The following is a 54,759-nucleotide window of genomic DNA, read 5'->3' as shown; positions in this document are numbered from 1 at the left end:
CATGCTCAAGTACGCGATTATTTTTGCGCTGATTTCATTGGTTGCCGCTGCCCTCGGTTTCGGTGGTGTGGCAGCGGGCGCAGCAGGCATTGCCAAAATCCTGTTCGGCCTGTTCCTGATCCTCGCGGTTATCTTCATCGTGCTGGCTGCGCTGGGTGTAGGCGCTGCAAAGAAAGCGCTGAAGTAGATGGCTGCGAGCACCGACATGCCGGCCAGCACCATGGCCGCGCGGTTCCGGCAGCGGCTGTTCCACCCGTGGCGACAGCCGGGCAATGAGGCTGCGCGCTTGCCTGCGTCGCCTGCCGGTGTGGCGCCCAAACGGCCGCTGGGTTTCCAGGCCAGCATTGCCGAGTTTTTACTGATCAACCGCCTGCGTGCGCGCCGGCCGGCTGCACCGTCTGCCGATGTGCTGGAGCGCGCGGCCCGCATTGTGTTTGTGACCTGCAAAAACTGGTTTGCACCGGCCGAGAACCGGGAAGTCAGCCACCGCACACGTCTCTGACTGCGCGGCCGCCTGACGCACATTCCTGCAAACCGTGCCGCTACTGCACGTCACGCATCCACAAGGTTTCTTTTCACCGGTTCAGGCTTATGCACACTACCCTTATTGACCTGCTGCTGGAATACGAGGTCACTCATCCTGCCCATTTCCTGTTTCACATCGAGGCGGCTTTTCACGAAGGCCACCACGTTGTGGAAGAGCGCCTGACCATCACGCCCAGCATGAAGGTGCGGAATTTTTCGGATGAGCGCAGCGGCAACCGCTTTATTCGGCTGGATGCTCCCAAGGGCGTGCTTTCGGTGAACTACCATGCGCGCGTGGAGCTGCACCCGGCCCCGGTTCCCCTGCACCTGGACGAAACCCCCGTGACGGCGGTGCCGGATGAAGTGCTGCGCTACCTGATGCCCAGCCGCTATTGCGAATCCGACGTTATGAGCCGGGCCGCGCAGCAGCTGTTTGGCCACTTGCCGCCGGGCATTGGCAGGGTGCGTGCCATCGAGGCCTGGATTCACGACTCGATTGGCTACCTGCCGGGTTTCAGCAACTCCACGACGACCGCGCAGGAGGTGTTTGTGCAGCGCGCGGGTGTCTGCCGTGACTTTGCACACCTGGGCATCACGCTGTGCCGGGCCTTGAACATTCCGGCGCGGCTGGTGGTGGGGTATGTGCATTTTGACGAGCCGCCGGAAGATTTCCATGCCGTGTTTGAAGCCTGGCTGGAGGGGCGATGGGTAATTTTTGACCCGACACGCATGGCGCCTATCGACCGCCTGGTGCGCGTGGGCACAGGCCGCGACGCCAAGGACGTGGCCTTTGCAACCATTTTTGGCGGTGTGCAGATGCTGCGCAAGGAACTCTCGATCACCGAGGGAGACATCCTGCCCGGCGTTTCAACAGGCGTGCATTCGCCCGCGCTGACCGTGGTCACGGTTTAGCCCGCAGGCGCTGCCATGGCTGCCGCGTTGCGGCGCTTCAGCACCAGCAGCCCGAACAGTGTGGCCGTGATGTACATGCTGAAGGAATAAATCGCCGCCGGCAGGGCCAGCTGGAAGTTGTTCAGCACGGCCAGCGCGATGAAGATGGCCAGCGTCGCGTTGTGAATGCCGATCTCGTAGCTGATGGCGGTCGAGATGGGTTTGTCCAGGCCCGTGGCCCGCGAGACGTAGTAGCCGGCCAGCAGGCTCACGAGGTTGAAGGCCAGCACCGCAGGGCCGACAGCCGCAAAGGTGCTGGCAAGCGCCTGCCACTCCTTGACGACTGCGCCAATGGCCACCACGGCCAGCACGATGATGCTGAAAATCTTGGTCGGGTTTTCGCTGCGCGCGGCCCAGGCGGGTTTGCGCGTGCGCAGCCACATGCCGATGGCCACCGGCACCAGCACGATGACGATCACCTCCACCACCTTGCCGAACTGCAGCGGCACGACCTGGCCGGTTTTGGCGAAGGTCTCGATCGCCCAGTTGGCGATCACCGGCATGGTGACGATGGACAGCAGCGTGTTGATGGCGGTCAGCGAGATGTTCATGGCCACGTTGCCGTCGAAGAGGTGGCTGAACAGGTTGGCCGAGATACCACCGGGCGAAGCGGCCAGCAGCATCAGCCCCACCGCAAAGAGCGGCGGCACATTCAGCAGGACGATGATCGCGTAGCAGGCAACGGGCAGCACGATGACCTGCAGCACCAGTGCCACCGCCACGGCCTTGGGGTATTTGAGCAGGCGGGTGAAGTCCTCGACCTTCAGGGTCATGCCCAGGCCGAGCATGACCAGCGCGAGCGCCGCGATCAGCAGCTGCGCGACGACAGGTGAGCCGCCGCTCATGACTTGTAGCTTTCATCGAGTTTGTCGAGCTTGCGGATCAGCGAGGGCCAGACAAAAGCACCACCCAGGCCGCCGGTCTGTACACGCATGGCCTCGGCCACACCCTTGACGATCAACGGGTTGACCTCGGTGAGTTCGCCACCGGCCTGCGCGTCCAGCTGGATGCGGCAGGTGTTCTCGAAGGTGTACATGCTGAGGAAAGCGTCGGCAATCGTTTTGCCGACGACTAGCAGGCCGTGGTTGCGCAGCATCAGGAAGTTGGCTTGCCCCAGGTCGGCCTGCAGGCGCGGTTTTTCATCGTCGCGGAAGGCCACGCCTTCGTACGCGTGGTACGCGAGGGACGCCAGCACGAAGGTGGACTGCTGGCTGATGGGCAGCACGCCGCACTTTTGCGCGCTCACGGCCACGCCGGCACGCGTGTGGGTGTGCAGCACGCAGCCGGCGTCGGCGCGCGCGTCGTGGACCGCACTGTGGATCACAAAACCGGCCGGGTTTACCGGGAAGGGCGTATCAATGATCTTGTTGCACTGGCCGTCGATCTTGACCAGGCTGGAGGCCGTGATCTCGTCGAACATCAGGCCGTAGGGGTTGATCAGGAAATGGTGATTGCCGGCGCCGGAAATGGTCTCAGGCAGCTTGGCGCTGATGTGGGTGAAGACGAGGTCGCTCCAGCCGTAGAGCGCGACGAGGCGATAACAGGCGGCGAGGTCGCAGCGCAGTTGCCATTCTTCGGCGCTGACGACTTCCTTGAGGGAGGGGATGTGCATGAGGGTTGTCTCCGTGGTGTGTATGAATAAAGGTGCTCTGCGGCATGAACTGCCCACGATACGTGGGTGCTTGACGGGGAACTGTCAAAAATTTGACAATTGACCGCATGCCTGTCGTTCCGAAGACACCTTCGCCCCTTTCACCGCTCTCACCGCCATCCTTGCTTGCCCGCATGTCGGCCAACCCGTGGTTCGGTGCGCTGCCGGCGGCGGACCGTCAGGCGCTGCTGGCGTCGTCCGAGGTGCTGCGCCTGCGGCCCGGCGAAATGCTGTTTCGCCAGGGGGATGCACCCGGCGGCTTTTATGGCCTGCTCGGCGGCCTGCTGAAGATCTCCTCGCTGCGGGAGGATGGGCGCGAGGCGATTCTGGTGGTGCTGGAGGCGGGCAACTGGATCGGCGAGATCTCGCTGATGGACGGCGAGCCGCGCACGCACGATGCCACGGCCCAGTCGGCGGTGGAGGTGCTGGTGGTGCCGCAGCCGGCGTTTGCCGCGCTGATGGAGGGCGCGCCGTTTGCGCGTGCGATCGCGGGGCTGCTGGCCGCGCGCGTGCGTTCGCTCTACGGCATGGTGGAAGACGCCGCGCTGCGTTCGACGCGCGCCCGGGTGGCGCGCCGCCTGCTGTTGCTGGCGCGCGGCGATGCCACGATGGCATTGAAGGCGCGGCCGGTGGTGCGGGTTTCGCAGGAGGCGCTGGCCATGATGCTGGGCATCTCGCGGCAGACGCTGTCGGTGGAACTCAAGGTGATGGTGCAGCGTGGCGCCATCGCGCTCGGTTACCGCTGCATTGAAATTGTTTCGCCTGCGCGGCTGGAGGCGTTGGGCAACGTATCGCGCTAGGGCGGGTTCAATGCCGGCCGGGCCGCGTGTCGTTTTCCAGCCGGGTCAGCCAGACCATCGCGCTTCCCGCGTCGGCGCCACACATCTCGGCAGACGCCATGAGCTGCCCGCACACCGCAGGCCGTTCGGGCTGGCCGAAAATCAGGCAGCGGTTGGCATCGTCCAGCTGCGCGCAGCGCACGCCGGCCGGCTTGCCGTGCGGCATGCCGGGTATGGCGGAGCTGATGGAGGGCGCGATGCAGCAGGCGCCGCAGCCGGGACGGCAGTTCATGGCTGGTGGTTTGCTATGAAAAATATAGCTGCTCGCGCAGATTTCTATTGGGCTGGAGCCGTATTTGATGCTCAAAAAAGGCCTGTGGGGCCGTTTGTGGGGCAAAAATCAGTCGGGTTTGATTTTTGCCCGTGCCGCCACTTCCTTCCAGCGCACCTGCTCGGTCTTGATGAAAGCGCCGTACTGCGCCGGGGTGTCGCCGATCGGCTGGGCGGTGTCGCCGCGCAGGCGTTCGGTGGCCTGCGGATTGCGCATGGCCTTGTTGCAGGCTTCGGCGATGCGGTCGATGTTGGCCTGCGGCATGTTGGCCGGCGCATTGAGGCCATACCACTGCGTCATTTCAAAACCGGGGTAGCCGCTTTCCGCCACGGTAGGCACGTCGGGCAGCTGGGGCAGGCGCTCCTTGGTGCCGGTGGCAATGCAGCGCAGCTTGCCTGACTTGATGTGCGCCAATATGGCTGGCGCACCTACGCTCGCCGCTTCGAGCCGCCCGGCCAGCAGGTCGGTCAGCTGCGGGCCGGTGCCGCGGTAGGGCACGTGCAGCACAAAAATGCCGGTGGCCATCTTCAAATATTCAAACGCCAGATGGCCGGCACTGCCGTTGCCGGCCGAGCCGTAGTTGAGCTGGCCGGGCTTGGCCTTGGCCAGCGCGATGAATTCTTTCAGGTTGTTCGCAGGCACGCTGGAATTGACGACATACAGGCTGGGCACCTTGGCCAGCAGCGAGATGGGCTTGAAGTCCTTGTTGGTGTCGAAGGGCAGCTTGTCGAAGATGAAGGGGTTGACCGCCATGGTCCCGATGTGGCCCAGGATGATGGTGTGGCCGTCGGTGGAGGCTGCGCACTCCTGCATGGCGATGTTGCCGCTGGCGCCGGGCTTGTTTTCCACAAACACGGTTTGGCCCAGGCTCTTGGTGAGTTCGTTGGCCGCTGAGCGCGCAACGATTTCCGAGCTGCCGCCGGGCGCGAAGGGTACGAGCAGGCGTATGGGTTTGCTGGGCCAGGTGCTTTGCGCGTGCGCGCTGCCGAGAAGAAGGCCGGGGAAGGCCGAGACAGCGGCTGCGGCGCTGCCGGCCTTGAGGCCAAACTGCAATGCGCCGCGGCGCGTGTTGAGGTGTTTCATCTGATGTGTCTCCATGTTGTGGTCGCCGCCGTTTTCATCGCCGGCGTGTCGGTCCAATATAGGACCGAACATGAGGTGCGGCGCTACGTGATTCCGCTAATGAGGCTAACCCCCATGCGCTAGATGAAGGATGCGTCGAAACGTTCGCGCGCGGCCTTCAGGTTCTGGTGGTTGCGCTCGGCCCAGTTGTCCAGCGGGATCAATGTTTCGCTGAGCGACTGGCCCAGCGCGCTGAGCTGGTATTCCACATGGGGCGGCACGGTCTGGCGGTCAAAGCGCAGCACCAGGCCATTGCGCACCAGCTCCTTGAGTGTCTGCGTCAGCATCTTTTGCGAGATGCCTTCGATGCGGCGCATCAGTTCGTTGTTGCGCACCGGGCCGTCAGCCAGCGCCGGGATCACCAGCAAAGCCCACTTGCTGGCCACCAGCTCCAGCGCTTGCCGCGACGGGCAGGCCTGGCTAAACACATTTGAAGCGTCGGTGGGTGGGTCGCCGGGAATTGTCATGGTTACCAGAAGGTGCGTACTTGCCTATGGGTAATCGTAAACCTAAGCTGGTGGCTCTTCAACCGATTAACCCTGTTCCTGAAAGAAGTCCCCTGATGGCCTGGCTCTATTTACTCGCTGCAAGCATTGTCGAAATCGCAATGGCTTTGTTCCTGAAATCTTCCGAAGGCTGGACGCGCCTGTGGCCCAGCGTGCTGGGGGTGGCCGCGGCCGGCGCCAGCATTTTCTTTTTGACGCATGCCGTCAAGACCTTGCCGGTGGGTACGGCCTACGCGATCTGGACGGGCATCGGCTCGGTCGGCGTGACGCTGATTGGCATTCTCTGGATGGGCGAAAGCGCCTCGGCACTGCGCCTGACCTGCGTGGCGTTGGTCGTGGCCGGCATGGTGGGCCTGCGCTTGCTGGATGGCACTGTTTGATCAACCCATCGCACGGAGAAACGCATGACCCATCTGGTTTATATCGAAGCCTCGCCGATGCAGGCGGCATCCACTTCAACTTCCGTCGCCACCGCCTGGCTGGACGTCTATCGCCAGGCGCATCCAGACGTCACCGTGGACACGATCAACGTGTGGGACATCGACCTGCCGCCTTTTGACGCCGACATGATCGCAGCCAAGTTTGCCGTGTTGCGCGCGCAGAATGCGACAGCGCCGCAGCAGGCGCTGTGGGCGCGGGCAGTGGAGGTGTCGCAGCGCTTCAATGCGGCGGACCGGTATCTCTTCAGCCTGCCGATGTGGAATTTCGGCATTCCCTATCGGCTCAAGCATTTCATCGATGTAGTGACCTTGCCGGGGCAGAACTGGAGCTGGTCAAGAGAGGCCGGTTATAAGGCGCTGCTGCCAGGCAAGAGTGCGACGCTGGTGTATTCAAGCGCAGGCGCGTATCTGCTGCGGCCCGAGGAAGATGAATCCGATTTCCAGAAACCATACATGCGGCGCTGGCTGCGTTTCCTGGACATTGCGGTGACGGCGGAAATCAGCGCCGCACCGACGCTGGTGCCGCCCGAAGAACTGGCGGCGACCAGGGCCGGTGCGATGGAACGCGCCCGCACCTTGGCCTCAACCCGTTAAGTTATGTCGCCAGCCGGGCGCTGGCAAACAGCACCTGGTCGATCACCGCCTGCACATTTTTGAGGTGCGCATCATCGAGCAGCTTGCCGTCCGCGTCAAAAGCGGTGCCGGCGCGGCCCAGGGCAAAAGCCTTGGGCGCGACCCAGCACTGCGCGTTGAGCAGCAACGGCACCAGATGGCTTTGCGAACGCAGGCCGCCCAGCGCACCGGGCGAGGCGCTGAGAACGCCCACGACTTTGCCAGTGAAAGACTTGAAGCCTTCGTGCCAGGCCGGGTCGCTCTTGACGGGGCTGGAGACCCAGTCGATGGTGTTCTTGAGCAGCGCGGTGTAGCTGCCGTTGTACTCGGGCGAGCAGATGATCCACGCCGGGTGTTCAAACATGAGCTGCTTGAGTTTCATCACGTCGGGCGGCGTGCCCTGCGCCTCCAGGTCGGCGTTGTACATGGGGATGTCGAAGTCGGCCAGCTCGATGTGGGTGACTTCGGCGCCGCTGGCGCGCGCCAGTGTGGCGGTCACCTGGGCGAGTTTGCGGTTGAAGGAGTTTTGGCGGATGCTGCCAGCAAAGACGAGTAGTTTCATGCCCGCTATTGTGGCCGTTAGGGTGCAGGCTTTGGGCCCTCTGCCGCACACAATCGTCTTTTAGAAGTCTTTTGGGTCTGCAGCCCAAGCAGGGAAAGCGCGGGCAGCTATTAATTTGATAGCTAAACCCTGAGGCCAAGCAAGGCCATGCCCTCCGGCGGGCCGCACAAATCAGGCCTCGCCTGATAAAATCACGCCTTCGTCCTGTGGGGACCGATGGGCCAGGGCACCGCATGGCGTGCCGTGCGGCTGCGGCAGGCCTGGCCACCATCGACACCGGACCGCTCCATGGCATGCAGGCGCCCCAGCCTGAAAGCCGCTTTACCCGAAGGAGGCGTGATGCACTCGCCTTATGTTTACCCGCAAGAATTTGACGTGATCGTGGTCGGTGGCGGCCATGCCGGCACCGAGGCCGCGCTGGCTTCCGCACGCATGGGCTGCAAGACTTTGCTGCTGACCCACAACATCGAGACCCTGGGCCAGATGAGCTGCAACCCGTCCATCGGCGGGATCGGCAAGGGCCACCTGGTCAAGGAGGTGGACGCCATGGGCGGCGCGATGGCACTGGCCACCGACGAAGGCGGCATCCAGTTCCGCATCCTGAACAGCTCCAAGGGCCCGGCCGTGCGGGCCACCCGCGCGCAGGCCGACCGCATTCTGTACAAGGCGGCGATTCGCCGCAAGCTTGAGAACCAGCCCAACCTGTGGCTCTTCCAGCAGGCGGTCGACGACCTGATGGTCGAGGGCGACCGGGTTGTCGGGGCGGTGACGCAGGTCGGCATTCGCTTTCGTTCGCGCACCGTGGTGCTGACGGCCGGCACTTTCCTGGACGGCAAGATCCATGTTGGGCTCAATAACTATTCGGCGGGCAGGGCGGGCGACCCGCCGGCGGTATCGCTTTCGGCCCGGCTCAAGGAACTCAAGCTGCCGCAAGGCCGGCTCAAAACCGGCACACCCCCGCGCATCGACGGCCGTACCATCGACTTCAGCAAATGCACCGAACAACCCGGTGACGGCATGCCGGGCGGCACTGAAGGGCCGGTGCCGGTGTTCAGCTTTATGGGAGGCGGAATTGCTCATCCGCGGCAGATGCCGTGCTGGATTACCCATACCAACGAGCGCACCCACGAGATCATCCGCTCCGGTTTTGACCGCAGCCCCATGTTCACCGGCAAGATCGACGGCGTCGGCCCGCGCTATTGCCCGAGTGTGGAAGACAAGATCAACCGCTTCGCCGACAAGGACAGCCACCAGATTTTCCTGGAGCCGGAAGGCCTGACCACGCACGAGATCTACCCCAACGGTATTTCGACCAGCCTGCCTTTTGACATCCAGTACGACCTGGTCCGTTCCATGGCGGGGATGGAAAACGCCCATATCCTGCGACCCGGCTACGCCATCGAGTACGACTACTTTGACCCGCGGGCGCTGAAATCCAGCTTTGAAACGCGCGCCATTGGCGGGCTGTTTTTTGCCGGCCAGATCAATGGCACCACCGGTTATGAAGAGGCGGCGGCCCAGGGCATGTTCGCCGGTATCAACGCCGCACTGCAATGCCAGGAGAAAGAAGCCTGGTTGCCGCGGCGCGACGAAGCCTACCTGGGCGTACTGGTCGACGACCTGATCACCAAGGGCGTGACCGAGCCTTACCGCATGTTCACCAGCCGGGCCGAGTTCCGCCTGATGCTGCGCGAAGACAACGCCGACATGCGCCTGACCGAAAAGGGCCGGGAACTGGGTCTGGTAGACGACGCCCGCTGGGATGCTTTCAACCGCAAGCGCGACACTGTTTCACGTGAAACAGCCCGGCTTCGGGCAATCTGGGTCAACCCCAACAACCTGCCGGTGGCCGAAGCTGAGCGGGTTCTGGGCAAGTCCATCGAGCGGGAGTACAACCTGCTGGACCTGCTGCGCCGCCCGGATGTGAACTACGCCGGACTGATGTCACTGGAGGAGGGCAAGTACGCCAACCCCGAACTGGCCGCCGAAGCAGCGGCCAGCGACGACATGGCCAAAAGCGTGATCGAGCAGATCGAGATCACGGCCAAGTACGCCGGCTATATCGACCTGCAAAAGACCGAGGTCGAGCGGGCCGCGCACTACGAAAACCTGAAACTCCCGACGGATCTGGATTACCTGCAGGTGCCCGCCCTGAGCTTTGAGGCGCGCCAGACCCTGGCCAAACACCGGCCCGAAACCCTGGGTTTGGCCTCCCGGATTTCCGGCATCACGCCCGCCACCATTTCCCTGCTACTGGTGCACCTGAAGAAAAACCTCTGGAAAAACACGACGCCGCTCCAGGCGGCCGGGGCTTCCACCGAAAAAGCCCAAGCCTGATGCGGGGCGGTGAACAGGATTTGCGCGCCGGCCTCAAGGCGCTGCAGCTGGACTTGAGCGATGCACAAGTCGGCCAGTTGCTGGATTACCAAGACCTGATCGGCAAATGGACCAAGGTGTACAACCTGACCGCCGTGCGCGACCCGGCTGAAATGCTGACCCACCATTTGCTGGACAGCCTGGCGGCGGTGCTTCCGCTGCGCCGGCAACTGAAAAAAGCCGGGCTGGAGCAGGGTGCTCGCTTGCTGGATGTGGGTTCCGGCGCCGGCCTTCCGGGTGTCGTTATTGCGATTTGCTGCTCCAATGTAGCGGTGACTTGCGTGGATACGGTGGCCAAAAAAGCCGCGTTTATCAAGCAAGCGGCGCTGGCTTTGAAGCTACCCAACCTCTCCGGCCTGCACGCCCGGGTCGAAACCATCACCGCCCCTTTTGACGTGATTTGCTCCCGGGCCTTTGCGTCCTTGGTCGATTTCACCAACTGGTCGACCGACGCGCTGGCACCGCAAGGTGTGTGGATGGCCATGAAGGGCAAACACCCGGCCGACGAAATTGCCGCCCTGCCAGCCGGCGCTGAAGTGTTTCACGTGGAACAACTGCAAGTTCCGGGGCTGGACGCCGAGCGCTGCATTGTCTGGATGCAGGCGAAAGCCGCCGCCAGCCCGGCCTGAAAACCGGGGCCGAGCGCCTCAGCCCGTTGTTCGGGCACAAAAAGAAACCTCTGCGGACACTGAATCAGCCCTGATCGGGCTGGTTTGGCATTTCTGCGGCACACCCCTGTCGTAAACTCACAGCCTCACTTCTCTCTACTTTCTGGAGAACCTCCATGTTGGGCTCATTCGTCGCTACTACTGGTGTGGCCGACTACGGCGCTTTTGTCGTCGCCATCATTGTCTTTTTGCTGATTCCCGGTCCGGGCAACCTGGCGCTGATCACCTCGACCAGCAAGGGTGGCATCGCGGGCGGCCTGGGTGCAACCTTTGGCGTGATTGCTGGCGACCAGGTTTTGCTCTGGGCGGCGGTCGCGGGGGTGTCGGCCATCATGGCGGCCTACCCGACGGCTTTTCATATCGTCCAGTGGACGGGTGCCATTTACCTGGCCTGGCTGGGCATCAAGATGTTGATGGCCAAGCCCGGTGACGCGCCCTTGCTCAATATCAAGCCGCGCCACTACTTTCAGCAGGCGATGATGATCACCTTGCTGAACCCCAAGGCCATTGTGTTCTATATGGCTTTTTTCCCGCTGTTTGTCGACCCGGCCCTGCACCAGGGGCTGAAGACTTTTGCCGTGATGGCGGCCACGATTGCGGGCCTGACTTTCCTGTATGGCCTGACCTCGGTCATGATCACCTACCACCTGGCTGAGCGCATACGCGCCAACCCGAAAATCACGGCGGCCCTCAACAAGCTGGCCGGCGTTTTCCTGATCGGCTTCGGCCTCAAGCTCGCGGTATCCAAATAAGCCGCCATCGCATTTCGCGTCCTCTCTCGAACAAAAACTAAAAGCACACATGGCCAAAATATTCTGCATAGCCAACCAAAAGGGTGGGGTAGGGAAGACAACAACGACGGTGAACCTGGCCGCAGGCCTGGCCAAAGTCGGCCAGCGTGTGCTGATGATTGACCTGGATCCGCAGGGCAATGCCACCATGGGTTCAGGCGTCGACAAACGCAAGCTGGAAATGACGGTGTACGACGTGCTGCTGGAATCGGCCTCGGTGGCCGAGGCACGCGTGCACAGCGAGAAGTGCGGCTACGACGTGTTGGGCGCGAATCGCGAACTGGCCGGCGCAGAGGTCGAACTGGTCGATGTCGAGCGCCGCGAAAAGCGCCTCAAGCTGGCGCTGGCCGAGGTCGACAGCCAGTACGACTTCGTGCTGATCGACTGCCCGCCGTCGCTCAGCATGCTGACGCTCAACGGCCTGTGCTGCGCGCACGGCGTGATCGTGCCCATGCAGTGTGAATACTTTGCGCTCGAAGGCCTGACCGACCTGGTCAACACCATCAAGCAGGTGCACGCCAACCTCAACAAGGACCTGCAGATCATTGGGCTCTTGCGCGTGATGTTCGACCCGCGCATCACATTGCAGCAGCAGGTGAGCGACCAGCTCAAGGAACACTTTGCCGACAAGGTGTTCAACACCGTGATCCCGCGCAACGTGCGCCTGGCCGAAGCGCCCAGCTACGGCTTGCCGGGCGTCGTGTTTGACCCGGCCTCCAGGGGCGCGCAGGCTTTCGTCACGTTTGCCGAAGAAATGGTGGGGCGCATCAAGGCGATGTGAACCGCACAAGTGCTGTTCTGTAAGCAAAAATGCCTGCAGACCAATAAGCACGGGCGCAAGCAGCTATTAAAATCATAGCAAGCTGATTCTTCTTTTCATGAAACCCGACAACGTCCTCATTCTTCCCGGCTGGAAAAACAGCGGCCCCGGCCATTGGCAAACGCTGTGGGAGGAGGTCGACGGCTACACCCGCGTGGAGCAGCACAGCTGGATGCACCCACTGCGCGGCGACTGGACGGCGCGCCTGGAAGAGGTGCTGTTGTCCTGCGACGAACCTGCGGTGCTGGTGGCGCACAGCCTGGGCTGCATGCTGGTGGCGGCCTGGGCCAGCCACTCCAGGAACATTCACCGCGTCAAAGGTGCGCTGCTGGTGGCCCCGCCTGACGTCGACCGCGAAGACGTGCGTGAGCTGCTGCCCAGCTGGTCGCCAGTGCCGCTGAACAAACTGCCGTTTGAGAGCGCGCTGTTTGCCAGCATTGACGATCCTTTCTGCGCGATCCAGCGGGCGCGGCAATTCGCGGCCGCGTGGGGCTCTACCTTTGTGGACACCGGACCTTGCGGGCACCTGAATGCCGAGAGCGGCCTGGGCGGCTGGCCCGAAGCGTACCTGCGGCTGCTGCAGCTCAAGGACCTGACCTCGCCGGCCATTGAACCTTCACCCGGCATCACCCCTGGCCTATGACCTCATTTTTTTATCAACGCACGCGCGCGCGCTACCTGCAACTCGCCCTGATAGTGCTGGCGACAGGGGCGAGTGCCTCTCTGCATGCCGAGCCTGATGAAGAGTTGCTTGGAAAATCGCAAAATTATCCGCTGGGCAACGTGAACAACTGGCAGCTCAACCCTTTTCGCGTTGGCTCCTGGTCGGCGCTCGACAAAGTGCCCGGGGTGCGGATCCGCGTGGTCGGGCACCCGGCCGAGGCCAGCCCCTTGCCGCGCGCAGCCAGCCCGGCGGCGGTCAGCTACCGCTACAAGAACACGAACTACACGCTGGCCGACTACCTGGACCGCCAGCGCGCCACTGGCCTGCTGATCCTGAAAAACGGCGAGATCGTCGCCGAGCACTACCGCTACGGCCGTAAGGACGACGCGCGGTTTTTATCTTTTTCCATGGCCAAGAGCGTGACCTCGCTGCTGGTCGGCAAGGCACTCTCGCTCGGGTTGATTGCCTCGCTCGACGACCCCACCGAAAAATACGCAAGAGACCTTGCCGGCAGCCCCTATGGCGCCACTACGATTCGCCAGCTGCTTCGCATGAGTTCAGGGCTGACGTTTACCGAACGTTACGATGGCAAGGACGACATCGCGCGCCTGTCGCGCGCCTCGTTCGGGACGCCTGGTGCGGGCATGCCGCTGGATGTGCTCAAGTCCATCACCGACCGGCATTCACCCCCCGGCGAAAAGTTTGTCTACGCCGGCTCCGAGACCGACGTGCTGGGCCGCGTGGTGGTGGCCGCCACCGGCAGGAACATGTCCGAGCTCACCACGGAGTGGCTGTGGAAGCCCATGGGCGCCGAACATGATGCCTTCTGGCGTGTCTCCGCCGACGGGCAGGAGCAATCCTACGGAGCCTTCAACGCCACCCTGCGCGACTGGGCGCGGCTGGGCCAGTTGCTGGCCAATGACGGCCGTGCCATCGACAAGGCCACCGGCAAACCCGGCGCATTGCAGGTCTTGCCGCTGGACTACCTGCTGGACGCCACGGATCCGGCGCGCCAGCCGCCCGCGTTCAAGCCGCGCAAGGCCACGCCTTACTTTGGTTATGGCTACCAGTTCTGGCTCATGCCGCTGCGGGCACGCACTTTTGCCATGCAGGGCATCCACGGCCAGACGGTATATGTGCAGCCGTCCACCGGCATTGTGATGGTGCTCACCTCGGTGTGGGAACAGGCCGGCGGCAAACAGGATGCGCAACCTTATGAAGAGCGCGACGCCCTTTGGCGCGGCGTGCTGCAATCACTGGGCGGGGACCTCACGCCCGGCTCGCAATGACGAATTGAAAGAAAGAAAAAAACCATGGTCACCAAAAAACCCAAGGGCCTGGGCCGCGGGCTCGAAGCACTGCTCGGCCCCAAGGTCAGCGAGACCGCCACCGACGCGGAAAACGCCAGCAGCACGGCCAACAGCCCCGGCTTGCCGGCGTCGCTGCGCCTGTCCGATATGGTCCCGGGCCAGTACCAGCCGCGCACCCGCATGGATGAAGGCGCGCTCTATGAGCTGGCCGAGTCCATCAAGGTGCAGGGCATCATGCAGCCCATCCTGGTTCGCCGGCTGACCAGCGGCGCCAACGACGGCAAGTACGAAATCATCGCCGGCGAGCGGCGCTTTCGCGCGGCCAGGCTGGCCGGGCTGGACGAGGTGCCGGTGCTGGTGCGCGACGTGCCCGACGAGTCGGCCGCCGCGATGTCGCTGATCGAAAACATCCAGCGCGAAGACCTGAACCCGCTCGAAGAGGCCCACGGCCTGCAGCGCCTGGTCAAGGAATTCGGCCTCACGCACGAGCTCGCCGCGCAGGCCGTCGGCCGCTCGCGCAGTGCTGCTTCCAACCTGCTGCGGCTTTTGAATTTGGCTGATCCGGTGCAAACGATGCTGATGGCGGGCGACCTGGACATGGGTCACGCGCGCGCCTTGCTGGGCCTGGACCGTGCGGCACAGATCACCGCGGCCAACCAGATATCGGCCAAAAAAATGTCGGTGCGCGAGGCCGAAAGCCTGGTCAAAAAACTCAGCGCTGAGTTTTCACTGAAGCCGCAAAAAGCCACCAAGGAAAAGTCCCGCGACACCCGCCGCGTGGAGGAAGAACTCGCCGACCTGCTGATGGCCAATGTGGAAGTGCGCATCAAAAAACAGGTCAAGCGCAACGGCCGGCGCGAAGACATGGGCGAGGTGGCGATCCAGTTCTCATCGATGGACGAACTCAACGGCCTGATCGAACGCTTGCGCGGCAATAAATAGACTGTTTGGGTTATTTTTCGCCGATGAATCGGGTGGCGATAGTCAAAATGTGAACTAATTCACGACTTTTGTGACTCTTACAAGGCTTTCTCCAGAAAGCGGGTGACGGCTGGCGCCTACATGCTTATTGTTACTACATGTAATTATTTGTGTGTTTGCGTATGAATTACCTGGCGAATCGTTCTTTCCGTAGCGCTCACCTGGCCCGGTTCGGCGTCACCACCGTCTCCGACATGACAGACTGGATCAAGCCAGACTGGCGAGAAGGGTTTGCCGGCCTTGGCGCCTGCGCCACCCTTGCGGTGGTGATGGCCTTGGCGCCTCAGGCCGCAAAGGCGCAGCAAACCATTGAGCGCGTCAAGCTCACGGACAACGACCTCAGCTGCCAGCAGATGTACGCCGAGGCGCAGCAGATGGACACCACCATGGCCCTGGCGGTTGTCAGCGCAGCGCCCGCGGCCACTGCCACGCCCGTTGCCGTCGTGCCCGTTGCCGTCGTGCCCGGTGGCGCGCTCACGCTGGCGCAAATGCATGCGCCGACCGCCGCGCTGGCCACGCAGCAGGGGCTTTCGACCCAGTACCAGCAACAAATCGCCAACAACATGGCGGCGGCCCAGCAAAACGGGCGCAATTCCGCTGCGCCATCGCCCGCGCAGCCCAGCGGCCTGGCCGGTGCGCTGGGCGCAGGGATGTTGGGCTCCTTGCTGGCGCGCACCGGTGCCGCAGCTGCCGCCACCGCCACCGTACCGGCGCCAGTTCAGGCGGCTGGTGCTGGTCTGGGGGCCCAGGCCAGGGCGCGCAAGGATCACCTGACTGGCTTGTTCCTGTCCAGGGGCTGCAAGCTCTCGGAAATGCAGAAGTAGCCCCCAATTTTTTACCCCCGTTTCCCCCAACCTCCATCAACCTTACCTACTGCAGGACCGGTCATGAAACAACACTCCCTTGCCGCCGCGCTGGCGCTTTCCCTGGTGGCTGCCACCGCATCTGCGCAAACCATCGAGCGCGTAAAGATGACGGACAACGACCTCACGTGCCAGCAGATCTATGGCGAGATCGGACAGATGGACAGCGTGGTCACGCGCGCCGCCCAGTACACCGCGGCACCGGCCACTGCGGATCCCACAGATGCAGGTAGTCAGGTTGCCGGAGCGGTGGTGCAAACTGCGCTGGCCACCGCAGCGGCCAATACGGCGGCGCAAAACGCCGGCGGCTTTGGCGGATTCGGCGGCGGCCTGGGCGGCATGTTTGGCGGCATCGTGCAGCAGCTGGCAGGCAATACGGCCCAACAGGCCGCCAACAGTGGCGTCGCCCAGCAGCAGGCCGCAACCGCGCAGCAACAGGCCGTCGCCCTGCAGGGCCAGCAGGCGCAGGGCCGCAAGGAACATCTCACTGGCGTGTTCCTGGCCAAGGGCTGCAAGATGAGTGATATCCAGAAATAATTGAGCCCCCACGGTCGCTCACTTCGTGTAGCTTCCGAGGCCTTGCAGGCCGCGGCTCGCGAGACGCTTCGCCTCTGTCGCCCGTCCAAGCCTGCGCAGGCAGGCTTGGAGCCGCGGGCTCCAGCCCCTCGGGGGCCGCCCGCCCTCCGGCCCGGCAAAGCCGAAAACTGACACACCCCTATCGGGCTCACTGCGTGTAGCCCTTTTCCCCTTGCAGGGGACTGTGCCTGCGGCCCGGCAAAGCCGGTTCCGCGGCTCATGCTGGCTCGAAGATTCAGGGCGTATTCAGTGGGGGTATTCACCAGTGGGGGCCGAGGGACCGGCTTCGCCGGCCCAAGGCGCCGCCCCCTCGAGGGGGGAACGGGCTACACGAAGTGAGCCCGGACGGGGGTGGTTATAGATCGCACAGCAAACGCGCGGTAGAGCTCGCTTCACAGCGAGAAAATCTTGCCCGGGTTCATGATGTTCTTCGGGTCGAGCGCGCGCTTGATGGTGCGCATCATGTTGACTGCGCCGTCACCGGCTTCGGTTACCAGAAAGTCCATCTTGTGCAGGCCCACGCCGTGCTCGCCGGTGCAGGTGCCTTCGAGCGCCAGCGCGCGGGTGACCAGCTTGTGGTTCAGCGCTTCGGCCACTTCGCGCTCCTTGGGAATCGTCGGGTCGATCAAATAGCCGAAGTGGAAGTTGCCGTCGCCGACATGGCCGACGAGGAAGTAGGGAATGCCGCTGGCATCGACTTCGGCCACCGACTCCAGCAGGCAATCGGCCAGGCGCGAAATCGGCACGCAGGTGTCGGTGGAAATCGCGCGGCAGCCGGGACGCGACTGGATGGCCGCGAAGTAGGCGTTGTGCCGTGCCGTCCACAGGCGCGTGCGCTCTTCCGGTGTGCTGGCCCATTCAAACGCGTTGCCGCCGTGGCCGCTGGCGAGCTCCTGCACCAGCTCGGCCTGCTCTTTCACGCTGGCGGGTGAGCCGTGAAACTCCATCAGCAGCATGGGCTCTTCGCGCAGCGTGAGCTTGGAGTGCGCATTCACCATGCGCACCGTGTTGTGGTCGATCAGCTCCACGCGCGCAATCGGAACACCCAGCTGGATGATTTCGATGGTGGTGCGCACGGCGGCTTCGATACTCGGAAAGGAGCACACTGCAGCGGAGATGGCTTCAGGCAGGGGGTACAGCCTGACGGTGACTTCGGTGATCACGCCCAGCGTGCCTTCGCTACCCACCATCAGGCGCGTGAGGTCGTAGCCCGCCGATGATTTCTTGGCGCGAGTGCCGGTGCGGATGACGCTGCCGTCTGCGGTGACGACCTCCAGTGCCAGCGCGTTCTCGCGCATGGTGCCGTAGCGCACCGCATTCGTGCCGCTGGCGCGCGTGGCGCTCATGCCGCCCAGGGTCGCATCGGCGCCCGGGTCGATGGGGAAGAAGAGGCCGGTGCTTTTGACCTCTTCATTGAGCTGCTTGCGCGTCACGCCCGCCTGCACGGTAACGGTCAGGTCTTCGGCATTGATGGACAGCACCTTGTTCATGCGGCTCACGTCGATGCTGATGCCGCCCTGCACGGCCAGCAGGTGGCCTTCCAGCGATGTGCCCACGCCGAAAGGAATCACCGGTACGTTGTGCCGGGCGGCCAGCTTCACCGCATCTGCCACGTCTTGCGTGCTTTCGGCAAACACCACGGCCGAAGGCGGCGGCGCGGCGAAGGAGGACTCATCGCGGCCATGCTGCTCGCGCACCACCAGGGCGGTGGAGCAGCGCTCGGCAAAGCGGGCTTTCAGCGCATCGATCAGCGCGGCAGGGGTTTCGCGCTGGCAGATTTCGGGAAGCAGGTGCGTGGGCAGGGGGGCGTTCATGGTGTCTCCGGGTCGGTGGCACAGTTTACGACGTGTCCGTCGTTCCTGCCAGCCATTGACCCGGTGAAAACCCCCTTGGTGACGGCGCGGCGCCGGTCAGGAACTTGCTGCCTTGATCAGCTCGCCCAGCGAGATAAAGGTGTCGTGGTTGGTGTCGATTTGCTCGAAGCGCTGTGCCACGGCGGGAAAGTGCTCGGCTTCCTGGCGGTCCAGCTTGCCGTCCTTGTTGGCGTCCGCACGGTTGAAAGCCGCTTCAATGTCTTTGCTGGTCACACGGTTTTGCGGCACGGCGCCGGCTGCGCCGCCCGTACCCGGGGATGAAGGCGCCACCTGCGCAGGAGGGCTGTTGGGGCTGGCGGGCGAGGGCGTTGCAGTTTGCGCCCGTGCGGCGCCGGCTGCACCCACGGCCAGTGCGGCCACCAGGAGCACGCTGCGCAACTCGAAGCCGGGAATAGAATGTTTTGTATGCTGTGTTGCTGTCGTGTGCATGGTCATGCGAAGAGTCTTTCAAGGAGTGAACAAGCAACCATTGCAACCCAGCCTGTCCGTTGCGGCCAGCAGTTTTGCAGGGTGTTTCCTCACTCACATGATGGCGTACGACGACACATTTTCTTGCCCGGCGTAACGCTTGGAGCTTCATGCACTTTCACCGCGCTTCACCGCGTCTCAGACCATGGCCAACAGACTCTCACAGATCGCAACGCGCACCGGCGATAACGGCACCACCGGCTTGGGCGACAACACGCGTGTGTCCAAGGACAGCCTGCGTGTGCATGCCATGGGCGATGTCGATGAACTGAATTCGCACATTGGCGTGTTGTTGTGCGAAGAGCTGCCGCCGGGCGTGCGCGAATTGCTGGTGGAGGTGCAGCACCAGCTCTTCAACCTGGGCGGCGAACTCTCCATTCCCGGCTTTGAACTGCTTAAGCCCGAAGCCGTGGCGCTGCTGGACGACGCGCTGGCCGAACACAATGCGAAGCTGCCGCGCCTGGCGGAATTTATCTTGCCGGCGGGCTCGCGTGCCGCGTCGCTTGCGCATGTGTGCCGCACGGTGGCGCGCCGTGCCGAACGATCGGTGGTCGCGCTGGGTGCGGCCGAACCGGTCAAGGAGTCGCCGCGCCACTACCTTAACCGCCTGAGCGATCTGCTCTTCGTTCTGTCGCGCGTACTCAACCGCATGAACGGCGGTGACGACGTGTACTGGAAGAGCGAACGCATGGCACAGGCCGCCGGTACGAAATAACAACAACGGCCTGCGCGGTGTTCTCCGCGTGAACTGCAGCCATGCCTGCCAGCCGTTGTCTGTAAACAGGTCCCGTTCGGGTGCGGTTGGAGCTGGCGGTTCTGCTATCAATAAGATAGCGTATTGCGCGCGATCATCAAGCGTTGCAGCACTAAAACATCTTGATCTCAAGTTGCCGTCGGGTTCTGGCCAAAAAAATGGCGCTTCTAGACCCGCGTCAGCATGTGCGCCGGCAGCCAGCCGGAGAAGGCGGGCAGCAGCGCATTGATGCGCCGCGCTGCCTCCTCCTGATAGAACTGGCGGGCGACCAGCTGGAAGATCTCTCCCCGCAGCTGCCAAAGGTGCTGTGCGGTGTGCGCCTCGTCGATGCGCCAGTGCATGCGTTCGCACATGGGCCCTTCGCATCGTTGCAGCGTATCGTGGAGCTGATGGCGCAGCTGGTCCAGGTCCAGCGTCGATGGCTCCAGGGCACTTTCATGCGGCCGGCTGTGCAGCGACTTCATCCATGCCATGGCGGTCTTCTCATGTGGAGGGCCTCGATACAGCTGGGCGTCAGCGCACAAAGCGGCCCTCGAGGCTCACGATGGAGAGGTCCGCGAAGTCCAGGCCCGTGTGGTCGTCGGGGCTGAAGCTCACTTCCAGCCCGCCCAGGTCGAAGCGTTTCATGCCTTCCAGGGCCGCCTGCAGCGTCTCCCGCGTCGGGTTCTTGCCCGCGCGCCGCAGGCCCTCCACCAGCACCTTGGCAGCGGCATAGCCTTCCAGCATCGCCGGCGACAGCGCTATCCCCTTGGCTTTGGCCAGGTCGTTGGCTTCCTGCACCATCGTGTAGGCGTAGGAGCGCTCCGCCGGGTAGACCTGCGTGACGATGACGCCGCGTGAATACTCCCCCAGCGCCTTGATAAAGCCCGTCGATGCATTGTTGGACAAGGTGACCACGCGCACGGACGACTTGGTGGCGCGCAGGGCCCGCACCCCTTCCGCCACGGCGTTGCTCGAGCCGATCCAGAGCACGGCTTGTGCATCGCTTGCCAGAATGGGTGGAACAAGCTGGTTGTAGTCGGGCTTGCTGCGGTCCGCTTTCAGGATATTGGTGGGCTTCAGCTTCGCCTGCGTAAAGCCCTTGTTGGCCCCTTCCAGCCCGTCACGGCCAAAGGAGTCGTCCGCATGCACCACAGCGATACGCTGGATGCCCAGCGTGTGCAGGTGCTCGATGGCCTTCTCGGCCTCGCGCTGGTAGGTTGCGCGCACGTTGAAGACATAGCGGTTGACCGGCTGGTGCAGGATCATCGCGCCCGTGGAGGGGCCGACCAGCGGCATGTGGTTGGCTAGCAGTACGGGCAACACGGCTTCGGTGGGGGGCGTGCCGCGCGTCAGGAACAAGGCGACGGCGCCGCGCTCGGCCAGCTTTTGCGCGTTCTCGCCGGCGAGCTTGGGGTCGAACTTGTCGTCCAGTGACACCAGCTCCAGCTGCCGGCCCGCGATCCCGCCCCGCGCGTTCACCGCGTCCAGCCACAGTCGTGCGCCGTCGGTGTTTTCCTTGACGCCCGCGGCCACGGGACCCGTGAAACCGGCTGTCTGGCCGATCAAAATCTGTGCGTGTCCCGCGCCGCACAGGACGGCTGCCAGCAGCGCTGTGGCCCATCGACTTACAGTTTTTGTGTCCATTTGTTACCTTTTGTCTTCTTGTCGGCGAACGATACAAATGCGCATCTATAAGATCAAATACGATTCAAACCATCTCTTGAGACGAAAAAAATATGGAGCTGACCCCTGTCGTTATGAGCAGATTTGGCCTCTGGCGCGGCTTTCGGAGGGAAGGCCTCATCACAGCCCCTGAAAACACCGATAACCGTGGCCGTGAATGTGCGCCTGGCCAGGCAAAGTGCAGGGTGGATATCTGGCGCGGGAGAATTGTTGCTATTTGTAAATATGCAGCTTGTGCGTAGCCATCAAGGGTGGGTGCGCCATTACACCTATCACCCTTCGAATCGCCTCACCCCGGCCGCAGCATCGCCATCGTGATGCGCGAGACACAGGTCAGTTCGCCCGCGTCATTGGTGAGCTCGATTTGCCAAACCTGCGTACTGCGCCCTATGTGCACGGGCCGCGTGGTGCCGGTGACCCAGCCGCTGGTGACGCCCTTGAGGTGGTTGGCATTGATGTCCAGCCCGACAGCGCGGTGCCCTTCGGGTGCCGCATAGGCCGCGCCGCAAGAGCCCAGGGTCTCCGCCAGCACCACCGATACGCCGCCATGCAGCAAGCCATAGGGTTGCACCGTGCGGCGGTCCACCGGCACGCGGGCACGGATGAAGTCGTCACCCACCTCCAGGAATTCGATGCCCAGATGGGTGACCGCACTGTCGGCATTGTGGTGCGTGAGCAGTTCGACGGAGATGGGCTGTTTCCAGATGCGCATGAGGGTTCTCACAGGGCTGATACCCCCTCACTATAAGGTTGCGGCCTACAGCGCTTGGGCACCTTGTCGCGTAGGCTGCAGCGGCGGCCGGGCTTAAGCTGGCCGTATGAGACACACGGAATACATGAACCTGGATTACCGGGACCGGGGCTGCCCGGCTCCATCGGGCCGATGACACGTTCGCACAAATGGCTGGCAGGGCTGCTGGGTGTCGCACTGGCCCTCGGCTTGCTGTGGTTCGCCGCACTCCGGCTGTTGCCGAGTGACGAGGAACTCGCGCAGCGTGCTGCCACCGAGCTTGAGGCGCAATTGGGCGTCAAGGTCCGTGTCGGTGCATTGCACTGGCGTTTGCTGCCTTCGCCGGCGGTGGTGATTGAAGAGGCCAGCACGGAACAGCCCCAGCCGATCCTGATTAAAAAACTCACCGTCTATCCGGACCTCTTCGCCCTGTGGCAACGCCGCGTGAAAATTGACCGCGCCGATCTGGAAGGTGCCGTGGTGCCCCAGCTGTCGCTGCGCGGATTGGGGAAACAGCGTGAAAAAAAAGACGAGATGGCCGGCGATGAACTGCCGCTGGCGCGCTTTGTGTTTCACGACGTGACCTGGATCTCGCGCCGCGGCATCTCTGTGGTGTATGACGGCGAGGTTGATTTTGACCCCGGCTGGCGTCCGCGCAAGGCCGCGCTGAGGCGTCCCAATGTCGAGCCCACCACCCAGCTGAGCCTGACACGCCAGGGCCAGGAAGACCGCTGGGATACACGCATTCGGGTGGGCGGCGGCACGGCCGATGGGGAAGTCCGGCTCGAGTTTCGCGCCAACGGGCGCATGCATCTCGAAGGCACCCTGCAGCCCCGCGATATCGAAGTTGAAAGTGCATTGGCTGCTTTCAATCGCCGGTCTGTCGTTGCAGGCCGGGCCTCCGGCGAAACCACACTGTCGGCCAACGGCGACACGGTGGCCGAGCTGGCGCAGTCGTTGCACACCAAAACCCCCTTTACGGTGGGCAAGTCCATGCTGCTGCGCTTTGACCTGGAAAAAGCCGTGCGCACGGCCGGCAAGGAACACGCCGGCCAGACACCGCTGGACACCATCACGGGTCAGCTCGACACGCAGAACACGCCCGAGGGTATGGTGGTGACCTACACCGGCGTGAGGGCCAGCTCCGGTGCGCTCACCGCCTCGGGTGACGCCAAAATTGCCAACCGGCAGATCGCGGGCGAGTTTGCCGTTGACCTGGTGGACGGCATAGTGGGCATCCCGCTGACGGTCAGCGGCCCGCTCGACAACGTCAAATTCTCCGTGTCGGGCGGCGCCATTGCGGGCGCCGTGGTGGGCACTGCGGTACTGCCGGGTGTTGGCACGGCCATTGGGGCCCGCATCGGCTCCACACTGGGCAAGATTTTCAGCCCGGGCCCGGCGCAGCCTGCCAGCGCGGCGCGCAGCGGCAAGGCACCCGCCGCACCGCCCAAATCGCGCTGAGGGTCCGATCCATCAACTGCGCCCGGCGGGTCCGGTTGCCGTCAATACCCACATCCGATGCTGAGCTTCTGGCCCTCTGAATTTGCCGCAGGTGGTTAAAATCCCGCTGAAGCAGCGCAAGCCAACACCATCATTTTTTGCGGATACCCACGTTTCAACGACCCGCATCAACCGACCATAAGGCCATCGATATGCCACAGCAGCAGTCTGCCGCTTCCACCACCGCATCGACTCCCCTGGAGCGCGCGCTCGGGCAAAACGAAGCCGTCAAGGACACCGTGGAGCAATCGGCCGCCGAGCTGCTGGTGATCAATACGGTGCTCAAGCAGGAACTCCCGCCGCATGTGCAAGCCGGCGAAGTGGCTCAGGCCCTGCAGAAAACCGACGCCCTCGAAACCCGCATCCAGGAATCCGCTGAAGACCTCGCGCAGGTCAATGAAACCCTGGAACAGGAAATCGGCGAGCGTGCCGACCTGGAACGCGAACTCGCCAGAACCAAGGCGGCCCTTGCCAGGGCTACCGGCCAACCCCAGGCCAAGTAATCCCGGCTAAACCGGCTAAACCGGCTTTGCCGGCGATAAGCCGGGCCATGCCCCGGCAATTTCACAGCTGCCTGCGCTTTGTCATCAATTGGTAAGGGTTTACCCCTAGAATCATTTAATCCTAAATGATTTGCTTTGCCCTTCTGGCGCGCTGCTGTGCGCCGGTTGGCGAGCGGTTTTTACCCTGCAAGGTCACTCGGCCTTGTCTTTTGGCCTTCACGGCTACCCCACCTTTTGGAGATTTGCGATGCTTCGCCGCCGCTTCCTTTCGTTTGCCCCTCAAATGGCTGCCCTTGCCGCCGCCCCTGCCTTCATCCGCAACGCCTACGCCCAGGAAGGCCTGACGGCCAAGGCCATCACCATCGGCAGCACGGGCGCGACCAGCGGCCCGCTGGCCGGTGTGGGCGCCGAGTTGAAGCAGGGCGTCGATGCCGCCATGGGCGAGATCAACGCCAAGGGCGGCGTGAATGGCCGCATGCTGCAGTTCCAGATGATGGACGACGCCTATGTGCCGCAGCGCAGCGCCGACAACGTCAAGAAGATGATCGGTGACGGCAGCATTTTTGCGCTGATGTCCTGCGTCGGCACGCCCAACAACGCCGCCATCATGCCGGTGATTGAAGAGTCCAACCTGCCTTACGTCGGGCCGCGCTCGGGCGCCTCGTCGCTGCGCAAGCCCGGAATGCGCAACGTGTTCCACGTGCGCGCCAGCTTCACCGACGAAACCCAGCGTCTGGTGCAGCGGCTCGTGAGCATGGGCATGAAGGACCTTACCGTCGTTTATCTGGACAACGACTACGGCAAGGAAGTGCTGGCCGACGTCAATCGCGCACTCCAGGCGCAGGGCGCGAAGGCCGCTGCGCAGGTGGCGCTCGCCGTCGACGGCAAGAACCTCAACGACGTCGTCAGCCAGGTCGTCGCGGGCAAGCCCGGCGCCGTGCTGCTGGGGACCGCCGGCTCGGCTTCGGTCGGCGTGATTGCCGCGCTGAAGAAAGTTTCGCCCATGCTGCCCATCGCGGGCCTGAGTGTCACGCTGTCAGGCGAAGGCATCAAGGCGCTGGGCGCGGCCGGTTCCGGCCTGGCGCTGACCATGGTGTTCCCCGACCCGTATCGCGCCAGGCTCGAGGTGGTGCGTGAGTACCAGGCCGCCATGCGCGCCATCGGCCAGCAGGAGTTCTCGCTCGGCAGCCTGGAGAGTTACATCAACACCCACGTGATGGCCGCGGGTCTGGAGCGCGCCGGCCGCGACCTGACGCGCGCCAAGCTGCGCACCGCACTGGCCGGCCTGCAGAAGTTCGACCTCGGCGGTTTCAGTGTCGACTATGCCGCGCCGCCGTTCGCGGGTTCGAAATTTGTCGAACTGGGTGTTCTCGGCGCAGGTGGACGTTTCCTGGGCTGATGGACCATTGATCCTGGCTGGCAGCGCCTGTTGCCGCCAGCCAGAAAAAAGCCCCGGTTGTTGGGTCAACCGGGGCTCTTGGCATTAAAAAGAAGCTGAAGCCCAATCAGCACTTGCGCTAGCAGCTATCAAATAGATAGCGATTCGTTGATCAGGGTTTGCGGCTCAGCAAGGCGTACAACAGGATGGCGCCGAAGGTCGCGGTGCCGATGCCACCCAGTGCGAACTGGCCGAACTTCAGCGTGAAGTCACCGGTGCCGAGCACCAGCGTGATGGCGGCAACAATCAAATTGCGGTTGTCCGAAAAGTCCACCTTGTTGTCGACCCAGATCTTGGCGCCGGCCACGGCGATGAGGCCGAACACCACGATGCTCACGCCGCCCATCACCGGCAGCGGAATCGCTTGGATCAGCGCGCCGAACTTGGGGCTGAAGCCCAGCACCACGGCGATCAGCGCCGCCACCACGAAGACGGCGGTGGAATAGATCTTGGTCGCCGCCATCACGCCGATGTTCTCGGCGTAAGTCGTCACGCCGGTGCCGCCCGCGCTGCCCGAGACGATGGTCGCCACGCCGTCGCCGATGAAGGCGCGGCCCATGTAGACATCGAGGTTCTTGCCCGTCATGGCCGTCACCGCCTTGATGTGGCCGAGGTTTTCCGCCACCAGGATGATGGCGACGGGCGCAATCAGCAGCATGGCATTGGCGCTGAACACCGGTGCTGTGAAGCCCGGCAGGCCGACCCAGGCGGCATTGGCAATGCCCGACAGGTCCATCGGCTTGCCCAGACCCAGTCCGTTGGTCAGCACTGCATAAATCACGCTCGCCACGATCAGGCCGACCAGGATCAGCAGCCGCTGCACCATGCCGCGTGTCATCACGGCCACCAGGGCGACGCTCACAAACGTCACCACCTGCATCCATGAATCGAAATTGCCGGCCGCCATATTCTTGATGGGAATGCTGGCCAGGTTCAGGCCGATCACCGCCACCACGGCGCCGGTGACCACGGGCGGCATGAAACGTTCTATCCAGCCGGTGCCGATGGACTGCACGATGAAGCCGATCAGCGTATACACCACGCCGCAGGCAATGATGCCGCCCAGGGCCACGCCCAGGTTGGCATTCGGCCCCTTGCCGGCGTAGGCCGTGGCGGCAATCACCACACCGATGAAGGCAAAACTCGAACCCAGGTAGCTGGGCACCTTTCCGCCGGTGATGACGAAGAAAATCAGCGTGCCGATGCCGCTCATCAGGATGGCGATGTTGGGGTCAAAGCCCATGAGGATGGGTGCGAGCACCGTGGCGCCGAACATCGCGATCACGTGCTGCACGCCCATCACCGCGGTCTGCGGCCACGGCAGGCGCTCGTCGGGCCCGATGACGCCGCCCTGCTGCAATACCGCGCTGCTTTTTTCTGTCCAGTCCAGCATTCCCATCATGTCTCCTTGTTATAAAAGTGAGGCAATGCTAGGGGGAATGCGCGCGCCGCACAAGAGCGGTGCCGTATGGAGATAAACAGGTTCTCAGGCCAGGAAGGCGGCCACCTCGCGCAGCACCTCATCATCCTTGAGGATTTTGCGATGGCCCAGGCCTTCGGTGGCCACCAGGCGTGCGCCGGCGATCGCCTCGCTATAGGCCACGCCGTCGGCAAAGCGGTTGATGCTGTCCTGCCGGTCATGCACCACCAGCGTGGGCAGGGCGATGCGCGGGCCGACCATCGCCGGCTCGAACTGCGGCATCAAAATGCCTTCGCGCGCCTCGATGCGCCGCTGCATGGCCGCGCGCGTGGATTCGCGCAGGCCGAATACGTGGGCGAACAGCCGCGTGTATTCGAGCGGCGAGGCAGGCGGCGCCAGCAACACCAGCCGGCCGGCCGCCAGCCCGCGGCTGGCGGCATAAGCGCCGGCGTTCGCCGACAGCGAATGCGCCACCACCGCGCGCAGCGTATGGCCCTGTTGCTGCAGCCGTGCGGTCACGTACTCGAGCACGCGCGCAAACTGCGGCAGGTTGGTGACCGAGCCGCTGCTGCGGCCATGCGCCGGCATCTCAACAATCACGGGCCGCAAGCCTTGCGCGCTCAAGACCTCCGCCAGCGCCAGCATCTGCCCGGCGTGTCCGCCCCAGCCGTGCACCAACAGCACCACCGGGCCGGCAGGCGCGACGGGGCGGCTGTACATCGTCACGCTGGCGTCTTCAAAAGGCCATTGCTCAATGTGCCAGTCGGGGCTCCACTTTCTGCGGCGACTCACCCACTTGGGCGGCAGCGGTGTGCCGAACAGGCGGTAAGCCGCCCGCACAGCCAGCGCCGGCCAGAGCTGCTGCGAAGCGCCCAGCCCCCAGCGGAAAATGCGTGTCAGGGGGCTGGCGTTATAAAAGGCCGCGGTGGCCTGGAGCGATGTGCGTGTCATGGTCTGCTGTCTCCGCGGTTTTCAGTACCAGACCCAGTCTTCATTGCTGCGCGGCAGTGTGCGCAGCGAAGCCTGCACCGCCATCACGGCGCGAACGCCAAAATAAATGCCAAAGCCAATGATCAGGATCAACATGATTTCCTCATTTCTCCGCACAGTCGTGCGAAATTAAAACTTGCCAACACATCGAAAATGGCATGGCTGCCCTTTCCGCCCAGTTTGTCTCTTACTTTTTGGTGACTGTCTCGGTCTGGTAGCTCTTGATCAGGCGCTCCCAGGCTGCCTGGGCCCGTTCAGCCGCGCGTGCATCGCGTAGAAAACGGGCATCGTGAAACATCCCCATGGCAATGCTGCTGATTTCCATGACCAGCTGTTCCGCATCGGTGTCGGCCTTCAGTTGACCGGCCTCCATGGCCTGCAGCACGGTGCGCCGCAACGTGGCGCGCCAGCGGGTGACCTCGCTGAACAGCAGGTCGCGCAGCTCGCCTTCGCGGTCGTCCAGCTCAAAGGCGCCCGCCGTGTAAATACAGCCTGACTTGGCTTCCACATCGCGCGTGCGCACAATCCAGCGCTGCACGATGGCTTCCAGCCGCGGCAGGCCCTTGGGCTGCTGCATGGCGGGCACGAACACGTCGGCAATGAAGCGCCGGCCGAACTCTTCGATCACGGCCTTCTGCAAAGCCTCGCGCGAGCCGATGCGTGAAAACACGCCGCTCTTGGAAATACTGATGCGGTCGGCCACAGCCTGCAAGGTGATGGCTTCCAGACCTTCCGCCGCAGCCAGGTCAATGCCTGCGCCGATGATGGCGGCGCGGGTCATTTCGCTTTTCTGGGTTTTGGCGTCCATGCGGCGAATATTAGCACGATTGTGCGAAAGTGCAATCCCCTCACCGCGTCACGGGTTTCGGATCTTCCGCGCAGGGCTAGCAGGCGGCGACGCAATCGATCTCGATGTCAAAGTGCCCTGGCCATGCCGGCACGCAGATGAAAATCCGGGCCGGTGGATCCTGGGGAAAGTAGCGGGCGTAAATAGCATTGACCGTTGCAAATTTCTCGACCGATGTGCAATAGATGTTGCACTTCAGCACCTGGTCCAGCGACGAACCCGCTGTTTCCAGGCAGAGCTTCATCTGCTCCAGCACCAGCTCGGTCTGGCGTTCGAGGCTTGCATTGATGACCTCACCCGTGGCGGGATCAAACGGCGGAAGGCCAGAGACATAGACCGTATCGCCATGGCGCGTCATGACCGAAGTGGGCGCCTTCCACCGCTCGAGCCAGGTTGAAAGGGGCTCGACGCGAATAATCTCTTTGGCCATGCGTTGCTCCTGGGCAGGGTGTGCGGGGTGATGCGGGTACATCCACATTTGTACGCGGCTACGGCACTTCTTTGCTTCGCGCGGGAACGAAGCATTCACACCTGCGGCTAACGGCGACGCCTGATCGTTGGCGTCGGGCCTTTGGGCATCAGCCCCACCGCCGCCCGGGCCAGCGTATCGGCCTCCCGGTTGCGGTGGCGAGGTATCCACACCAGCCGCGCGCTCGCGAAGGAGTGCAGCACGGCGCGCACCTCTTCGAACAGCGGAGCCAGGCGCAGGAATGGCTCCGTGGCAGTTCCCGCCAGCTGCTGGACCACCACGCTGTTGTCGCAGTGAACAAGCAGCGCCGTTGCACCCTGCTGCCCGGCGTACTGCATGGCCGCCATCAGCGCACGCAACTCCGCTTCGTTGTTGCAGCCTCGGCCTTCCGCGGTGATAGACAGCGGATGCCGGCTGCCGTCCGGCCCGGTAACGACTGCACCCAGGCCCATACGGCCAGGGTTCGGCACGGCGCTGCCGTCGCAGTAGATGATCCAGGGGGCGCTATTCAATGAGCACTTCTTTCATGCGGAGTCAGCCAATATAGGCCATGGCGGGGATACCACCGGGTCGCATCCGCCTCGTCCTGGTTTATGGTTACGGCCATGTTCCAGATACGCAAGTACCAAAACTGGCTGCAGGCCACACGCGGCCTGTCATTCGACAACTATGACGCGCTGTGGCGCTGGTCGGTCACCGACCTCGACGCCTTCTGGCAAAGCATCTGGGATTACTTCGAACTGCAGTCGCCCACCGCGCACACGGCCGTGCTGGGCCGGCGCAGCATGCCGGGGGCTGAGTGGTTTCCCGGTGCGCAGGGCAACTACGCGCAGCAGGTGTTCCGCCACACGGCCGCGGCCGACGCGGCGGGCGTGCCTGCCATCGTCAGTCACGGTGAAGCCAGCCTGGCGAACGGCGAAGCAGCGCGGGAACTGGGTTGGGCCGAGATGCGCCGGCAGTCGGCGTCGCTGGCCTTGCACCTGAAGGCGCAGGGCGTACAGCCCGGCGACCGCGTGGCCGCCTACTTGCCCAACACGCCCGAGACCATGGTCGCCTTCCTCGCGACGGTCAGCATAGGCGCCGTGTGGAGCGTGTGCGCGCCCGACATGGGCACGCCCGCTGTGCTGGACCGTTTTCGCCAGATTGAGCCCAAGGTGCTGATTGCCTGTAACGGCGTGCACTACGGCGGAAAGGACATCGACCGCCGCAGCGTGGTGGCGGAGCTGGTTGCGGCGTTGCCCAGCGTCACGCACGTGATCCTTCACGAGGTGCTGCCCGGCAATTCAAATGCTATTGATTTGATAGCTGGTTGCGCATACCTGCAAAGCGCCACAGCCCGAAACGATGCACAAACAGCGGCCTTCGAGCCACTCTGGCTGCCGTTTGACCACCCATTGTGGATCGTCTATTCCAGCGGCACCACCGGCTTGCCCAAACCCATCGTCCACGGCCATGGTGGCGTGGCCTTGGTGGGGCTGGCGCTGCTGCGCCTGCACAACGACCTGGCACCCAGTTATGCCGACCCGGCCAATCCGGAACGATTTCACTGGTACAGCTCCACCGGCTGGATCATGTGGAACGTGCAGGCCGCCAGCCTGCTTAACGGCACGACCTGTTGCATCTACGACGGCAACCCGGCGGGCACGAACAAGGACGCACCTGACTGGACCACACTGTGGCGCTTTGTCGCCAACACCCGCGCTACCTTCTTCGGAGCGGGCGCGGCCTTCTTTGCCAACTGCATGAAGGCGGGCATTGACCTCGCGCAGTGCGGAGACCTGAGCCGGCTGCGCACGCTGGGCACGACGGGATCACCGCTGAGTGAGGACACGCAGCGATGGGGAACCGCGCAGTTCGAGAAGCTACGTGATCGGGAAAACCGAAGACGCCTGACCGCCGGGCCGCCCCAAGGCCAGGCAGCCCCCTCGAGGGGCAGCGTATTACACGAAGTGAAAAGCGTGGGGGCACCGATCTGGTGGTGCAATATTTCCGGCGGGACTGATTTCGCCGGTGCGTTTATAGGCGGCAACCGCGAACTGCCCGTGGTTCCCGGCGAAATGCAATGCCGCATCCTCGGCTGCGCGGTCGAGGCCTGGAACGACAAGGGCGAGTCCGTTGTCGATGAAGTCGGTGAGCTGGTCTGCACGCAGCCGCTGCCGTCCATGCCGCTTTACTTCGTTGGCGACAAGGACAACCAACGCTACCTCGCGAGCTACTTCGACACCTACCCCGGCGTGTGGCGGCATGGCGACTGGCTCAAGGTTACGCCCTCGGGCAGCTGCATCATCTATGGCCGCAGCGATGCCACTATCAACCGCCACGGCCTGCGCATGGGCACCAGCGAGCTTTACAGCGCGATTGAGGCGCTGCCCGAAGTGCTGGACTCCATGGTGGTCGACCTTGAATACCTGGGCCGTGAAAGTTACATGCCGCTCTTCGTTGTACTGCGTCCCGGCCACGAGCTGGATGACGCGATGAAAGCCAAACTCAACCAGGCCGTCAAGACCGCGCTGTCGCCGCGCTTTGTGCCCAACGACATCTTCGCCGTGCCGGAAATTCCGCGCACGCTCTCGGGCAAGAAGCAGGAATTGCCGATCAAGAAACTGCTGCTGGGCCAGCCGCTGGAGAAGGTGGTGAACCGCGACGCGATGGCCAACCCCGGTTGCCTGGACTGGTACGTGGCTTTCGCGCAAAAGCGTGCCGCAGGTGATCGGCGGGATTGAGCAGGCGGTTCACACCCGCGCGCGCAACCACTGCGCCAGGTCCGTCATGACCCGCAAACCGACAGGCGATACGGCAGTGAAATGGATACAGGCATGAATCGCCTCCGGGTAGTGCCGGTGCGCCACCTCCACCCCGGTCGAGGCCACGCGCAGTGCGAGGGCATGGCCTTCGTCACGCAACGGGTCGTGGCCCATGGTGGCCACCCAGGTGGCGGGAAGGTTCGCCAGGCCCCCTGAGTCCAGCAAGGCAAAGTCAGGATGCTTGTCCGCACCGGCCTGCTTGCCGAGATAGCTGGCCATAAACCACTGCATCACGCCCATGCTGAGAAATTTGCCTTCGTTCTCCGGGTAGGAGGCACTGGGCTGGCTGGGGTGTTGTGCCACCGGATAGATCAGGCCGAGCGCGCGAACGGCTTTTGCGTTCACGCGCCGTGATGCCACCAGTGCCAGCTGTGCGCCGGCGCTGTCGCCGGCCACCGCGATACGGTTTGCGTCGCCGCCCAACGCAGAGGCATTTGCCAGTACCCAGCGCAAGGCGGCCTCGACGTCGTCAGGTGCGGCGGGGAAGGGGTGCTCCGGCGCCAGCCGGTAATCCACCGCCACGACCAGCATGCCGGTGTGGTGGCACAGCGTGCGGCAGACCTTGTCATGGGTCTCCAGGTCGCCGATTACAAAACCACCGCCATGCGCATACAGCAGCACAGGCCAGGGGCCGATGGTGTCGGGGCTGTACACGCGCAGGCGCACGGGGCCGCCCGGACCGGGAAAGCTGGTGTCATCCACTTTCCCGATGGCCGGGGCCGGCAAACCCAATGTGTCGGCCAGCTCGCGGTAAACCTGCCGTGCGATGGCAGGTGGCAGGCTTTCCAGCGGCGGATTGCCTTGCGCGGCGGCCTGGGCCAGAAAGCCGGCCAGGCCAGGGTCCATATCGGCCGTCTCCAGCACCGGCTTCACAACAGCATTCATTCGAGAGTCTCCTCATGGGTGGGTAACGTGTTCATCGCAACAATTTGCCGTCGCGGGCGCGCATGCCGATCTCGACATGGTCCGAGGCGTGGTGCCGCTCCCGGCCGAACGAGAGCCTGAAGCCGCCCAGGTCCAGTGCTCCAAGGCTTTCAATCGCCTCGCCGAGGCGCAGCCCGTCGGCGCGGGGCCCGGCGCGGCGCAGTGCCTCCGTGCAGACACGCAGATTCAGGTAGGACTCCAGGCCTTCGAAGGTCATAGCTTCGGGGCCGATGAAATCGTCTGCATCGCGCTCGAGCTCGCGCACGATGGGCAGGCGGGCCACCTCGGGATTCGGCACCACGCTGGTGTAGCCCACCAGCCGGTTGCGGAACAGCCGTGTCAGCTGCGTCAGCCCCGCCGTCGACAAAGTGGCGACGGTGGACGGCACGCTGTCATAGGCTGAGGCCGGAAGCCGCCCCAGCGCATCCAGCGCCTCGTTGCCCAGGTTGAGGACCAGGGCCTGCGGCGCGGCCTTGGCCACGTCGCGGAATGCCGCTTCGATGGACGCCAGCCGCGCGTCGGCGGTGATGCGTGTGACCTGCCGGCCGTCGCGTTGCAAGGCTGCCACCAGCGCCTCGGTGCGCGCCGGTTCGGAACCGTCGGCCAGCACCGCCACCCGGGTGACGCCGATGGATGCCAGCTGGCGCACCAGTGCATCGGCCTCGCGCGCATCATCCGGTCGCAGGCTGAAAACATGGCGGACATCGGGGGAACGCAAAGCCGACGCGCCCGACATCGGGCCGACCAGCGGCACGCGAAGTTCGCGCGTGGCCTGGGCAGCCTCAAGGCAGGCCCGTTCACCGAGGCAATTGGCAATCAGCACCGCCTTGTGCTGGCCCACCAGGATGCGCAGGTTGGCCGCCACACGCCGTGGGTCACCGCCGTCATCCAGCGTCACCAGTTCAACGCGTCGCCCGGCAATTCCGCCCGACGCGTTGACGCGCTCCACATGCGCGCGGGCGCCGGCCAGCACGCGGTTGGCGACCGGAAAGCCCGCACCGGTGAGCGGCAGAGACTGGCCGACGACCAGGGTGTCGGGCGCGGCATGGCTTGCCGCGGCCGCGCCCAGCAGCATCGCCGTGCCAAGAAGCCTGCGCGTGCGGCGGGTCAGTGTGTCGCTACGCCGGCTCATACCGGCACTCGTGCATTGACCGGCATGGGCAGGGCCACCGCCGGCCGCAGCAGGAAGTAGCCCAGCGCGGGCAGCAGGACCAGCGCCCCCACCATGTTCCAGACAAACATGAAGGCCAGCAAAATGCCCATGTCGGCCTGGAACTTGATCGGTGAAAAAGCCCAGGTGCCGACGGCCAGCGCCAGCGTGATGCCGGTGAGCAGGACCACGCGGCCGGTGAACTGCAGCGCGTGGTGGTAGGCCTCGGACAGGCTGGCGCCTTCACGCATGCGGGCCAGCGTGATGCTGAGCACATAGAGGGCATAGTCCACGCCGATGCCTACGCCCAGCGCAATCACCGGCAGCGTGGCGACCTTCACCCCCATGCCCAGGCCCACCATCAGTGCCTCGCACAAAATCGAGGTCAGCACCAGCGGCAGCACGGCCACCACCACGGCACGCCAGGAGCGGAAAGTGATCCAGCACAAAATCACCACCGCTGCATACACCCACAGCAGCATCTCGCGCATGGCCTTGCCCACCACGATATTGGTCGCCGCATCAATGCCGGCGCTGCCCGCGGCCAGCTTGAAGGTGACGTCCTGCGTGTTGTTGATCGCAGCGAAGCGGTCCACATCGGCCACCACGCGCGCCAGGGTTTCGGCCTTGTGGTCCTTCAGGTAGACGTACAGCGCGAGGAATGAGCAGCTCTGGTTAAAGAGTTCGCGCGGCGCGCGCGTCTGCACCCCGCCCAGGGCGCCTTCATTGGGGAGCAGCTCAAACCACTTGAAGTTGCCTTCGTTGTAGCCCACCATGGCCAGCTTGGACAGCGCGGCCATCGAGTTGGTGGACTCCACCCCGGGCAATTGTTCAAGCTGCCAGGCCAGGGCGTCCACCTTGGCCAGCGTGCCGTAGGCCGTGCATTTATCCGCGGGTGTGGTCACCATCACAGTCAGGATGTCGGCGCTGGCCGCGTAGTGGGCGATCTGGTAGGCGTTGTCCTGGTTGTAGCGCGAGCCGGGCCGCAGCTCGGACGCGCCGGGGTCGAGGTCGCCGATTTTCAAGTGCAGGCTGATGGCATAGCCGCCTGCGGCCATGAGCGCCGCAACGACCACTGCTGCCGTGGCCCAGCGCTTTTGCGTGAAATGGTCCAGCAAGGCCCATAGCCATGAACGTTGCGCCCCCTGTGATGCTTCCTGGCGCAGGCTGCGCGCCGCCGCAGCAGGGGCCACACCCGCATAAGACAACAGGATGGGCAGCAGCACGAGGTTGGTGAAGATCAGAACCGCCACGCCGATGCTGGCAATCAGGGCCAGGTCCTGGATGACCTTGATCTGGATGATGACCAGCACCGCGAAGCCCACAGCATCGCAGAGCAGGGCGGTCAGGCCTGCGACGAACAGGCGCCGGAAGGTATAGCGGGCCGCCACCACACGGTGCGTGCCGCGGCCTATGTCCTGCATGATGCCATTCATCTTTTGTGCGCCGTGGCTCATGCCGATGGCAAACACCAGGAAGGGCACCAGAACCGAATAGGGGTCAAGCTCATAGCCCAGCAATGCCAGCAAGCCGAACTGCCAGACTACCGCCACCACCGAACACGCCACCACCAGCGCGGTGCTGCGGGCGCAGCGGGTGTAGGCAAAAAGAACCGCGGTGGTGATGGTAAGTGCCAGCAGGAAGAATAGCAACACCTGATGCAGGCCCTCGATCAGGTCACCAGCCACCTTGGCGAAACCGGTGACGCGGATCTGCAGCGCATCGCTGCCGTGCTTGGCGCGCAGGACTTCGATCTGGCGTGACAAATCGCCATAGTCCAGTGCCTTGCCGGTGTCCGGGTTGCGGTCCAGCAAGGGAACAAACACGATGCTGGACTTGAAGTCGCCCGCCACCAGCTGGCCGATTTCCCCCGAGCGCTCGACGTTGGCGCGCAGCCCGGCCAGGCTGGCAGGCGAGCCGTCGTAGGCATCGGGGATCACCGGCCCGCCGTCCAGGCCTTCTTCGGTCACGGCCACCCAGCGGGTGTTGGATGTCCACAGCGACTTCATGAAAGGCCGGTCCACGCCGGGCAGCAGGAAGATTTCGTCGTTGATCTTCTGCAGCGCATCGAGGTAGGCCTTGTCGAAGATCGTGCCCTGCCGGGCCTCCACCACCAGCCGCAGCGCATTGGCCTGGCCGCCGAGATCGGCCTTGTGGGCCAGGTAGTTGACGATGTAGGGGTGGCCCGTCGGAATGGTTTTTTCAAAACTGGCGTTGAGCTGCAGCTTGGTGGCCTGCCAGCCCAGCACGAGGGTCAGCAGCAGGCACACCGCCATGACCCAGGGCCGGTGATTGAAAAAAGCGCGCTCAAGCAGCGTGCCCGAACGCGTGTCAAAGTCTTCAAGCCGCGCGACGACGGGCTGGGTATCTGAAGAGGAAGCGGAGGAGGAGGAATCGGCGTGCATAAAGTTTCGCTGTTGGCGGCGTATGTCTCTTCGTTGTTTTCAGTTAGCCGGCAGTGCGGGCAAGTGCCGCATGCCACGCAGGCTTGCCAGCACCAGGCTGCCGTCGGCCGCCAGGGCAACGCCGGAAACCGGAACCGGCTCGCGTGCCGGGATGCGCCGCAGGCCGGGCCCGCCTGCGGTGCCCATCAGGGCGTCGCCCGCCTGGCTCATCAGCACAAAACCGCCGTCCGGCAAAGCCATGCCGGCTCCCACCGCCATGGGCACGCCGGTGTCGAGCTTGTCCCAGTGCACGCCCTCGTCTGTCGAGCGATAGGCTGAGCCGCGCAGGCCGTAGGCCACCAGCGCGCCGCCTCCGGTGCGCAGCAGGCCGAAAAAGCTGCCCTTGTACGGTGACTGCAACGCGGTAAAGCTGGCCCCGCCGTCACTTGAGCGCAGCAGCAAGCCCTGCTCACCGGCGATCACCAGCGTGCGGCCGTGGGCGCGCACGCCGTACAGATGCAGGGCTTTCGGGTTGGGCAGCCGCGGCCCCCACGCGGTCCATGTCTTGCCGCCGTCTTCGGTAGCAAAAATCAGGTTGTAAGCACCGACGGCAAAGCCGCGCCGGGCATCCACAAATTCCAGGTCAAAAAATGGTTTGTCTGCACCTTCTTCAACCAGATGCTCTGCCTGCGCCATGGCCTGGCTGTCGCCACTGCGCTGCGCAGCCTGCTTCACCAGCTCGGCCGCCTGGATGCCATCGAGCTGCTTTTCCCAGGTGGCCCCGCCGTCGACGCTGCGCAAAATCACGCCCAGGTGTCCTGCGGCCCAGCCGGTGCGTTCATCGGCGAAACACACGGCCGTCAAGGTGGCTTGCACAGGCACCTGCGCCTGTCGCCAGGTGGCGCCATGGTCATCCGACAGCAACACCGTGCCGCGCTCTCCCACCGCCACGAGCCGGGTGCCGGCCCGTGTCACGGCCAATGTGGCCGCGCCTGACGCCTTGGGCGTGACCAGCGCCGGCTGTGACAACACGGCGGGCCCGTTGGCAGCCCACGCGGGGAGTGCAGCGGAGGCCACCCAGCCGAGCAGCCCCATCAGGGCTGCCCGCCGCGCAGCGCGAGGCTGGGCACTTCCGGTCATCAGCGAGCGCCTTCGCTGGCGAGCGATTCAGCGCTGAAGAAGGAGCGCGGAATCGGCGGCTGCACTTCGTACTGCTTGGGCAGCTCGTTGGAAGCCATGTTCAGGTAATAGGCGCCGGTCTGCATGTCATAGCCGCCCCACAGCACGACGTTGGTCACGGCCGGAATGTCCGGTGCCGTCAGCATCAGTGCGTAGTTGGTGCGCCAGAGCTGGCCTTTGGCGTCCCAGCCGTCGAACAGCGCGATCTGCCAGGAGTCTTCGTCGATGTAGTACTTGCGCTTGGGCACCACGTGGCGCTTGCCGGCAGCCAGTGTGGCTTCCACTTCCCATACCCGGTGCAGCTCCCAGCGTACCTGCGCAGGGTTCAGCGTGTTGGGCGTCACCAGGTCTTCGATCTTGGCCGAGGCGGCGCGGTTGTTGTTATAGGGAATGTAGATTTCCTTCTTGCCCACCAGCTTGAATTCGTGCTTGTCGATCGGGCCAAACAGCGTGAAGGCCTCGTCGAACAGACCGATGCCGGAGGTCACCGAGTCGGGTGTGTCGTAGGCCACGGAAGGCGCTTTGCGCACGCGGCGCTGGCCCACCAGGTACTGCCACAGGCCGCGCGGCGCGGCATCCGAAACACCGTCGAGCGCGAGAATGGCTTCGCCCGCCTTGGAGCCCGGCGCGTTGACCACCAGCTTGCCGTACTGGTAATAGCCGTCGAACTTCTCGGCGGTGCCGTCCTTGTCGTAGAAGGCCTGGCGTATGGTTTGCGTGCCGCCGGAGGCCATGGTGCGCTTGCCATCGGACGTCACCACCCACACGCGCATCGGCATGGAAAAGTTGCCGCCGCGCCAGGCTGTGCGCTGGTTCCACATGGCTTCATAGCCGTCTTTGGGAATCGGAAATGGTGTGCCGCCAAAAGCGCCTTCCATGCCGTAGCCACCTTCAATGGTCTTGGCCCGGGTGGCGTTCCTGAAGGTGTTGTCGTACACCGACTGCGGCGCCGCCGCGGTGCGGTGCGTGGGGTACACGTCGACGCGGAAGTCGGGGTACTTCTTCATCAGGGCCTGCACGCCGTCGGTCAGCTTGTCGGCGTGCTGCGCCATGTTTTTGGCGTTGATCGACAGGATGGGTTTTTCGTTGGGGTAGAGGTCGGGCCGCGCGTCGCCGTTCTTGTAGCCCGGGGTGGCCTTGGCGAGGCCCCCTTCCCACGGCGGAATGGTGCCTTCCTTGTTGCCGGCTTTCTCGGCGCCCATGGGCGTCAGCGAGGATTTGAGTTTGGCGGCCTCTTCGGCGGTGACAGCGGCCTGGGCGGACATGGCGCCGGCCAGCAGGGCGGCCACGAGCAATGAAAGTTTTGCGGTCTGCATCATGATGGTTGTCTCTGTAATGTTTTTCAGAAAGTGCGGGAAGCGGTGAAGGAAACGTAGTTGCGGTCTTTCAGTGTTTGCCCATAAGACAGCATGCGGGTGGGGGTTCTGGGGTCCGTGACGGTCAGGGTGTTTTCCTTGCCGAAGAAGGCGGTGTAGTTCAGGGCGAAGTTCCAGACGTTCTGGTATTTGCCCTTGATGCCTATGCTCACGTCGCCCGCTTGGCTGGCCCCGCCAGCAAAGTTGATAACGGCTGCGGAACGGCCGCCGAAGTTGTAGCCCAGGCCCAGCGGGATGGACAGGTCCAGGCCCGGCAGCACCTGGAAGTACTGCGGCTCAAAGATCATGCGGAACGCCGCGGCGTTCCGCGTTGCGTTCGGGTCCAGCCCGCCAAAGCCAACGGCGCTGGGGTTTTTTGTCACGCTCATGAGCCGGTTCCAGGCCAGTTCGGCCACCAGGGCGCCGCCGTCCCACAGGCTGGACTTGTTGAGTACGTAAATGCCCGACAGATTCAGGTGCGCCGTCTTGCCGGTTGCATAGCACGGGTTGGAGGGCGAGCCGTCGCAGTTGACTGGTGGCATGAAGGGTGCGCCGCCCAGCACGGCGGGATCGCTGGCCAATGGCGCGTCGGTGCGCACCGAGCCCTCCAACGCCCAGTTGAGCTGTCCTATCGACGAAGTGACGCTGGCACCAAAAGTCTTGATGCCCTTGGCGTAGACGTTGTGCACATTGCCGTTGATCAGGTCGAACACCGGAACGGCCGGGGTCTTGTCGTTGTAGCGTGCCGCGTACACGCCGAACTCATAGTTGCCGCCGGCCGGCGCCCAACGCAACTGGGCGCCGAACTGGCCGCTGTCGCCCGGCTTCTGGTCGCGGCTGGTGTCGGTGGGCAGCACCGGCCCGCCGAGATAGACACGGCCGCCGCCTATGTAGTCCTGGTTCGAAAAATAGCTGCCGACCCCGGGAATCTTGCTGGGCCGCCACTTGAGCTGGTAGTAGCCGCCCAGCGTCACGCCATCGGCCACCTGCAGCGTGCCGGAAATCTGCTCCACCGGCAGCAGTACTTCCTTGAATTGCCAGTTCGGCACCGAGACGATTTTTGCGATGTCCACCGGGCCTTGCGCGTTGGCAATGCCGTTCTGGCCGAAGAACACGCTCTCGCCATACTGCAGCGCGTGCTTGCCGACGCGGATCGAGGCTGGCATGCTGCCGATGGATCCCTTGCCCCAGACGAAGGCGTCGAGGAATTCGTCTCCACGGCCATGCTGCTCCCGGGTTGCCGGGACGAACTGGTTGGCGGCCTGGCCGGCGAAGTTGCTGACGCCGGCCGTGCCGTCATTGGCATTGGCGCGAAGGTACTGCGAGTCGTACCAGGCGGAGTGACTGATGCGCAGGCCCCAGTTGCTGCGGCTGTAGTCAAATTCGGTCAACAGGTCGGCGCGGTTGGAGATCAGGCCCTTCTTGAAGTTGAGGTCGCCGTCGTTTTCATTGGTCACACCGCCATCGCCGCGGGCGGCCGGCGAGGTGAGCAGTGCGGACGGGTCCTTCAGCCGCCAGGCCAGGCTGTACTTGGGTGTGAAGTCCAGCCGGATTTTGGTGTCGGGGTCGCCGTTGTCCAATTCCAGGGCGTGGACCGGCAGTGCGCAAGCCAGGCCGCAGGCCAAGGCCAGCGTGGCTGGCCTGAAGGGGGTGAATACCTTGTTCATCGAATGTCTCCTCGTTATGTGTCGTTGTTACGTGAATGGGGGATGGGTGCCCTCGCACCCGTGGCGTGTCAGCGTTAGATGTAGTTAGATATAGGTAGAGGCCAGGCCGCCATCAACGGGAATGTTGGCGCCGCTGACCCAGCGCGCGGCGTCGCTGCATAACCAGGCGATGACGGGTGCGATTTCGTCGGCAAAGCCAGGGCGCAGCATGCGATGCGCATCGGCTTGAACGCGCTCCTGGCCCAGCATTGCCACGAAGTCGCCCAGGATGGGTGTGAACACCGGGCCGGGCGCCACGCAGTTCATGCGCACGCCTTTGCCCAGGAACCACTCCTGCGACTGCGTGGCGTTCCAGACGATCAGGGCTTCCTTGAAGTACTGGTAGCAGGTCGCCTGCGGCACCGGGTGGCCGCGCAGCCATGCGGCGCCGGCTTCAAATCCTTTGGCTGCCGCCAGCTCCTTGTGCAGGGCCAGCCGCTGCGGCCATTCGGCGCCCAGGATGGACGCCACGTTGACGATGCTGCCGCCGCGCGGCATGCGCGCCAGCACCTTTTCCGTCAGATGCCGCAGGCCCAGGTAGTTCACGCGGGCCACCAGCTCGCCGTCAGCCGTGCCGGGTACGCCGGCGATGTTGCACAGCGCGTCAACCTGCGCCGGCAACTGGGCCACGGCGGCATCGATGGCCGCGGCGGTGCCGAGGTCGGCCTTGATGAAGCCGCCCAGCGTCAGGCTGGGATCGTTGCGGTCCATGCCGATGACCGTGGCGCCCTGGAAGCGCGCCAGCCTGGCCACCTCGGCGCCGATGCCGGACGAGGTGCCGGTGATGACAATGGTTTTGCCTTGCAGGCTCATAAAGCCTCCCGGGTATGCGGATTCATGAAGGTCTCCTTGATGTGGTGAGCCAAAAAAATCGAAAAAGCCGAAAAGTCGAAGCGTTCCGTTAGAACGGGAACATGGGCGCGGTGTCCTTGACGGTCATCCACTGCCACTGCGTGTATTCCTCCCAGTCGGACGGGCCGCCCACGCTGGTGCCGTTGCCCGCGATGCCGGGGCCGCCGAAAGGGTTGACGCAGTCGTCGTTGACGGTCTGGTCGTTGATGTGAACCATGCCGGCCTTGAGCTGCTGCCCCACGGCCATGGCGCGGCCCACGGAGCGGGAGATGACGGCGCAGGCCAGGCTGCCGCTGTTGTTGTTGGCCAGCGCGACCGCTTCCTCGTCACTGCCGAAAGTGACGATGTTGGCCACCGGGCCGAAGGTCTCTTCATCGAACACGCGCATGCCGGGCTTGACGCCGGACAGCACCGTCGGCTTGTAGAACAGGCCGTCGTAGCTTCCGCCGGCTTCCAGCTTCGCGCCGGCCTTGATGCTGTCCTGCACGATGGCATGCACGCGATCGCGCTGGCGCGCATCGATCAGCGGCCCGAGCGCAACCTGGCCTGTGGCGCCGTCGCCGACCGGCAGGTGCGTGGCCTTGGCGACCAGGCGCTGCAGCAGCGGGGCCGCGATGCTCTGGTGAACGAGGATGCGGTTGGCGGCCATACAGATCTGGCCCTGGTGCAGGTAGGCGGCCCAGGCGGCGTTGCTCGCGGCGATGTCCAGGTCGGCGTCGTCCAGGATGATCAGCGAGTTCGCGCCGCCGAGTTCCAGCGACACTTTCTTCAGGTGCTTGCCCGCGAGCTCGCCGATGCGCCGGCCCACCGCGGGCGAGCCGGTGAAGGCGATCATGGGCACCAGCGGGTCGGTGACCAAAGCTTCGCCGGCTTCGGCGTCGCCGGGCAGCACATGCAGCAAATCCCTGGGCAGGCCGGCCTCCGCAAAAATGCGCGCGATCATCAGGCCGCCGGTCACCGGCGTGCGGGTGTCGGGCTTGATCACCACGGCGTTGCCCGCGGCCAGCGCCGGGGCCACCGCGCGCAGCGTCAGGATCAGCGGAAAGTTGAAGGGCGAGATGACACCCACCACGCCGTGCGGCACGCGGCGGGCGATGCTGGTGCGCCCCGGTACGCTGGGCAGCACATGGCCCTGGGGCTGCAGCGGCATGGCGGCGGCCAGGTGGCAGATGGTGATGGCTTCGCGAATCTCATGCTGCCCCTTGGGCAGGATGCCGCCCGTCTCACGCGTGGCATACAGAGCGAGTTCATCAAAGTGCTGCTGGAACAGCGCGCCGGCGCGGCGGAAGACGTCGGCCCTCTCGCGCGGGGGCAGGGCGGCCCAGGGCTTTTGCACGTTGGCCGCCGCCCGCGTGGCCGCGGCCACGTCCGCCGCATTGGCGATGCCCACCGTGCACATCACTTTCCCGGTCGCCGGCTCGACCACGTCGCGCTTCCCGCCGCCTAGCGGCGCTTGCGTCAGCGCGGAAAAATCCAGAAATGCCATCGCGTCGGATACACCCATTTGCTTTTGTCCTTACGGTTGTTTGATCAGCTCGCCACATCGGCGCGTCGTGCTCCTGTATCGCAATGCATGTACCAGCGCCGCGCGAAAGAGTCCGCTTGCTGCGCTGCACCCAAAGTTTTTTCACTGGGAAACCCGGGACATACCCTAGGTATGTTTGCTGCGGTGCAGCACATGGAAATCACCCATACTTTTCTGATCAAATGGTTATAAAGTTGAATCAAATTTCACCAATTGATCAAATTGAGGAGCAAGCCATGCGCGTATCCGATCGCATTTCCCTGGCCGAGGTGGCCCGGGCCACCGGTGTCGCGCTGGGCAGCTTCGACAGCGCGTCGGTGGCCAAAGCCATGGGCGGGTTTGCCAGCACGCACATCGGCGGTGACACGCACCCGACGATCGCTGACATCAGCGAATGCCTGTTCTTCTCGCCGGGCGACGGGCGCATCTGGCTGCAGGACCAGCGCATGGTGCTGCTGCACACCGAGGCGCTGGGCTCCATGCGCCGCGAAATGATTGACAGCCTGGGCATCGAAAAAGCCCGCGGCCTGTTCACCCGCGCCGGTTATGTCAGCGGCGCCCGCGATGCCCAGCTGGTGCGCAAGCACTGGCCCGACGCCGACCCGCCGGCTGCAGCCATGGCCGGCACGCGCCTGCACGCGCTGGAGGGCGTGGTGAAGGTCGAACTGGTCAGCGTGACCTACGACCCGGACACCAGCGGCTATGAAGGCGAATTCATCTGGCACAACTCCAGCGAAGACGATGAACACATCGCCGCCTACGGCATAGGCGGCTCCCCGGCCTGCTGGATGCAGGTGGGTTACGCCACGGGCTATGTCAGCACGCTGTTCGGCCGCCTCATCGTTTTCCGGGAAACCATGTGCCGGTCCATGGGCCAGGCGCAATGCCGCGTGGTCGGCAAGTCCGCCGACAAGTGGGACAACATCGAAGAAGACATGCGCTACCTGAACGCCAGGGAGTTTGTCGACACCGCGGCCTATGCGCGCAGCGAAGCGGGCCCGGCCGACCTGGCGACCGGCGACGTGCCGGCCGGCGACGCGATGGTGGGGGCCTCATCGGCCTTTAACGCGGCCTGCCATCAATTGAGCCGGGTGGCGCGCACGACAGCCACCGTGCTGTTCACGGGCGAGTCGGGCGTGGGCAAAGAAAAGTTTGCCAGCATGTTGCACAGGATCAGCCCGCGCAAAGAGCTGCCGTTTATCGCGGTGAACTGCGCGGCCATCCCGGAAACCCTGATCGAGTCCGAGCTGTTCGGGGTGGAGCGCGGCGCCTACACCGGGGCCAGCCATTCGCGGCCAGGCCGCTTTGAGCGGGCCAGCGGCGGCACCCTGTTCCTGGACGAAATCGGCATGCTGAGTTTTGTGGCCCAGGGCAAGCTGCTGCGCGCCCTGCAGGAGGGCGAGGTCGAACGCGTGGGCGGCACGCGCGGCATCGCGGTCGACGTGCGCGTGGTGGCCGCCACCAATGAAGACTTGCGCCAGGCCGTGCGTGAAGGCCGATTCCGCGAAGACCTGTTCTTCCGGCTCAATGTGTTCCCCATCCACCTGCCGCCGCTGCGCGAGCGGCGCGACGACATTCCCCTGCTGATGAACCATTTTCTGAACCACTACCGGCGCAAACACGGTTGCAACACCGGCGGCTTCACGCAGGCCTCGGTGCGCACGCTGCTGAACTACGACTTCCCCGGCAACATCCGCGAACTGCAAAACCTGATCGAGCGCGCCGTGATCATGGCCGATGCCGACGGCTTGATCGACGTGCACCACCTGTTCACCGGCGGCGAGACCTTGAGCACCGAGGTCATGACCTTGCGGATGCAGGGCAGTTCAGGCACCTTGAACTTCGACGGGGCGCCGGCCGGCGCGCATCCCGTGCCGGCAGGGACCGCCGCTTCGCAGCGGTCCCTGGAGCAAACCGAGCGCGACATGCTGGAACGCGCCATCTCGGCCTGCCAGGGCAATCTCTCAGCGGCGGCGCGGCGGCTCAACACCACGCGGGCGAAGCTGGCTTACCGCGCCAGAAAACACAGCCTGATTTGAACCGCGTGCGGCGCCGTGGATCAAGCTGCCGGCGCCAGCGCCCCCAGGTAGGCCCTGACCTTCTCGTCGTGCGCCAGCGTGTCGAAGTCAGGCGCTTCGCTGACCGCACCTTTTTGTACAAAGATGAAACGCTCGCAGCATTGCCGCAGGATGTCGACGTGGTAGGGCTCGTTGGGATGCAGGCATAAAAACACCAGGCGGCCGTTGGCCCTGAGTTTGGCGAAGAAGTCCAGCATGAAGCCGATGTAGCCGTCCTGCGTATTGAACTGCGGTTCGTCGAACAGATGCACCAGCGGCGAGTCGTTCTGTGCGTGTTCCAACATGAAGTCGGGTTTGGTTTTCTGGAAAGACCGCACCTGGTAGGACTGGTGGTAGTGAATGGCGAGGCGATCCCGCTCGCGCGTGCGTACCTGGTGGATGTCCTGGCCGTTGACCAGCACACGGCCCGCGCTCGGCAGGTTGCTGCCGGTGATCAACTCGAACAGCGTGGTCTTGCCCGAGCCGTTAGGGCCCATGACACCGACCACGCAGGGCTTGTGCACTTCGAAATCGGCGGTCAATGAAAAGGTCGTGGTCTTGCGGAAGACGCCGCGCTGGTATTGCTTGGCGACGTTCTCGACGCGTAGCAGTGGATGGAGTGGATGGCTCATGCGGGTCAGACTCCCAAAAGTTGCCGGCACAAGGCGGCATCGTTGCGCAGATCGGCCGCAGGGCCCTCGTGGACGATCACGCCCTGGTTCATCACATAGGCGCGGTCGGCCACCTGCAGCGCGCTCTGCACGTTTTGCTCGACCACCAGCACCGCAATGCCCTCGGCCTTGAGCCGGCTGATGGTTTTCATCACGTCCTGCACCACCTTGGGCGCCAGGCCCTGGCTGGGTTCGTCGAAGAGCACCAGGCCGGGCGAGCCCAGCAGCGCGCGCGAGATTGCGACCATCTGCATTTCGCCGCCCGAGAGGTTTTCGCACTCGCGGTGCATCAGGTATTCGAGCGCGCTGAAGATTTCAAAACACTCCTTCTCCTGCCAGGGGCGAAAGCGCGTGGTCTTGCGGGCGATAGCCAGATTGCGCGCTACCGTCAGCGTCGGGAAGATGCGGCGGTCATCCGGCACCCAGCCCATGCCGGCCTTGGCGATCTCGTGCGTGGGCATACGGGTGATGTCGCACGCGTCGAAGGCAATGCTGCCCTTGCGTGGCGGCGTGAGGCCGAGCACGGAGCGAAGCAGCGTGGTCTTGCCTGCGCCGTTGGGGCCCAGCAGTGCCACCACTTCGCCGGCGCCGACTTTCAGCGACACGTCGAACAGCACCTGCGTTTCGCCGTAGTAGGTGTCTATGCGGTTCACCGCCAGCATGTCGGCCTGCGGCGACACGGTTTTGATGACGGACTTCAGGACCGCGCTCATGCCAGCGCCCCCAGGTTGGACCGGCGCACCCATTCGTTTTCACGCAACTGGTCAGGTGTGCCCTGGCTGATGACCTGGCCCCAGTGGATAACGGAGATCTGGTCGGCGAGCTTGAAAAGGAAATTCATGTCGTGTTCGATGATCACAATCGTGAGCTGACGCTTGAGTTCTTTCACCAGCTCCATCAGGCGCGCCGTGCCTTCGGCGCCCAGGCCGGCGGTGGGTTCGTCGAGGAAGAGCATGCGTGGCTCGGCTGCGAGTGCCACACCGATCTCCAGCGCGCGGCGCTCGCCGTAAGACAGGCTGCTGGCCAGCACGTGCTCCTTGCCCTTGAGGCCGACGCGCTCGAGGATGGCCGCGGCCAGTTGTTGCGCCGTGCTGTCGGCGCCCAGATCGCGCCAGGGGTTGAAGCCCTGTCTGCGCACGTGCGGCGTGGCCACCAGCACGTTGTCAAGCGCGGTGTAGCTGTCGAAGAGGTTCATGATCTGAAAGGAGCGCGACACGCCCTTGCGGGCAATCTCCCGCGGCGAGAGGCCGGTGATGTCCTCGCCGGCAAAGGTCACACGGCCGCGGTCGGGCTTGTAGCGGCCGGTCAGCACATTGAAGCAGGTGGTTTTGCCCGCGCCGTTGGGGCCCATGATGCCATTGAGCTCACCTTCCCTGAAGCTGAGGGTGATATCTTGCAGCACCACCTGGGCACCAAAGCGTTTGGACAGGCCGCTGGCCTCGAAGAGCTTCACAGTGCACCTCCGGCGGGGGTTGTCACGGGTTTGGCCACCACAGTGCGCCGCGGCCGTGCCTTCCAGGCCTGCCACGCGCCGGCAATGCCTTCGGGCTTGAACAGCACCATCGCCATGAAGACGAGGCCATACCAGAGCAGCCAGGTCTCGGTGTAGGCGCCCAACAGGTCACGCGCCAGAATAAAGAAAGTGGCGCCGATGATGGGGCCCCAAAAGCTTACGAGGCCGCCGCCTATCAGCACCATCATCACGACGAATCCCGAGTTGTGCAGGCTCATGACGTTGGGGTAGGCCGACTGCTGCGCCATGGCGAACAGCGCACCGGCCAGGCCCGCCACCGCGGTGGAGATCGTGAAGGCCAGCCACTTGTAAAGCCACACGTTGTAGCCCACAAAGGCGGCGCGGGTCTCGTTCTGCTTGATGGCACTGAAGATGCGACCCAATGGCGAATGGATCAGCCGCCACAGCGCCAGCAGCACCAACCCGAACAGCACGAGGCAAAAGAAGAAGAGGGCGTTGTTGCCGGAGAGATTGAAAGACACAAAACCAAAATCGGCCGGCAGGCGCTTGATGTTCAGCAGCCCGTCTTCACCGCCCGTGACGGTATGCCATTTGTTGGCGATGAACCAGAACACCTGCCCGAATGCGATGGTGAGCAATGCGTAATAAATGCCGCGCCTGTGCGAGATGAACAGCGCCACCAGCGCGCCGAGCGCCGCTGTGACCAGCACCGCGCCGGCCAGGTCGAACCACAGGTTGGGCCAGACCTTGAGTTGCAGCAGGCCGAAGGCGTAGGCGCCCGTGCCAAAGAACGCGCCGTGCCCGAAGGAGGGCAGTCCGGTGAAACCCAGGAGCAGGTTGTAGCCCATCGCAAACAACACCCAGATCATGATTTCCAGCGCCAGGTACTGGTAGAGCCCGACGTGGCCCACCCATAGCGGGGTGGACAGTAGCACCAACAGGGTGATGAGCATGGGTAAAGGAATGAGCGGCGCGCGACCGGAAGCGAGTTGCATGGGGACCTTGTCTCTTCGATGGTTCTGGGTGAAGGAATAAAGCGCTGGAAATCAATGCTGAAAGAAAAGTTGAAGAAGGGCTGGACAGAACAGAATGTACGTTCTATTATTTAAATACGCAAGAACATTTATTCTAAATTGACGCGATGCAGCCAACCGGCTCATCGCCTTCCCCGAGGCGGCAAACGACATATGGACTCTGCAACGACTTACGAAGAACTCAAGGCGCTGATTGGCCGGGCTTATCCGGACATGTCCAAGCAGCTGCAGCGCATCGCGCGCTTCGCCCTTGAGCAACCCAACGACCTGGCACTGGGCACCGTGGCGACGGTGGCCGAAGCGACCGAGGTGCAGCCTTCGGCCATGATCCGCTTTGCCAATGCGTTGGGCTTTGGCGGTTTTTCCGAAATGCAGCAGGTGTTTCGCGGCCACCTGCTGGAGCGTTCCGACAGCTATCGCGAACGCATTGACCAGATGCGCCGCAAGCAGCTCAACGGCGAGCGCGCGCCGGCCGGTGTGTTGCACCAGCTGGTGAGCGAGTCGGTGGCCGAGCTTGGCCATCTGGAAGAAAGCATCGCCCAGGCTGACCTGAAGGCCGCTGTCAAACTCATGGCGTCGGCACCGCGCATCCATGTGCTGGCCCAGCGCCGCGCCTTTCCGGTGGCGGGCTACCTGGCTTATGCGCTGAGCCAGTTGGAACTGCGTACCCATTTGCTCGATGGCACGGGCGGCATGCTGCGCGAAAGCCTGCGCTCCATCGCGCCCGGCGACGTGCTGATCGCCGCGAGCTTTCGCAACTATTCCCCTGAAGTCATCGCGGCTGCTTCTGAGGCCGCCAAGCTGGGCGCGGTGGTGATCGCCATCACCGACGGCCCGCTCTCGCCGCTCAAGGCGCATGCCAGGGTTTGCCTGGAACTGGCTGACGATTCGTCGAAACCCTTCCGCTCGCTGGTCGCGCCGCTGTGCCTGGCGCAGGCGCTGGTGGTCAGCACGGGTCATCAGCTGGCCGAGCAGGGCGCAGCGAAGGCTAAAACCAAAGGCGGCGGCAAAGCTGCGGCGAAACCCGCGCGCAAGGGGGCCGTATGAGCCGCCCGCTGGACCTGATCTGCGTGGGCCGCGCCGCCGTGGATTTGTACGGTGAGCAAATCGGCGGTCGTCTTGAAGACATGCAGAGCTTCACCAAGTATCTGGGCGGCTCGCCGGCCAACGCCGCGGTGGGCGTCGCGCGTCTGGGCCTGAAGCCCGCGATGCTGACCCGTGTGGGTGACGAACACAACGGCCGCTTTGTCCGCGAAACCCTGGCGGCCGAGGGCGTGGACGTGAGCCATGTAGCCACCGACGCCAAGCGACTGACAGCGCTGGTATTCCTGGGAATTCAGGACCGCGACACCTTTCCGCTGGTGTTCTACCGCGACAACTGCGCCGACATGGCGATCAGCCCGGACGACTTTGACGCGGCCTTCATCGCTTCGGCCAAGGCGCTGCTGATTTCGGGCACGCACCTGTCACAGCCGCAAACGTATGAAAGCTGCCTCCGGGCGATGACGATGGCAAAAGCCGCAGGCACTCGCGTGGTGCTCGACATCGATTACCGCCCCGTGCTGTGGGGCCTGACCAGCCCGGGTATGGGCGAGCAACGCTTTGTACCTTCCGGTGAAGTCAGCGCGCATTTGCAAACCGTCGTCGGCCACTGCGACCTCATAGTGGGTACCGAAGAAGAAGTTCATATCGCCGGCGGCAGCACCGACACGCTCGCTGCGTTACGCCGCTTGCGCGACCTGACGGCCGCAACGCTGGTCGTCAAGCGCGGGCCCATGGGTTGTGTCGTGTTCGACGGCGCGATTCCCGACTCGCTGGAAAAGGGATTGCAAGGCCCCGGTTTTCCGGTGGACGTATACAACGTGCTCGGCGCCGGCGACGCTTTCATGTCGGGTTTCCTGCGCGGCTGGATTCCGGGCGAACCGCTCGCGCGTTGCTGTGCTTATGCAAATGCCTGTGGCGCACTCGTGGTGTCACGTCACGGGTGTGCCCCTGCCATGGCCAGCTGGGAAGAACTGCAGTTCTTTCTGGTGCATGGCTCGCCTACCCGGCGCCTGCGCGAAGACGCGCAACTTGAACGCCTGCACCGCGTCAGCACGCGTACGCGTCGCTGGGAGGAGCTGGTCATCCTCGCGTTCGACCACCGCATGCAGCTGGAAGATATCGCAGCGCGCCATGGAGCGGGCAACGAACGCATTCCCCTCTTCAAATCCCTGATCGCTGAAGGTGCGCGGCTCGGAGCGGGTGCGCGCGGTGGCGTGGGCGTGATCGTGGACGGCCGCTTCGGCGAAGAGGTGCTTCCCACGGTGACCGGCAAGGGCTGGTGGGTCGCAAGGCCGGTTGAACTGCCGGGCTCGCGCCCGCTGCAGTTCGAGGCCGGTGCAGGCCTGGGCGCCGCCATGCGGACCTGGCCCGGCGAGCACGTCGCCAAGTGCCTGGTGTATTACCACCCGCAGGACACGCCGGCCCTGCGTGAAAGCCAGCTCGCCAGACTGGCCGACCTGCAGCGCGCCAGCGTGGACAGCTTTCACGAATTTCTCATCGAAGTCATTCCGCCCAAAGACATGCCAACGGATGACGACACCGTGCCGCTGGCGCTGGAGCAGATTTACCAGGCCGGCATTTTCCCCGACTGGTGGAAGCTGCCGCCCGCCGCCAACACGGCTGCCTGGCAAAAGATCGCTGCGGTCATTCACCAGCATGACCCGCATTGCCGTGGCGTGCTGATGCTGGGCCTGGAAGCCAGCGAGGAAAAACTCGACCAGAGCTTTCGCATCGCGGCACCGCACGCCGTCTGCCGCGGCTTCGCGGTGGGGCGTTCGATCTTTGCCGATGCTGCGAACGGCTGGTTCTCCGGCGCCATGGACGATGCGGCAGTGGTCAAGGACATTGCCGAGCGTTATGCGCGGCTGATAACGCTGTGGGACCAGGCCAGAACAGGCCAGGGGACCGCTGTTTCAGCAGGCGCCGCTGAAGTCGTGAACTGAGCCGCCAAACACAACACACAACACACAACACACAACACACAACACACAACGAGAAAGAAGACGGAGACAAACATGACACCAAAAATCGGATTTATCGGCATCGGCATGATGGGCCACGGCATGGCCAAGAACCTGCTGGCCAAAGGCTTCGGCCTGACTTTCAAGATCAACCGCAACCGCGACAACCTGGCCGACCTGATAGCCGCCGGAGCCAGGGAGGCCAAGACCAACGCCGAGTGCGCGCAGGCCAGCGACATCGTCTTCGTCTGCGTCACGGGCTCGCCTCAGGTCGAAGACATCGTTTACGGCAAGGATGGCCTGCTGGACAGCGGCCGTAAAGGCCTCATCGTGGTTGACACCTCCACGGCCGAGCCTGCCTCCAGCACCCGTATCCGCAACGACCTTGCGGCCAAAGGCATCAAGCTGGTCGATGCGCCGCTGGCCCGCACGCCCAAGGAAGCCGAGGAAGGCCGGCTCAACACCATGGTGGGCGCGGAGCCCGAAGACTTCGCAACACTGGAGCCCGTGCTCAAGGCTTTTTGCGAAAACATCTTTCATGTCGGCCCGCCCGGCCACGGCCACGTGCTCAAGCTGGTCAACAACATGATGGCCATGAGCTTTGCGGCCTCGATTGCCGAGGCCTTTGCGGTGGCGGCCAAAAGCGGGCTGGACCTCAACCGCCTCTATGACGTGATCTCGGCCGGCGGCGTGAACTGCGGCATCTTTCAGATGATGGCAACGAAAACGCTCAAGGAAGGCGACGTCACCGGCTTCAAGTTCGGCATCGCCAATGCGCAAAAAGATTTGCGCTATTACACCCACCTGGCCGAGATGCTGCCCGTCACCAGCTTCATGGGTGAAGCCACGCACCAAAGCCTGATCCAGGCCAGCAACGCCGGTTACGGCGACAAGCTGATCGCCTCCCTTTTCGAAGCACAGGAAAAACTCAACGACGTCAAGATCGTTCCCCGTTAAGCCAACCCGTTTGACCCATTTACACGCAGGAGACAAAACCATGAGCGACATCAAGAACAACCACGCAACACCTGAATCCCAATCCGACAGCAAGGCCACCTCGCGCCGCGCGCTGCTCAAGCACTCAAGCCTGGCGCTTGTGGGCGCGGGTCTGTACGGCGCGGCGCCCTTCATGGGGCCGTGGAAGCACAACCACGCCTGGGCGCAGACCGGCCAGAAGAAGCCGCTGACCATTGGCCTGACCATGGACGCTTCGGGCCTGTACGCAGCCTCGGGCGCCGAAGAGCGCCTGGGCGCCATGATGGCCATCAAGGAATTTAACGACAAGGGCGGTGTGCTGGGCCGACGCATTGAGGCCATCCATATCGATACGGAAACGACGCCGGCCACCGGCTCGCGCGTGGCCGAACGCATGATCACGCGCAATGAGGCTTCCTTCCTGATCGGTGCAGTGCACTCAGGCGTCTCCAATGCCATCTCGCAGGTTGCGCAGAAATACGGCACGGTATTTTTTAACACCAATTCCAGCAGCCCGACCGAAGCCGGCAAGGACTGCCACCGCACCAAGTTCGTCTGGGACGGCAACGGCACCAACTTTTCCAACGCCATCGTCAAGAACGCCATCAAGGCCAGCGGCAAGAACTGGGTGCTGCTGACCAACGACTATGTGTGGGGCCACACCACCTCCAAGGCGACACGCGCGATCGTGGAAGCCAACGGCGGGCGCATCGTTGAGGAACTGCTGGTGCCGCAAAACACCCGCGACTTCTCGTCCTACCTGCTCAAGCTGCAGCAGCTCAAGCCCAATGTGGTGGCCACGGCGGTGGGCGGCGACGACATCAAGGCGCTGCGCCAGCAGGTGGTGCAGCTCAAGATGAACCAGTCCATGGCGTGGATCAACAACCAGCAGGACTGGCCAGATGTCTACGGTCTGGGCCCCGAGGCCATCTTCGGCGTCTTCGGCACCACCTGGTACTGGCGCCTCGGCCTGCCCGGCGTGAAAGAATTCGTTGCGGCCTACCAGAAGCAGTTCCCGGGCATGGCGATTCGCGTGCCGGGCAATGTGTATCACAACGGTTATATGGCCACGCGCGAACTTCTGCGATGCGTGGAAGAGGCCGGCACCACCAACAACATTGCCGTGATCAAAAAACTCGAAGGCCGCAAGATGAGCGCGGCCGACCGCCTGCAGCACTACGACGCGTGGATGGATCCCGTCACCCACCAGTGCCAGCAGACGATTTACATGGCGACCTACAACGACCAGCCCACCGAGAAAGACGACATCTTCAAGATCCTCACACAGGCCGATCCCAAGGACGTAGCGGACAAGGATGCCAGCGGCGCCTGCAAGCTTGAGAGCTACGACTCGACACCTAGCTACGAAGTCTGATTGACTTCAAGCTCCAAAGACCGCAATGGACTTCTTGCTTCAGCTTATTCCGCACCTCGTCAACGGCATCTCGCTGGGCTTGTTGTTCGCGCTCATCGCGCTGGGCTTCATGCTCATCGTGGGGGTGATGGAAACCATCAACCTGGCGCACGGCTCGCTGTTTGCGCTGGGCATGTACTTCGCGCTTTTCCTGATCGCACCGCAGCTGGGCATGTTTCCGAATCTGCAGGCCTGGTACATGAGTTTGCCGCTTGGAACGCGTTACCTGGCGGCACTCATTCTTGCGCCCATCCTGGTGGGTATTTTCGGCATGTTGCTGGAGCTGTGCATGCGGCGCACCTATGGCCGCGACCCGCTCTACGGCCTGCTGCTGACCTTCGGCGCGGCGCTGGTGATTGAAGAGGTTATCCGCCTGGTGTGGGGCTCGTCGGAAAAGCAGTTGATGCTGCCCGAGGGCATCTCCGGCGCCTTCCTGATGGGTGACCTGGTTTATTCCAAGTACCGCTTCTTTGCCAGCGGATTCGCCATCCTCATGATCGTGCTGCTCTGGACGTTCTTGCAGAAGACGCCCTACGGCGCCATCATCAAGGCCGGCGCGCACGACAGCGAAATGGTGCGAGCGCTGGGCATCAACCTCTCGCGCCTGCGCCTCTTCGTGTTTGGCCTGGGCGTGGCGCTGGCGGCGATCGCCGGGGTGGTCATGGCGCCCATCTGGGGCATACGCCCGCATGTGGGGGTGGACGCCGTAGTGCCGGCGTTTCTGATCATTGTGCTGGGCGGTGTCGGTTCGCTCTGGGGTGCAGTGATTGCCGGGCTGATGGTCGGCATGGTCGTCGGGCTCACGGGTTCGTATGCGTCCGAGTGGTCGCTGATGTCCATGTACCTGTTGTTCATTGCCGTGGTGACGTTTCGTTCGCGCGGCCTCTTCGGCAAGAAAAGCGTCCTGGATCAGTGAGACCCCCTGTCTCGTCTCACTTCGTGTAGCCGGAACCCCCCAAGGGGCAACACCAGCGGCCCGGCGAAGCCGGTTCCGCGGTGTTCTGGCACAGAAAGTTCTTTAATGTATGAAGGTTAATTGATGAAACCGCTTCAAGAAAAAGTCG

General features: G+C 63.8%; 55 protein-coding genes (1 of these 55 running past the window's edge). 27 read left to right on the top strand and 28 right to left on the bottom strand.

The window, feature by feature from the left end; genetic code table 11:
* Position 1: 1 nt before the first annotated feature.
* From AC1DU8_RS20530 to AC1DU8_RS20520, 3 genes are all read left to right on the top strand, one after another.
* Positions 2 to 187 carry a DUF1328 family protein gene (locus AC1DU8_RS20530; RefSeq protein WP_457281859.1) on the top strand — a complete coding sequence of 62 codons (186 nt, stop codon included), beginning with the start codon at positions 2 to 4 and terminating at the stop codon, positions 185 to 187.
* Positions 188 to 502, top strand: coding sequence for a hypothetical protein (locus AC1DU8_RS20525; protein WP_477667022.1), 315 nt, complete (start codon positions 188 to 190; stop codon positions 500 to 502). It begins immediately after the preceding gene.
* A gap of 89 nt (positions 503 to 591) precedes the next feature.
* On the top strand, positions 592 to 1,437 hold the full coding sequence (locus tag AC1DU8_RS20520; RefSeq protein WP_457281857.1) for a transglutaminase-like domain-containing protein: 846 nt from the start codon (positions 592 to 594) through the stop codon (positions 1,435 to 1,437).
* On the opposite strand, the gene AC1DU8_RS20515 is transcribed toward AC1DU8_RS20520, so the two are convergent.
* Entirely contained in the window at positions 1,434 to 2,321 is an 888-nt protein-coding gene (locus AC1DU8_RS20515) for a bile acid:sodium symporter family protein (protein ID WP_457281856.1), read from the bottom strand. The two genes, AC1DU8_RS20520 and AC1DU8_RS20515, sit on opposite strands and share 4 nt — an antisense overlap.
* Positions 2,318 to 3,088 (bottom strand): class II aldolase/adducin family protein, encoded by a 771-nt coding sequence (locus tag AC1DU8_RS20510; RefSeq protein WP_457281855.1) that lies wholly within the window; start codon positions 3,086 to 3,088, stop codon positions 2,318 to 2,320. Before AC1DU8_RS20510 ends, AC1DU8_RS20515 begins: the two co-directional genes overlap by 4 nt.
* A 173-nt stretch (positions 3,089 to 3,261) precedes the next feature.
* Between AC1DU8_RS20510 and AC1DU8_RS20505 the strand changes: the two genes are divergently transcribed.
* Positions 3,262 to 3,927: a Crp/Fnr family transcriptional regulator gene (locus AC1DU8_RS20505; RefSeq protein WP_477727220.1), complete on the top strand. Its 666-nt coding sequence runs from the start codon at positions 3,262 to 3,264 to the stop codon at positions 3,925 to 3,927.
* A 7-nt stretch (positions 3,928 to 3,934) separates the two neighbouring features.
* On the opposite strand, the gene AC1DU8_RS20500 is transcribed toward AC1DU8_RS20505, so the two are convergent.
* The 3 genes from AC1DU8_RS20500 to AC1DU8_RS20490 form a co-directional block, all read right to left on the bottom strand.
* Positions 3,935 to 4,198, bottom strand: coding sequence for a YkgJ family cysteine cluster protein (locus tag AC1DU8_RS20500; protein WP_457281854.1), 264 nt, complete (start codon positions 4,196 to 4,198; stop codon positions 3,935 to 3,937).
* A 108-nt stretch (positions 4,199 to 4,306) separates the two neighbouring features.
* Positions 4,307 to 5,320: a Bug family tripartite tricarboxylate transporter substrate binding protein gene (locus AC1DU8_RS20495; protein ID WP_457281853.1), complete on the bottom strand. Its 1,014-nt coding sequence runs from the start codon at positions 5,318 to 5,320 to the stop codon at positions 4,307 to 4,309.
* Between the two features lie 119 nt (positions 5,321 to 5,439).
* Positions 5,440 to 5,826 carry a winged helix-turn-helix transcriptional regulator gene (locus AC1DU8_RS20490; protein WP_457281852.1) on the bottom strand — a complete coding sequence of 129 codons (387 nt, stop codon included), beginning with the start codon at positions 5,824 to 5,826 and terminating at the stop codon, positions 5,440 to 5,442.
* Positions 5,827 to 5,921: 95 nt separating this feature from the next.
* Between AC1DU8_RS20490 and AC1DU8_RS20485 the strand changes: the two genes are divergently transcribed.
* Together AC1DU8_RS20485 and AC1DU8_RS20480 are read left to right on the top strand one after the other, a co-directional pair.
* The gene (locus AC1DU8_RS20485; protein ID WP_457281851.1) at positions 5,922 to 6,245 is read left to right on the top strand and encodes a DMT family transporter; all 324 of its coding nucleotides are present in this window, start codon (positions 5,922 to 5,924) and stop codon (positions 6,243 to 6,245) included.
* Between the two features lie 24 nt (positions 6,246 to 6,269).
* Positions 6,270 to 6,899: an FMN-dependent NADH-azoreductase gene (locus tag AC1DU8_RS20480; protein ID WP_477667019.1), complete on the top strand. Its 630-nt coding sequence runs from the start codon at positions 6,270 to 6,272 to the stop codon at positions 6,897 to 6,899.
* Between the two features lies 1 nt (position 6,900).
* Here the strand turns inward: AC1DU8_RS20480 and AC1DU8_RS20475 are convergent, their stop codons facing one another.
* Positions 6,901 to 7,479, bottom strand: coding sequence for an NADPH-dependent FMN reductase (locus AC1DU8_RS20475; protein ID WP_477689703.1), 579 nt, complete (start codon positions 7,477 to 7,479; stop codon positions 6,901 to 6,903).
* A 339-nt stretch (positions 7,480 to 7,818) separates the two neighbouring features.
* Here AC1DU8_RS20475 and mnmG point away from each other — a divergent pair, with 339 nt between their 5' ends.
* The 9 genes from mnmG to AC1DU8_RS20430 all read left to right on the top strand — a co-directional run bounded on the left by mnmG (position 7,819) and on the right by AC1DU8_RS20430 (position 16,489).
* Positions 7,819 to 9,816 carry a tRNA uridine-5-carboxymethylaminomethyl(34) synthesis enzyme MnmG gene (mnmG, locus tag AC1DU8_RS20470; protein WP_477689702.1) on the top strand — a complete coding sequence of 666 codons (1,998 nt, stop codon included), beginning with the start codon at positions 7,819 to 7,821 and terminating at the stop codon, positions 9,814 to 9,816.
* On the top strand, positions 9,816 to 10,484 hold the full coding sequence (gene rsmG, locus AC1DU8_RS20465; RefSeq protein ID WP_457281847.1) for a 16S rRNA (guanine(527)-N(7))-methyltransferase RsmG: 669 nt from the start codon (positions 9,816 to 9,818) through the stop codon (positions 10,482 to 10,484). The genes mnmG and rsmG overlap by 1 nt, the downstream gene beginning before the upstream one ends.
* A gap of 155 nt (positions 10,485 to 10,639) precedes the next feature.
* On the top strand, positions 10,640 to 11,275 hold the full coding sequence (locus AC1DU8_RS20460; RefSeq protein ID WP_477701562.1) for a LysE family transporter: 636 nt from the start codon (positions 10,640 to 10,642) through the stop codon (positions 11,273 to 11,275).
* Positions 11,276 to 11,324: 49 nt separating this feature from the next.
* Complete coding sequence (locus AC1DU8_RS20455; protein ID WP_457281845.1) at positions 11,325 to 12,095, top strand: ParA family protein; 771 nt, start codon at positions 11,325 to 11,327, stop codon at positions 12,093 to 12,095.
* 97 nt (positions 12,096 to 12,192) lie between these two features.
* Positions 12,193 to 12,777 (top strand): RBBP9/YdeN family alpha/beta hydrolase, encoded by a 585-nt coding sequence (locus tag AC1DU8_RS20450; protein ID WP_457281844.1) that lies wholly within the window; start codon positions 12,193 to 12,195, stop codon positions 12,775 to 12,777.
* Positions 12,774 to 14,087: a serine hydrolase domain-containing protein gene (locus AC1DU8_RS20445; protein WP_477667018.1), complete on the top strand. Its 1,314-nt coding sequence runs from the start codon at positions 12,774 to 12,776 to the stop codon at positions 14,085 to 14,087. The genes AC1DU8_RS20450 and AC1DU8_RS20445 overlap by 4 nt, the downstream gene beginning before the upstream one ends.
* A 24-nt stretch (positions 14,088 to 14,111) precedes the next feature.
* Positions 14,112 to 15,050 carry a ParB/RepB/Spo0J family partition protein gene (locus tag AC1DU8_RS20440; protein WP_457281842.1) on the top strand — a complete coding sequence of 313 codons (939 nt, stop codon included), beginning with the start codon at positions 14,112 to 14,114 and terminating at the stop codon, positions 15,048 to 15,050.
* Positions 15,051 to 15,283: 233 nt separating this feature from the next.
* On the top strand, positions 15,284 to 15,913 hold the full coding sequence (locus AC1DU8_RS20435) for a hypothetical protein (protein ID WP_457281841.1): 630 nt from the start codon (positions 15,284 to 15,286) through the stop codon (positions 15,911 to 15,913).
* A 63-nt stretch (positions 15,914 to 15,976) separates the two neighbouring features.
* The gene (locus AC1DU8_RS20430) at positions 15,977 to 16,489 is read left to right on the top strand and encodes a hypothetical protein (protein WP_457281840.1); all 513 of its coding nucleotides are present in this window, start codon (positions 15,977 to 15,979) and stop codon (positions 16,487 to 16,489) included.
* 431 nt (positions 16,490 to 16,920) lie between these two features.
* On the opposite strand, the gene AC1DU8_RS20425 is transcribed toward AC1DU8_RS20430, so the two are convergent.
* Both AC1DU8_RS20425 and AC1DU8_RS20420 read right to left on the bottom strand, forming a co-directional pair.
* Positions 16,921 to 18,342, bottom strand: a complete 1,422-nt coding sequence (locus tag AC1DU8_RS20425; protein WP_457281839.1) for an FAD-binding oxidoreductase — start codon at positions 18,340 to 18,342, stop codon at positions 16,921 to 16,923.
* Between the two features lie 96 nt (positions 18,343 to 18,438).
* The gene (locus tag AC1DU8_RS20420) at positions 18,439 to 18,837 is read right to left on the bottom strand and encodes an EF-hand domain-containing protein (protein ID WP_457281838.1); all 399 of its coding nucleotides are present in this window, start codon (positions 18,835 to 18,837) and stop codon (positions 18,439 to 18,441) included.
* Positions 18,838 to 19,015: 178 nt separating this feature from the next.
* Here AC1DU8_RS20420 and AC1DU8_RS20415 point away from each other — a divergent pair, with 178 nt between their 5' ends.
* Positions 19,016 to 19,585, top strand: coding sequence for a cob(I)yrinic acid a,c-diamide adenosyltransferase (locus tag AC1DU8_RS20415; RefSeq protein WP_457281837.1), 570 nt, complete (start codon positions 19,016 to 19,018; stop codon positions 19,583 to 19,585).
* Between the two features lie 206 nt (positions 19,586 to 19,791).
* Here AC1DU8_RS20415 and AC1DU8_RS20410 read toward each other — a convergent pair whose 3' ends face one another.
* From AC1DU8_RS20410 to AC1DU8_RS20400, 3 genes are all read right to left on the bottom strand, one after another.
* Entirely contained in the window at positions 19,792 to 20,097 is a 306-nt protein-coding gene (locus tag AC1DU8_RS20410) for a hypothetical protein (RefSeq protein ID WP_457281836.1), read from the bottom strand.
* A 40-nt stretch (positions 20,098 to 20,137) separates the two neighbouring features.
* Complete coding sequence (locus tag AC1DU8_RS20405; RefSeq protein WP_457281835.1) at positions 20,138 to 21,250, bottom strand: ABC transporter substrate-binding protein; 1,113 nt, start codon at positions 21,248 to 21,250, stop codon at positions 20,138 to 20,140.
* A gap of 328 nt (positions 21,251 to 21,578) precedes the next feature.
* Positions 21,579 to 22,001: a hotdog fold thioesterase gene (locus AC1DU8_RS20400; RefSeq protein WP_477667014.1), complete on the bottom strand. Its 423-nt coding sequence runs from the start codon at positions 21,999 to 22,001 to the stop codon at positions 21,579 to 21,581.
* A 171-nt stretch (positions 22,002 to 22,172) separates the two neighbouring features.
* Between AC1DU8_RS20400 and AC1DU8_RS20395 the strand changes: the two genes are divergently transcribed.
* From AC1DU8_RS20395 to AC1DU8_RS20385, 3 genes are all read left to right on the top strand, one after another.
* Entirely contained in the window at positions 22,173 to 23,480 is a 1,308-nt protein-coding gene (locus AC1DU8_RS20395; protein WP_477667013.1) for a hypothetical protein, read from the top strand.
* A gap of 191 nt (positions 23,481 to 23,671) precedes the next feature.
* The gene (locus AC1DU8_RS20390; protein WP_457281832.1) at positions 23,672 to 24,022 is read left to right on the top strand and encodes a hypothetical protein; all 351 of its coding nucleotides are present in this window, start codon (positions 23,672 to 23,674) and stop codon (positions 24,020 to 24,022) included.
* Positions 24,023 to 24,269: 247 nt separating this feature from the next.
* A complete protein-coding gene (locus AC1DU8_RS20385) occupies positions 24,270 to 25,421 on the top strand; it encodes an ABC transporter substrate-binding protein (RefSeq protein WP_457281831.1) in 1,152 nt (383 codons plus the stop codon).
* A 151-nt stretch (positions 25,422 to 25,572) separates the two neighbouring features.
* Here the strand turns inward: AC1DU8_RS20385 and AC1DU8_RS20380 are convergent, their stop codons facing one another.
* The 5 genes from AC1DU8_RS20380 to AC1DU8_RS20360 form a co-directional block, all read right to left on the bottom strand.
* The gene (locus AC1DU8_RS20380; RefSeq protein ID WP_457281830.1) at positions 25,573 to 26,859 is read right to left on the bottom strand and encodes a solute carrier family 23 protein; all 1,287 of its coding nucleotides are present in this window, start codon (positions 26,857 to 26,859) and stop codon (positions 25,573 to 25,575) included.
* A gap of 87 nt (positions 26,860 to 26,946) precedes the next feature.
* Entirely contained in the window at positions 26,947 to 27,831 is an 885-nt protein-coding gene (locus AC1DU8_RS20375) for an alpha/beta hydrolase (RefSeq protein WP_477667012.1), read from the bottom strand.
* 226 nt (positions 27,832 to 28,057) lie between these two features.
* Positions 28,058 to 28,678: a TetR/AcrR family transcriptional regulator gene (locus AC1DU8_RS20370; RefSeq protein ID WP_457281828.1), complete on the bottom strand. Its 621-nt coding sequence runs from the start codon at positions 28,676 to 28,678 to the stop codon at positions 28,058 to 28,060.
* 76 nt (positions 28,679 to 28,754) lie between these two features.
* Positions 28,755 to 29,147 (bottom strand): RidA family protein, encoded by a 393-nt coding sequence (locus tag AC1DU8_RS20365; protein ID WP_477667011.1) that lies wholly within the window; start codon positions 29,145 to 29,147, stop codon positions 28,755 to 28,757.
* Between the two features lie 107 nt (positions 29,148 to 29,254).
* Positions 29,255 to 29,698 (bottom strand): ribonuclease HI family protein, encoded by a 444-nt coding sequence (locus AC1DU8_RS20360; RefSeq protein WP_457281826.1) that lies wholly within the window; start codon positions 29,696 to 29,698, stop codon positions 29,255 to 29,257.
* Positions 29,699 to 29,791: 93 nt separating this feature from the next.
* Between AC1DU8_RS20360 and AC1DU8_RS20355 the strand changes: the two genes are divergently transcribed.
* Entirely contained in the window at positions 29,792 to 31,909 is a 2,118-nt protein-coding gene (locus tag AC1DU8_RS20355; protein WP_477727191.1) for an acetoacetate--CoA ligase, read from the top strand.
* Between the two features lie 9 nt (positions 31,910 to 31,918).
* On the opposite strand, the gene AC1DU8_RS20350 is transcribed toward AC1DU8_RS20355, so the two are convergent.
* From AC1DU8_RS20350 to AC1DU8_RS20315, 8 genes are all read right to left on the bottom strand, one after another.
* A complete protein-coding gene (locus tag AC1DU8_RS20350) occupies positions 31,919 to 32,875 on the bottom strand; it encodes an alpha/beta hydrolase (protein ID WP_477667010.1) in 957 nt (318 codons plus the stop codon).
* Positions 32,876 to 32,906: 31 nt separating this feature from the next.
* Positions 32,907 to 34,046 carry an ABC transporter substrate-binding protein gene (locus tag AC1DU8_RS20345; RefSeq protein WP_477727190.1) on the bottom strand — a complete coding sequence of 380 codons (1,140 nt, stop codon included), beginning with the start codon at positions 34,044 to 34,046 and terminating at the stop codon, positions 32,907 to 32,909.
* Entirely contained in the window at positions 34,043 to 36,469 is a 2,427-nt protein-coding gene (locus AC1DU8_RS20340) for an efflux RND transporter permease subunit (RefSeq protein ID WP_477727189.1), read from the bottom strand. The genes AC1DU8_RS20345 and AC1DU8_RS20340 overlap by 4 nt, the downstream gene beginning before the upstream one ends.
* 39 nt (positions 36,470 to 36,508) lie before the next feature.
* Positions 36,509 to 37,588, bottom strand: coding sequence for a WD40/YVTN/BNR-like repeat-containing protein (locus AC1DU8_RS20335; protein WP_477727188.1), 1,080 nt, complete (start codon positions 37,586 to 37,588; stop codon positions 36,509 to 36,511).
* Entirely contained in the window at positions 37,588 to 38,946 is a 1,359-nt protein-coding gene (locus AC1DU8_RS20330; protein ID WP_457281820.1) for a DUF1329 domain-containing protein, read from the bottom strand. Before AC1DU8_RS20330 ends, AC1DU8_RS20335 begins: the two co-directional genes overlap by 1 nt.
* Before the next feature lie 23 nt (positions 38,947 to 38,969).
* On the bottom strand, positions 38,970 to 40,649 hold the full coding sequence (locus AC1DU8_RS20325) for a DUF1302 domain-containing protein (RefSeq protein ID WP_457281819.1): 1,680 nt from the start codon (positions 40,647 to 40,649) through the stop codon (positions 38,970 to 38,972).
* Between the two features lie 84 nt (positions 40,650 to 40,733).
* Positions 40,734 to 41,501 (bottom strand): coniferyl-alcohol dehydrogenase, encoded by a 768-nt coding sequence (locus tag AC1DU8_RS20320; RefSeq protein WP_477667007.1) that lies wholly within the window; start codon positions 41,499 to 41,501, stop codon positions 40,734 to 40,736.
* Positions 41,502 to 41,589: 88 nt separating this feature from the next.
* The gene (locus AC1DU8_RS20315) at positions 41,590 to 43,044 is read right to left on the bottom strand and encodes a benzaldehyde dehydrogenase (RefSeq protein ID WP_477667006.1); all 1,455 of its coding nucleotides are present in this window, start codon (positions 43,042 to 43,044) and stop codon (positions 41,590 to 41,592) included.
* Between the two features lie 257 nt (positions 43,045 to 43,301).
* Here AC1DU8_RS20315 and AC1DU8_RS20310 point away from each other — a divergent pair, with 257 nt between their 5' ends.
* Positions 43,302 to 45,104 carry a sigma 54-interacting transcriptional regulator gene (locus tag AC1DU8_RS20310; RefSeq protein WP_477727187.1) on the top strand — a complete coding sequence of 601 codons (1,803 nt, stop codon included), beginning with the start codon at positions 43,302 to 43,304 and terminating at the stop codon, positions 45,102 to 45,104.
* Positions 45,105 to 45,124: 20 nt separating this feature from the next.
* Here the strand turns inward: AC1DU8_RS20310 and AC1DU8_RS20305 are convergent, their stop codons facing one another.
* From AC1DU8_RS20305 to AC1DU8_RS20290, 4 genes are read right to left on the bottom strand one after another with little or no spacing between them, the layout of a single operon-like run.
* On the bottom strand, positions 45,125 to 45,754 hold the full coding sequence (locus tag AC1DU8_RS20305) for an ATP-binding cassette domain-containing protein (RefSeq protein ID WP_457281815.1): 630 nt from the start codon (positions 45,752 to 45,754) through the stop codon (positions 45,125 to 45,127).
* A gap of 5 nt (positions 45,755 to 45,759) precedes the next feature.
* On the bottom strand, positions 45,760 to 46,506 hold the full coding sequence (locus AC1DU8_RS20300; protein ID WP_457281814.1) for an ABC transporter ATP-binding protein: 747 nt from the start codon (positions 46,504 to 46,506) through the stop codon (positions 45,760 to 45,762).
* A complete protein-coding gene (locus AC1DU8_RS20295; protein WP_457281813.1) occupies positions 46,503 to 47,246 on the bottom strand; it encodes an ABC transporter ATP-binding protein in 744 nt (247 codons plus the stop codon). The genes AC1DU8_RS20300 and AC1DU8_RS20295 overlap by 4 nt, the downstream gene beginning before the upstream one ends.
* A complete protein-coding gene (locus AC1DU8_RS20290; protein ID WP_477727186.1) occupies positions 47,243 to 48,262 on the bottom strand; it encodes a branched-chain amino acid ABC transporter permease in 1,020 nt (339 codons plus the stop codon). The genes AC1DU8_RS20295 and AC1DU8_RS20290 overlap by 4 nt, the downstream gene beginning before the upstream one ends.
* A gap of 192 nt (positions 48,263 to 48,454) precedes the next feature.
* Here AC1DU8_RS20290 and AC1DU8_RS20285 point away from each other — a divergent pair, with 192 nt between their 5' ends.
* The 6 genes from AC1DU8_RS20285 to AC1DU8_RS20260 all read left to right on the top strand — a co-directional run.
* Complete coding sequence (locus AC1DU8_RS20285; RefSeq protein ID WP_477646967.1) at positions 48,455 to 49,348, top strand: MurR/RpiR family transcriptional regulator; 894 nt, start codon at positions 48,455 to 48,457, stop codon at positions 49,346 to 49,348.
* On the top strand, positions 49,345 to 51,288 hold the full coding sequence (locus tag AC1DU8_RS20280) for a bifunctional 5-dehydro-2-deoxygluconokinase/5-dehydro-2-deoxyphosphogluconate aldolase (protein WP_477689697.1): 1,944 nt from the start codon (positions 49,345 to 49,347) through the stop codon (positions 51,286 to 51,288). Before AC1DU8_RS20285 ends, AC1DU8_RS20280 begins: the two co-directional genes overlap by 4 nt.
* A gap of 72 nt (positions 51,289 to 51,360) precedes the next feature.
* Positions 51,361 to 52,263, top strand: a complete 903-nt coding sequence (locus tag AC1DU8_RS20275) for an NAD(P)-dependent oxidoreductase (protein WP_477689696.1) — start codon at positions 51,361 to 51,363, stop codon at positions 52,261 to 52,263.
* Between the two features lie 40 nt (positions 52,264 to 52,303).
* Positions 52,304 to 53,656 carry an ABC transporter substrate-binding protein gene (locus AC1DU8_RS20270; RefSeq protein WP_477689695.1) on the top strand — a complete coding sequence of 451 codons (1,353 nt, stop codon included), beginning with the start codon at positions 52,304 to 52,306 and terminating at the stop codon, positions 53,654 to 53,656.
* Positions 53,657 to 53,681: 25 nt separating this feature from the next.
* Positions 53,682 to 54,611 carry a branched-chain amino acid ABC transporter permease gene (locus tag AC1DU8_RS20265; protein WP_477689694.1) on the top strand — a complete coding sequence of 310 codons (930 nt, stop codon included), beginning with the start codon at positions 53,682 to 53,684 and terminating at the stop codon, positions 54,609 to 54,611.
* 123 nt (positions 54,612 to 54,734) lie between these two features.
* Positions 54,735 to 54,759, top strand: the start of a protein-coding gene (locus tag AC1DU8_RS20260; RefSeq protein ID WP_477689693.1) for an SDR family NAD(P)-dependent oxidoreductase. Its footprint extends 719 nt past the window's final position; the window shows 25 of its 744 coding nt (coding positions 1-25); the start codon lies at positions 54,735 to 54,737; the stop codon falls past the right edge of the window.

This window comes from Polaromonas sp. P3_A5, from assembly GCF_056403055.1.
Note: the sequence above shows the minus strand (reverse complement) of the source record. Positions and strands in the feature narration are given on the sequence as shown.

Bases quoted from the DNA above. Each gene is read 5' to 3' on its own strand.
- AC1DU8_RS20440 (WP_457281842.1), top strand. From the start codon at position 14,112: ATGGTCACCAAAAAACCCAAGGGCCTGGGCCGCGGGCTCGAAGCACTG.
- AC1DU8_RS20480 (WP_477667019.1), top strand. From the start codon at position 6,270: ATGACCCATCTGGTTTATATCGAAGCCTCGCCGATGCAGGCGGCATCC.
- AC1DU8_RS20370 (WP_457281828.1), bottom strand. From the start codon at position 28,678: ATGGACGCCAAAACCCAGAAAAGCGAAATGACCCGCGCCGCCATCATC.
- AC1DU8_RS20445 (WP_477667018.1), top strand. From the start codon at position 12,774: ATGACCTCATTTTTTTATCAACGCACGCGCGCGCGCTACCTGCAACTC.
- AC1DU8_RS20390 (WP_457281832.1), top strand. From the start codon at position 23,672: ATGCCACAGCAGCAGTCTGCCGCTTCCACCACCGCATCGACTCCCCTG.
- AC1DU8_RS20270 (WP_477689695.1), top strand. From the start codon at position 52,304: ATGAGCGACATCAAGAACAACCACGCAACACCTGAATCCCAATCCGAC.
- AC1DU8_RS20430 (WP_457281840.1), top strand. From the start codon at position 15,977: ATGAAACAACACTCCCTTGCCGCCGCGCTGGCGCTTTCCCTGGTGGCT.
- AC1DU8_RS20380 (WP_457281830.1), bottom strand. From the start codon at position 26,859: ATGGGAATGCTGGACTGGACAGAAAAAAGCAGCGCGGTATTGCAGCAG.
- AC1DU8_RS20530 (WP_457281859.1), top strand. From the start codon at position 2: ATGCTCAAGTACGCGATTATTTTTGCGCTGATTTCATTGGTTGCCGCT.
- AC1DU8_RS20525 (WP_477667022.1), top strand. From the start codon at position 188: ATGGCTGCGAGCACCGACATGCCGGCCAGCACCATGGCCGCGCGGTTC.
- AC1DU8_RS20300 (WP_457281814.1), bottom strand. From the start codon at position 46,506: ATGAGCGCGGTCCTGAAGTCCGTCATCAAAACCGTGTCGCCGCAGGCC.
- AC1DU8_RS20290 (WP_477727186.1), bottom strand. From the start codon at position 48,262: ATGCAACTCGCTTCCGGTCGCGCGCCGCTCATTCCTTTACCCATGCTC.
- AC1DU8_RS20285 (WP_477646967.1), top strand. From the start codon at position 48,455: ATGGACTCTGCAACGACTTACGAAGAACTCAAGGCGCTGATTGGCCGG.
- AC1DU8_RS20460 (WP_477701562.1), top strand. From the start codon at position 10,640: ATGTTGGGCTCATTCGTCGCTACTACTGGTGTGGCCGACTACGGCGCT.
- AC1DU8_RS20395 (WP_477667013.1), top strand. From the start codon at position 22,173: ATGACACGTTCGCACAAATGGCTGGCAGGGCTGCTGGGTGTCGCACTG.
- AC1DU8_RS20340 (WP_477727189.1), bottom strand. From the start codon at position 36,469: ATGCACGCCGATTCCTCCTCCTCCGCTTCCTCTTCAGATACCCAGCCC.
- AC1DU8_RS20325 (WP_457281819.1), bottom strand. From the start codon at position 40,649: ATGAACAAGGTATTCACCCCCTTCAGGCCAGCCACGCTGGCCTTGGCC.
- AC1DU8_RS20515 (WP_457281856.1), bottom strand. From the start codon at position 2,321: ATGAGCGGCGGCTCACCTGTCGTCGCGCAGCTGCTGATCGCGGCGCTC.
- rsmG (WP_457281847.1), top strand. From the start codon at position 9,816: ATGCGGGGCGGTGAACAGGATTTGCGCGCCGGCCTCAAGGCGCTGCAG.
- AC1DU8_RS20320 (WP_477667007.1), bottom strand. From the start codon at position 41,501: ATGAGCCTGCAAGGCAAAACCATTGTCATCACCGGCACCTCGTCCGGC.
- AC1DU8_RS20280 (WP_477689697.1), top strand. From the start codon at position 49,345: ATGAGCCGCCCGCTGGACCTGATCTGCGTGGGCCGCGCCGCCGTGGAT.
- AC1DU8_RS20355 (WP_477727191.1), top strand. From the start codon at position 29,792: ATGTTCCAGATACGCAAGTACCAAAACTGGCTGCAGGCCACACGCGGC.
- AC1DU8_RS20405 (WP_457281835.1), bottom strand. From the start codon at position 21,250: ATGGACACAAAAACTGTAAGTCGATGGGCCACAGCGCTGCTGGCAGCC.
- AC1DU8_RS20420 (WP_457281838.1), bottom strand. From the start codon at position 18,837: ATGACCATGCACACGACAGCAACACAGCATACAAAACATTCTATTCCC.
- AC1DU8_RS20305 (WP_457281815.1), bottom strand. From the start codon at position 45,754: ATGAGCCATCCACTCCATCCACTGCTACGCGTCGAGAACGTCGCCAAG.
- AC1DU8_RS20350 (WP_477667010.1), bottom strand. From the start codon at position 32,875: ATGAATGCTGTTGTGAAGCCGGTGCTGGAGACGGCCGATATGGACCCT.
- AC1DU8_RS20505 (WP_477727220.1), top strand. From the start codon at position 3,262: ATGTCGGCCAACCCGTGGTTCGGTGCGCTGCCGGCGGCGGACCGTCAG.
- AC1DU8_RS20365 (WP_477667011.1), bottom strand. From the start codon at position 29,147: ATGGCCAAAGAGATTATTCGCGTCGAGCCCCTTTCAACCTGGCTCGAG.
- AC1DU8_RS20475 (WP_477689703.1), bottom strand. From the start codon at position 7,479: ATGAAACTACTCGTCTTTGCTGGCAGCATCCGCCAAAACTCCTTCAAC.
- AC1DU8_RS20485 (WP_457281851.1), top strand. From the start codon at position 5,922: ATGGCCTGGCTCTATTTACTCGCTGCAAGCATTGTCGAAATCGCAATG.
- AC1DU8_RS20265 (WP_477689694.1), top strand. From the start codon at position 53,682: ATGGACTTCTTGCTTCAGCTTATTCCGCACCTCGTCAACGGCATCTCG.
- AC1DU8_RS20455 (WP_457281845.1), top strand. From the start codon at position 11,325: ATGGCCAAAATATTCTGCATAGCCAACCAAAAGGGTGGGGTAGGGAAG.
- AC1DU8_RS20415 (WP_457281837.1), top strand. From the start codon at position 19,016: ATGGCCAACAGACTCTCACAGATCGCAACGCGCACCGGCGATAACGGC.
- AC1DU8_RS20490 (WP_457281852.1), bottom strand. From the start codon at position 5,826: ATGACAATTCCCGGCGACCCACCCACCGACGCTTCAAATGTGTTTAGC.
- AC1DU8_RS20500 (WP_457281854.1), bottom strand. From the start codon at position 4,198: ATGAACTGCCGTCCCGGCTGCGGCGCCTGCTGCATCGCGCCCTCCATC.
- AC1DU8_RS20520 (WP_457281857.1), top strand. From the start codon at position 592: ATGCACACTACCCTTATTGACCTGCTGCTGGAATACGAGGTCACTCAT.
- AC1DU8_RS20425 (WP_457281839.1), bottom strand. From the start codon at position 18,342: ATGAACGCCCCCCTGCCCACGCACCTGCTTCCCGAAATCTGCCAGCGC.
- AC1DU8_RS20335 (WP_477727188.1), bottom strand. From the start codon at position 37,588: ATGACCGGAAGTGCCCAGCCTCGCGCTGCGCGGCGGGCAGCCCTGATG.
- AC1DU8_RS20410 (WP_457281836.1), bottom strand. From the start codon at position 20,097: ATGGCATGGATGAAGTCGCTGCACAGCCGGCCGCATGAAAGTGCCCTG.
- AC1DU8_RS20495 (WP_457281853.1), bottom strand. From the start codon at position 5,320: ATGAAACACCTCAACACGCGCCGCGGCGCATTGCAGTTTGGCCTCAAG.
- AC1DU8_RS20330 (WP_457281820.1), bottom strand. From the start codon at position 38,946: ATGATGCAGACCGCAAAACTTTCATTGCTCGTGGCCGCCCTGCTGGCC.
- AC1DU8_RS20315 (WP_477667006.1), bottom strand. From the start codon at position 43,044: ATGGGTGTATCCGACGCGATGGCATTTCTGGATTTTTCCGCGCTGACG.
- AC1DU8_RS20310 (WP_477727187.1), top strand. From the start codon at position 43,302: ATGCGCGTATCCGATCGCATTTCCCTGGCCGAGGTGGCCCGGGCCACC.
- AC1DU8_RS20450 (WP_457281844.1), top strand. From the start codon at position 12,193: ATGAAACCCGACAACGTCCTCATTCTTCCCGGCTGGAAAAACAGCGGC.
- AC1DU8_RS20375 (WP_477667012.1), bottom strand. From the start codon at position 27,831: ATGACACGCACATCGCTCCAGGCCACCGCGGCCTTTTATAACGCCAGC.
- AC1DU8_RS20275 (WP_477689696.1), top strand. From the start codon at position 51,361: ATGACACCAAAAATCGGATTTATCGGCATCGGCATGATGGGCCACGGC.
- AC1DU8_RS20435 (WP_457281841.1), top strand. From the start codon at position 15,284: ATGACAGACTGGATCAAGCCAGACTGGCGAGAAGGGTTTGCCGGCCTT.
- mnmG (WP_477689702.1), top strand. From the start codon at position 7,819: ATGCACTCGCCTTATGTTTACCCGCAAGAATTTGACGTGATCGTGGTC.
- AC1DU8_RS20385 (WP_457281831.1), top strand. From the start codon at position 24,270: ATGCTTCGCCGCCGCTTCCTTTCGTTTGCCCCTCAAATGGCTGCCCTT.
- AC1DU8_RS20400 (WP_477667014.1), bottom strand. From the start codon at position 22,001: ATGCGCATCTGGAAACAGCCCATCTCCGTCGAACTGCTCACGCACCAC.
- AC1DU8_RS20345 (WP_477727190.1), bottom strand. From the start codon at position 34,046: ATGAGCCGGCGTAGCGACACACTGACCCGCCGCACGCGCAGGCTTCTT.
- AC1DU8_RS20510 (WP_457281855.1), bottom strand. From the start codon at position 3,088: ATGCACATCCCCTCCCTCAAGGAAGTCGTCAGCGCCGAAGAATGGCAA.